Source organism: Bacteroides faecis, from assembly GCF_020091505.1.
GTDB lineage: Bacteria > Bacteroidota > Bacteroidia > Bacteroidales > Bacteroidaceae > Bacteroides > Bacteroides faecis.
This window is the reverse complement of sequence record NZ_CP081916.1, coordinates 5247013-5304683: the sequence shown is the minus strand read 5'-3', so window position 1 is coordinate 5304683 and position 57671 is coordinate 5247013. Positions and strand designations below refer to the sequence as shown.

Genomic DNA, 57671 nt, shown 5'->3' with positions numbered 1-57671 from the left:
ACGGGCGAATACAGGCATACGGCGTTGTCCTGCCTGACGTTCTTTCAGTATGGAACGGATCAGGGGGACAAGTTTATCCTCCACAAGCTGTTTGGGAATATAGTCTATCGAGCCGAGTTTCATGCTTTCCACGGCGGTATTAACTTCGGCGTAGTCGGTCATAATGATGAAGGGCTGCATCTTTCCCTCCTTTCGCATCCAGCACAAAAGGTCTATGCCACTGCCGTCAGGCAGACGCAGGTCGGCAACCACGATATCATTATCTGTTGCCTGTTGCAGATGTTTCTTCGCGGTTGAGAGGTGGTAAGCCTTCATATTGCGGTAGCCCTCCCGTGACAGCATATTGCAGACATATTCGCAATACACGATGTTGTCTTCCACCACAATTATTTTTGTCTTATCCATCTTCGTATTTTCTCCTTTCCTCTTCTGCCAACCGTATTATTTCCACTCCCTTATCCAGCACAGCAGTCACGGCATGGCTTAACGCTTCACCATCCGGGAGAGCATCGCCACGAAGCAATCCGTAAAGTACATTCAGCGGTTGGTCGGCACGGAGCACCTCCCACGAACTGCGCAGGTGGTGGATCAGGGAATCCAGCTTTTGCAGGTCTTTTTCTTTTGCTGCATCCCGTACCGCCTGCATTTCCTTTTCTGTTTCAGTTATCAACTTTTCCAGCATGACGGCTTCATTGCCATAGGACAATAAGGCGGAAAAGTCCGGTTTCCCGTCCGGTGTCGCTTTTATGGCACACCTGTCGGAAACCTCCATCAGTTCCGATATGGAGAACGGCTTGAACAGGCATCCGGCAAAGCCTTTTGCCAATAGTTCCCCTTTGTTACAACTGCCCGAAGCGGTTGCCACAACCACCGGGATTGTTGGTGAATTGCCCACGTTGGACGAACGCAACAGTTCCAGCAATTCGAAACCGTTTATACCAGGCATATTCAAGTCTGTCAGCAACAGGCTGTATTCTTTCTGGCGTATCATTTCCATCAGTGCCGCAGCATCGGTGCAAGTGTCGCAGTGTATTCCTTCTTGGGAATACATCTCTTTCAGCATTAGAAGTAATACCTCATCATTGTCAATGGCGACAACATCATGGAATTTATTGTTATGATAAACAGGTGTATTGCTTGTATATCCAAGCTGTTCTTCAGCTTCCTGCATAGAAATTTCAACTGTGAAACGACTGCCTTTCCCTTTCTTGCTGTCCAAACGGATTGTTCCGCCAAGCATCGACACAATATTACGCATTATGGCAAGCCCAAGCCCGAAACCCTCCTTTGCAGCGGCATTTGATAGACGTTCAAACGCACCGAACGCTTGTTTCTGTTCCTCTTCTGTCATGCCTGTACCTGTATCTTCAATGACCAGTGTCAGAACTCCATTATCATATTCAGTAATCAAAGAAACACCGCCTTCTTCTGTGAACTTGACAGCGTTTGACAGCAGGTTATTCCCGATTTGTATTATTCGCTCTTTGTCGGTCAATACAATGGCATCGTGTCCAGTCTTCACGGACAAGGACAACCCTTTGTTCACGGCAACAGGCATGAACTCCGTTTCAAGTGTGTGCGTGATTGCAGAAATCCGGCAGGGTGACAGACGGGGCTGTTCCTTGCCGTTGTCCAGGCGGAAGAAGTCAAGCAAAGTGTTGAGCATATCCCGCATACGGTCGGAGGATTGCAGTATATTTTGGATATATTGCCCATTATTACCGCTATTGCATTCTTTCCGCAAAAGTTCGGTATAGCCGGTTATTGCCGTCAGTGGTGTACGCAACTCATGGGTAATAGTATATACCGCTTTCTTTCGGGAGGTTATGAGTATCTCATTTTGTTGCACGGACTGTTCCAATTGCTCGATCAAATCCGTTGTCTTGCGTTTGTATCGTTTAATGTTCTTTGCATCACGGTGTATGATGATATAGGAAATGACCAACAGCAAAAGAACAAATCCCATCAAGCCGCCTATCTGCATAAATGATTTTTTACGCATGGCTGTTATCTCGCTTTCTCTATTTTGTAAATCAGATTGCACCTTCTTTTCGATTTGGCAAATCAATCCTTGCAGTTGTCTGTTAAGTTCTGCATTACGGGCAGCAAGACTATCGGCTTGTTCTGACAATCGACGGCTCTGCGCATTCTGTTCGTTGACCATGTTTCTATTGGATGAACGGAGCGTAGTCGTTGTTGTCGTTGGCTTCGTTCCCTCTTTTTTGCCGAAGATGCTCAAGAAACCTTTTCGTTTTGGCTTTTTGGACTGTTCCTGCACACTTTTCTGCACAATAACCGGAATTTGATTGGCTATCTTCTTGTTAATAGATTGTTGTTCATCCATTAACCGGACTATCTGGAACATCTGTCGTTCCTTATCCTCTAAAAGACTGCGCACACTATCGATGCGCTCTGCTGGATAGGTGGCCTTGAAACGGCAAAGCATACTGTCCATTGCCATACGCCGTGCATGGTAATGCTCGATATCTTTATCGTTCCATTCCAGTATTGTTTCACCCAATAGAGAAAATTTTATCATTTGAATATTGATATTGTTTATTTCTTTTCGGAGCTCGTCTATTTTTTTATTGCCAAGTTCTAATGCTTCTATCTCCTGCCATTCATAGAGGCTATTATATGCCATACATCCGATAAGAATGGAGATAAGTATATATCCCAACTGTATTGCCTTATAGAAATTTCCTGACCGCTCCATTATTTTGATGACATTGATTTTTGGAACATGAATAAAAGTTTATCTTTTTCGTTCATGCGGATATTATCAGAATAACCGCCTTTTGTTATTTGATACCCGCATGGCTTAACCATAAAAATGCCTAAGCCCTTAGTGTATGAACTTACTTCTGATGCATAGTCTTTACTTGTATTTAATGGAACTTTCCCTTTAATATGACACCACTCATTATTGCAACTGATGTCTTCAATCTCAGACATCATTTTTTGCAAATCTGTAATAGCTTTGGAACTTGCCGCTTGGGGTATCTGCAACTCAAAATAGAGCATCGGTTCGAGAATGTCCACACCTGACTGTTGCAAGGCCAGCCTGAAGACATAAGGGGTCAGCTGTCTGAAATCAGCAGGTGTACTTACCGGGCTATAATACTCGGCTTGAGTAAAAGTTACTTTCAGATCAGTCACTTCCCATCCATGTAACCCGGATTGGCAAGACATACGAATCCCTTCAAAAACGGCATTTTGAAAAGAATGGTTCAGATAACCATAGGAGATGTCACTTTCGATTTGCAACCCTGTCCCTAACGGTAAGGGTTCAAGAGTCAGCCCTATTGTGGCCCAATAAGGGTTGGGCGGCACTTCGATCTGAATAATCTTATTGACCTTTTTTACAGGTCGTTCTTTGTATATAGTCTTGATCTCATCAAAATGGACCTTTACGGAAAATCGTTCTTCCAGCAATGTCTGTATGATTTCCTTTTGGGTTAAACCATATAACGAGATTTCCAATTCATCACTATATGAGTTTATGGAAAAGGACAAAGACGGGTCTTCAATCCACAATGTATTCAGAGCGGATATCACCTTGCTTCTCTCTTCGGGCCTGTCTGGCCGGACGGAGGATTTGAGAGCGGGATGCTGATGCGATAATCCTTGAATCAAACAAGGTTCAGCACCTAAATAATTTCCGATTCGAAAATCATCCATATCCTCTACAATCGCGATATCATTGGCGCCCACTTCATCAACATTTATCTCTCTGCCCTGATTGATAGTTTTTAGATTTTTAATCTTGATGAATTTTTCCGAATCGTTGATTCTTACAACGTCTCGAAGTCTCAGACTTCCGTCAATTATTTTTAGAAAACTTCTTTTATGTCCTTTGGGGTCATGCTCTATCTTATAAAGATAAGATGAAAGTCTGTTTGAGACCGATGCCGGAGGAAGTATAAAAGAAGTGATGGCGTCCAACAACTCATTGATACCGATATTGAACATTGCTGATCCATGTAGCACCGGATAGACTTTGGCTTTTGCCACAAGAGCGATTATCGTATTCCAATAATCAGCCGGTGAAATTTCGCTATCCGCCAAATATCGTTCTAATATATTGTCGTCATGGTTGCATACAAATTCTTTGTATTCTTCCTTTATATATGTTTGGGAGCAAACCGGATAAACCGATCCATCGACAACATTTTGCATAAACAGGACATCTTGAGACAGATTTGCTTTTATATCCAGATACAAACGCTCCAAATTCACACCGGCTCGGTCAATCTTATTGATAAATATAATTGTCGGGATTTGCAGCTTCTGTAAAGTATTGAACAGCAACTTTGTCTGCGCTTGTATGCCTTCCTTTGCGGATAAGATGAGGACTGCTCCATCAAGCATTTTGAATGTCCGCTCCACTTCCGCAATAAAATCCATGTGTCCCGGAGTGTCAATGATATTGCATTTCACACCATTCCAGATAATAGATGTCGTAGAAGCCCGAACAGTAATTCCTCTACGTTTCTCTATATCCATAGAGTCCGTTATGGTGTCACCATTATCCACACAGCCGCACTTTTCCGTTGCTCCACTGGCAAACAGCAGATTCTCGGTTACGGAAGTTTTTCCTGCATCAATGTGAGCAAGAATTCCTAAATTTATAATATTCATTTGGATTAAGCAATAATATACTACAATAGATGCATTGTCGAAACGCACCTTTTAATACCTCCTCGTAGCATATGAGAACTACAGGATTCCTAACTCGTATTAATATGTATATTATTACTGCCGCATAACGATTACAAAATTACACAAAAAAATATATCTAACAAAAGTAGGAGGATTTTTTAACTTTTTACCATAGACATTTTATTAGGGAAACGTAGGTTCAACTGGTAAGTACAAATAAGTAGAAATGTTTGAACAACACTGTTTTAGGAAGTTGAAAAATCAAGTTTCTCTCTCGGTATAGCGTTTATTTTGGCCAATATCTTCTTTAGTTTGGCATTTGAGTATTTCCCATTCGTGTTCTATTTAGCTCCTTATTATGAGTATGTAGCAAGTTGCTTATCAAATTCAGCCTCTTTGAGGGTCAAATATGGTTTTGCAAATGGTGACTGACAAGACATAAACAAGGTCAGCAGGATTTTTTACATAAATGGACATGAATGTATATAACCTAAAATAAGAATAAATTTTAATAAGGGCTGCCCAAAAAGAAAAAAATGCAGTTGCCATCCTACAGATACTTGCAGAAAGGATAAAATTTACTTTTAGACCTTTTGGGATAGCCCTTATTAATACTTCAGATAAAATTCCTAAGGTTATATTTTCAATCCTTTGAACCGGGTTTCCTCCTTGGCATACAGTCCCGGACGCCCGATTATGACATGGTTGGCAACGATACTATCCGCCGGACTGCGTATCTGCGGCGGTGCATTTTCGGGATATTGCGCCTGCCTGTTCCTCACATCTTCCGCTTCCGGCTTGACCTGTTGCCCTTCTTTCTCCTTTTCGGCGACTTCGGGCGTGGGCGGCGCAAGTTCCAGCTGTATTTTTCGGTCAAGGGCGGCAAGTTCGGATTTCAGCTGCTTCAGCTCGTCCTCCTTCTTCCACACCTTGCCCGCTATCTCCTGCAACTGCGGTATCTCCCTCTCCAGCACCTCGTTCTTCGCCTTGTACTGGTCGATAATGGAGGGTATCCTCTCCATCGCGTTCAGGAAGTTTCGGGCGGCAGCCATCGGATCAGCCATTGCCAGATGTCCGTTGTTATAGGTGTACTTGTAGTTCCCCTCTACCACGAAGCGGTTGTCGGTAAACTCCAATCCCTCTTTGAGTATCCTCTCGCTCACCACCTTTATCGGAAAACCGTACAGTTCTCCGACCTGTGTGTAAAGCCCGCCCGTAGTGGCGTTTTTCGCTATCTCCTGCAAACGCTTTCCGATAACCTTCTCATCGGCGGAATCCACACCGTCCACCTTTATTATATTAAGGCGGTTGCCCTCCCTGTCGGTCTGCGCCACCGAAAGGAAGCGGTTCCAGTCCTCCGTCATGGCATCTATGAAAGCCGTGTTGTTACGCAACTCGCCCGTCTTCGACTCTAACTTGAACTCCGAATCACGCTTGCCCTTGTTAAACGACTTGCGTTCCCCTTCGAGCGAGGCGATGCGCTTTTCAAGTTTCGCCTTGTCCAGCAGGTCGGTGTTGCCGGATAGCAACGCCATATATTCCGAAAAGTTCATGCCCGATTTCTCGTCCACTGCCCCCTCGTCGATGGTACGCGCCCCCATAGCACCGCTTTTGAGCTGGCTGATGAAAGTCTGCTTGCAGTGCAGGAGGTTGAACTTGTAGCTGTCCAGTGACTTCTCCACCGCGTAGATGATTACGTCCACGTTGTTCCCGGCGAAATGCTTGGCAATTTCGTTTCCGGCTCTAACTCCGCGTCCGTCACGCTGTTGCAGGTCGGACGGTCGCCACGGCGTATCGAGATGATGAATTGCCACACACCTTTTCTGTGCGTTCACACCCGTTCCGAGCATGGAGGTGGAGCCGAACAGAACACGCACCGTTCCGGCATTCATGGCGTCTATCACCGCCTTCCGAGCCTTGTCGGTCTTGCACTCCTGAATGAAGCGCACCTCGCTTGGCGGTATGCCGTAATCCTCCGTCAGCTTGCGCTTGATTTCCGAATAGACGTTCCACCCGTCGCCCGGCTGATATGTCCCCAAGTCCGAGAAAACGAACTGCGTGCCTTTCTGCGCGTCGTATTTTTGGTAATACTCCGCGATCATCTTGGCACAGTGGCTCGCCTTGTTATCGGGGTGGTCTTCATAATGCGGGTCTATCATGCGCATGTCGAGTGCCATCTTGCGGGCGTAGTCGGTGGCGATAAGCATCTTCGCCTTTTCCTCCGTTTCCGAAAGCGGCAGCCTGCCCAGAAGTGTGGCATCGCCAGTCTTGGCGAACTGCATCAGCTTCTGTATGAAGTCCTCCTGCTCCGGCGTGGGCGGTATGTGGTGCAGTATCTCATTCTTGTTGGGACGATCTACGCCCACGTCCTCTGCCGTGCGGTAGTCCGTGATTTCATTATAGAAGGCGGCAAGTTCCGGCACCTTGATGAAGTAGCGGAAACGCTCCTTTTGAACCACGTTGTTCGTCACGTTAAATTCAAAATCCGTCGTCTTCTTGGCGAATATCGCCGCCCAAGCGTCGAAACATCGGATGTCCTGCCGTTCCAGCTCCTTCGGACGCAAATACTTGAACAGCAGATACAACTCCGTCAGCGAGTTGCTGATGGTAGTACCCGAAAGGAAGGTCGCTCCCAAGTCTCTGCCCGTGCGCTCCTGTATGGTGCGTATGGCAAAGAGCATGTTCAGTGCCTTCTGGCTTCCCTCGCTGTTGCCCAGTCCCGCCACACGGTCATGGCGCGTGTTGAACGTCAGATTTTTGAACTGGTGGCTCTCATCTATGAAGATGTGGTCGATGCCCATCTGCTTGAAATCCACCACGTCGTCCGTGCGTGACTTTATGGCATGTTCCACCTTCTCCAGCTTCGCTTCAAGGTTGTGTTTGCGCTTCTCCAGACCTTTCAGCATAGCCCGCGACACGTTCTTTCCCTGCTGCCGCAGCACTTCGAGGTTTTCCTCCACCGTGTCAAGCTCCGCTTGCAGGATGCGCTGCTGCAACTCCGGCGACTGCGGTATCTTGCCGAACTGGTCGTGCGACATGATGACACAATCGTAGTCGTTGTTCTTTATATTATTGAAGAAGCGCACACGGTTGGCGGTCGAAAAGTCCTTCTCCGAAGCGTACAGAATACGTGCGTTGGGATATGCCGCCTGATAGGTGGCGGCAATCTCCGCAACGTTGGCTTTCAGCCCGATAATCATCGGCTTATGTGCCAATTTCAGACGCTTCATCTCATGCGCGGCGATGCACATTATCAGCGTCTTGCCGGTTCCCACCTCGTGGTCGCAAATTCCGCCGCCGTTCTGTTTCAGCATCCAGACGCAATCCATCTGCGAGGGATAGACGCTCTTGATACCCCGGCTTGCCAAGCCTTTCAGATTGAGGTCGGGGAAGGTCTGGTGCGAGCCGTCATACTTCGGGCGCACGAAACAGTTGAACTTGCGGTTATACATTGTCGTCAGCCGTTCCTTGAACTGCGGCGACTGTTCTTCGAGCCATTCGGAGAAACCGTTGCGGATTTCATCAATCTTGGCGTTGGCGAGCTGTATGCCCTCGCTGTCGCGCACCTTGATGTCGTTGCCATGCTCGTCCTTGCCGATGGACTTCATCATGTCGGGGCAGGTGTTGTGCAGGGCGTGTTTCAAGAGGTGCATACCGTCATAGTTCCGGTAATACCCCTTTACCAGAAACTCGTCCGTGATTTTCATGGTGCGGTAGCCGCACGCAACCGAAAACTCGTCCATGCTTGCGGAATAGGCGATTTTCACCTCCGTGTCGAACAGCCGGCTCATGTAGGCGGCATAGACACCCGTCGGAATCCAGCGTTCCCCGAAATTGAAGTCCAGATCCTCGAAGGCGATACGCGGCGGTTCGGCATCTTTCAGAGCCTCCAACGCCTGTTTCACTTCCGGCATACGCTCACTTTCGGGGTTTTCGCCCATCCAAGCCTCTATGCGTTCCGCCTTCTCTATCACGTTCCCGGCTATGAAGCGGTCTTTGATTTCGTAACCGGTCACGAGCGGATTGTAATAGATGCGTCCTTGCAGGGCTGTGAGCAACTCCTCCGCCGTGCTGTCGGTTATCTCCCGCATATAGTCGAGATTGACCGTGCCATATTTGTTGAGCGACGCGGACAGGGCTTCTTCGGGAGAGCCTACGTTGGCATGGCTCTCCACGGAGAAGGAAACGGGATGCTCGAAGATGTCCGCCTTGACGAACTTTCCGTTCTCCACCCGTTCCAGCGAAAGGATGTCACGCCCGCCCGCGTCCATCATCACTAACTTCACGTTCTGCTTGGCGTTGAGGTTGCCGTAGCGCATGACAAACTCATCGTAACAGGTATTCAGATGCTCTCGCCACGGAACATTTGCCTCGCGCCGGAGCGATTCATAACGGTACAGACGCTCGTAGGCGTCACGCAGCGACACATACAACAACGCCTTTTCCTTCTGGTATCCTTTCAGGTCGAGCGGCTGGAATGTAGCCCCGTATGGCGTGATGTCCTTCAGATAGCCGATGTTATGACGCCCCCGGTCAGCCACCAGCGAGCCTTCGCGCAGGTGCATCTCCGGCGTGCGATGGTAGGCACGCGGCGTAAGGTCCGCGACTTCCTCCTTCGGCTTTTCCGGTTCGATGTCGGGAAAAAGGGAAGTAGCCACCGTTTCCGGTGGAGCATCGGTAACAGCAGGTGCGGCGACTGCTTCCGGCTGTGTTTCCTCCTGCCGGGGTTGTTCACGTGGTACTTCCGGCGTGATCGTCGCAACCGTTCTGTTTTCATGTTTTTCATTATGCTGCCTTGCCAGCTCCCGAAGTTCCTTCCTGCGCTCCGGCGTGAGTTCCATCATCATCTCGTAGAAGCCGTTGATGGGAGGATTGGTTTCCCAGTCCAGCTTTGCATAGATGTCGTCCGGGTCGGCAGGCTTGGCGGTGTTCTCCGCTTTCACCTCCTTATTCTCCATAGCGGGTTTTGCAGTTGGAGCTGTCGGTGTAACCGTGACTTTCGGTTTGGGCGGAGTGGACTTTGCCGTAACTGCCTTTTTCACCGTCTTTTTCTTTTTGGAGGTTTTCGGTTGGCTGACCTCTTCCGTCATCCCCCAGAGGTTGAGCAAGGAGAGCTGCACCCCGTCAGAATATTTCGGACGTGGCTCTATCTCCGGTTTTTCCTCAACGGGTTGCGGTTTTTCCGTCGGAGTTTCCACCGTCTGCGCCGAAGATACCGTTTCCAATTTTATAGCAGGACGCTCCGCCTCCTTTTGAACGGTAACCTTTTCTTCCGTTCCCGACTGCCAGATTGTTCCCGAATACAGACGCATGGCGAGCCTGTAATGGAAATCCTCGTTGAGCATCCGGCGCAAGTCCCCGGCGATACCTGCGGTCTTGCCCTCGTGCAGATAAACCATAGCGGGCTTCCCGTAGGGGTCAGTGTCAAGTTTCGACGTCGTATGCACGATGCGTTCCGGGTGGTGGATGAAATAGGCGTTGTCGGTCAGGTCGGTTTTCGTGTCCGTCTGTATCACGGTCATCAGCCGCTCGTCCTGCGACATTTCCTTCTTGCTGAGGTTCTTTTGCAGGACAATCAGGTCGCTGCCCACCTCCGTCCCCGCGTTGTCCGTGAACAGGTTGTTGGGCAGGCGTATCGCGGATACCAGATTGGCCTGACTGAACAGCTCGTTACGCACGGAGGTCTTGGTGCTATTCAATACCCCTTGCGAGGTGATGAACGCCACGATACCGCCGTCACGCACGGCATCCAGTCCTTTGAGAAAGAAATAGTTGTGGATGGTTTTCTGGGCGGAGCGTCTGCCGAAAGAGTCGCTCCGCTGAAACTCCGCGTCGAACACGGCAATGTCACCGAACGGAATGTTGGACACCGCCAAGTCGAAATAATTGTTGAACGGTCTTTCGATTTTCTCAAAACCGCAGGTGCGCATTTTCTGGTCGGGATAGAGATGCCTCAAGATTGTACCCGTGAGCAGATCCTTCTCGAAAGCCATCACATCCGCATTGGGGCTGTGCCGTAGCATGGAATCCACGAACACGCCGACACCTGCCGACGGTTCGAGCATACGGGCGGGGCGGACGCTGTAATCTGCCAGCACGTCCGCGATGGTGTCGGTTATCTCTTTGGGGGTGTAGAAAGCGGTCAGCACGGACGCTTTCAGCGAATCCACAAACCGCTTGTACTCTGTTTCGTCCTTGCTGTTCTCACGGATAAGCCTGTGCAGCTCCACCGTCGGGGCGAACAGTTCGAGGTCGGATTTCGCCCACCGGACGGCATCCGTCAGTTCCTTTGCAGGGTTGAGGATACATTTCAGACCGCCGAAACCGCAGTACCTTTGAAGTATGGCACGCTCTTCGGTTGTCGCTGTCCTGTTTTCCCTGTCAAGGATGAATGCCGTCCGTATCGCCTCGATGTTGTCCCGCAGTTTCTGTTTGCGGTTAAACGCCATATTCGTCTAAGTAAAGGACGGTTGCTCCCGTCAGCTCCGTGTAGAGCAGGTCGTAATCGGAAGACAGGGCGAAATTGTCATCCGAGAGGTCATAGACGGAGAACACGTTGCCGACAAGCGGCAGCAGTTTCAGGACAAAGGCTTCACGCTTCTCTTCCGGCACTTCATCGGCAAACTCGTTTTCCACGACTTCGCGGAGGATGGCGTAACGGGAATAATGCAGCCCGCGCAGCAGCGTGTCCATCGCCAGTTCCTGCGCACCATCGGCGGGATAGCCTTCAAGCCGTGCCCTCTCATACGTTTCGGCGGCACGGTCGGCCCGTTCCCGTATGAAAGCGGTGTCGTCAGCCTGTTCAAACTTGTTCGTGCGGAGATAGTCCAGCAGGTACAGACCGTAATAGGAAAAGTCGGTCTGACCCTCGTTTTTCTTCTTGTTGTTCATTACTTTGGATTTAGCGGATTGATAATTAACGGGATAATCGGTTGGAAAAAGGAAGAAAAAGGCACTCGGTATCCCTCCGAGTGCCACCACTAAATCCAAAGTATGAGTGTAATCCGGTATCGAAGAACAATTCATTACTCTGAACAAGTGGCAAAGTTAATACTATTTCTTCCGTCCTGAAAATTTCTTGCCCTTTTTAGCCTCCGGGAACACAAAAGTCGTGTTATATTCCCCGTCAAAGGCGACAACAGCATCGAAACTCTTGCCCTGTTTGCTCTTGAACCCTTTGAGCAGCTTGGTATGCCCTTCGGTGAGCAGGTCTTTGATTTCATCGTCGGACAGGGTGCGTCCCGCTTTCAGCCGGAACACGGGCAGTCCGCACTCCGTGTTGTCGCAGCGTACCACCTTGCCGTAGAACCGCATCCTGCCCGTGCCACACTTGGGACACGCGCAGCCGGAGTCACGGCTGCCGAAGAGCTTGTCGCACGAGAGCAGTTCGGAGGTTATCTCACGTGTGTACGCCTCTATCTCCTTGCGGAAGGTGTCGGCGGACAGTTCCCCGCGCTCGATACGCGCCAGCTCCTTTTCCCATTCGCCCGTCATGGCAACATCGGCGATGCGCATCGTCTTGACGACGGAATTGAGGGCAAGTCCTTTTTCGGTGGGAACAAGCGACTTCTTGCAGCGTTCCATGTAACCGCGCTTGAAAAGCGTTTCGATGATGGAGGCGCGTGTGGCGGGAGTACCGATGCCACAGTCCTTCATCGCCTGCCGCAGTGCGTCGTCCTCAATTTCCTTGCCCGCCGTTTCCATTGCCGAGAGCAGGGTGGCTTCGGTATGCAGCGGCTTGGGTTTGGTCTTTCCTTCGGTAATGGACGAGCCTTTCGGTGTCAGCGTGTCGCCTTCCTGCCAGCCGGGGATGGTAATTTCCTCTTTTTCCTCGCCATAGACGGCACGCCATCCGGTTTGCTTCACGACGCTGCCTTTTACGGTAAACTCCACTCCGGCACATTCCGCCGTGACAGTGGTCACATCCTTGACGCATTTCTCAGAGAATGCCTCGACCATGCGCCCGGCAATCATCTGATAGATGGTATTGTCCTCTTTGGAGAGGAAGAGCGGTTTCTCACCCGTGACGAGCAGGGCATGGTGGTCTGTCACCTTGCCGTCGTCCACGCTGCGGCGTGTCGGGGCGGCTTTTGCCCGCACCTTGTCTTTCCATTCGGGCTGTGTGCCGATGAAAGCGAGCAGTTTGGGAATTTCGGCAAACACGTCTTCGGGGATGTAGCGGCTTCCCGTTCTCGGATAGGTTATCAACTTCTTTTCGTAGAGTTTCTGCGCGATTTCAAGCGTCTGTTCCGCCGTGAAGCCGTGCTTGGCGTTGGCTTCTTTCTGGAGCGTGGTCAGGTCGTAGAGCAAGGGAGTTTCCTCCGTCTTCTCCTTGCGCTCGGCTTTCGTGACAGTGGCGCAACCTGCCGCCTTTACCTTATTATATAGTTCCATCGCCGGTTCTTTCTCTTTCCATTTCTCGGAGGATGAGAATTTCACGACTTCGCCGTCGCAACCGTCCGTTGCGATATGGAGCAGCCAGAATGCTTCGGACGTAAAGCGGCGGTTCTCCCAGTAGCGTTCACATACCATAGCCAACGTTGGTGTCTGCACCCGCCCCACGGAATACGTGCCGTGTCCGGCGGCGATGGATAACGCCTGTGTGCCGTTGATGCCCACGAGCCAGTCGGATTCGCTCCGCGCTTTGGCGGCGAGGTAGAGGTTGTCGTATTTGCTGCCGTCTTCGAGTTTCCGCAGTCCCTCACGGATAGCTTTGTCGGTGAGAGAGCTGATCCACAGGCGCACGAAAGGAGTGGTGCAACCCGTATAGTGGTAGAGGGTAGGCTCGGCACTCGGCGCCTTGCCGTCTTGCGACGGTAGGTTTCCGAGAGCCTGCCCCCGAACCGTACGTACAAGTCTCCTTGTATACGGCTCTCCGTTGGTTTTTCTCATTTTAGCGAACATGAATTTTAGCATTACAGGTTTCACAAACAGCCAAAGTTTTACGATGTTTTCTGAGCATCTGTTGTTCCCACTCGTTCTCTCCCTTGAGGCCTTTGAGTGTACGCACGTGATGCATCACCGTTTTACCTTCTGCTCCACATAATTCACACCTTTCAGCCTTCAATCTCTCAACAAGACTTGGATAAGGACTGATGTTTGTGTTCGGAATGTTGTCGCATTGGGCATAATCTTTAGCTGTCTTTCGTCTAAAACCTTCATTATAAAGCACTCTGATTTTCTTTTGCCCTTTCTTGTCTATGTAGGATATGATAAAGTCTTTGCCTTTGCGGAGTTTCTTTATCATCTGCGCCATAGTCATGTTTTGTTTTTGAGCAATAGTTTTGAACATACTGTACTTCATATTAAATCCGAATGAATTACCGAGATATGAAATGTTGTTAGCAATAGAATAGTAGTTGTAGAATCCTCTTATTTCTGCATTGTATTGTGCGAGAATATCTTCTGGCTTCATTCCTATCATGTATGAACGAGTTTTCGGTTTCCAGACTTCTTTACCCTTAACTTGCTTGATGTATACGGCATCATAGTCCAGTAACTTCCGTCTGACCGTCTCGTTGGATACGTTTAGGACAATTCTACCATTGAAGGGTCTTCTCAAAACTCCATTTCTATTACGCCTTAGAGCTTGGGACTTGCGAACATAGATTTCATAACCGAGAAACTTGGCAGGATTTTGTGCATGCGTTATTAGCGTTTTCTCTTCTGACAACTTCAGTTTGAGTTGCTCACTCATGTATTGAGCGATGTTCGCTTTGATTTGCATGCACTCAGCCTTGCTGCCAATAACTCCAACAAGGAAATCATCAGCATATCTCACATATTTCAATCTTTTGAATGTTTCGTCCATATTTAAGCCATAGGGCGTATTAATCATCTCTTTCTCGATTTTCCGAATCTCATCCATCAGTTGTTTTCTGACAGATTCATTCTGTTCGGATTTGTTTTTCGCTACTAGCCTGCTTCTTTTATTTTCAAGACGTTTATACTCCGTACTGCCCCGTCTTTCCTTGCCTTTATCAAAAGATTGGGCATACTCTTTCATATACTTGTCGAACTTGTCAAGGTAAATGTTTGCCAAAATGGGGCTTATCAATCCTCCTTGCGGTGTTCCGCTATATGTTTTGTGGAATTTCCAATCTTCCATGTACCCTGCGTTCAGAAACTTCCTGATTAAACGTATAAACCTTTCATCGGCTATTCGTTCTTTCAAGGTATTCATAAGAACTTCGTGGTTAATGTTGTCGAAGAAGCCTTTAATATCTCCTTCGATGAACCACTTTGTTCCACTGAACGATTTTTGAATGTGGGTCAGTGCAGTATGGCAACTCTTATTGGGTCTGAAACCATGAGAGGTGTATTCAAAATACCCTTCATAAATGGCTTCAAGCATCATTCGTGTTACCTCTTGTACCAACTTGTCTTCAAAAGAGGGAATTCCAAGCGGTCTTTTCTTGCCGTTCTTCTTTGGAATATACACCCTCTTGGCAGGATGTGGCTTATAAGTCTCATTTTTGAGACTTATGATAAGGTCATCTATTCTCTGAATACTCATCTGGTCGATTGTTTTGCCATCTGTTCCTGTTGTCATATTGCCCTGTTTAGCGTATATACGCTGGTAGGCAGTATAATACATCTGCTCATTAAATAGATTACGGTACAGCCTTTCGTACTTGTAGTCCGAATCAGTGCTGTGTTCACTTAAAATGTTTAATACATTCTCTGAATTTCTCATACGTCTCACACGTCTTTCTTTGTATTAAAGTTTCCAACTGCTTCCCTTCGCCATGTGCAGGACGTTATCCTGCTCGGACTACTACGGAAGCTCCGTTGCCATATTGGGTTTTCAGAGGCTAACCCTCATAGCCTTTCGGCGTCCCAACTTAGGCAATCCCCATTTAGCTTGCATAATAACTATTAGCGCGACAAGCTGTCGGATGCGACGTTCGACCTTTTGTCCACATACTGTGGTTGTGCCGTAGTTTGTCCTTTTGCTCAATCCGTCCGGCTACATCGGAAGAGTACTACGGCGTGACGTTTGTAATTGCCTTCCGTCACGGCTCATTTAACAGCCACTGGACTATCGTTCAACCAATTCAGGCTTCATCCTTGTGCTTGTCTTTCTACCTCGTCATTCAGTCGCCACATGGCAATTTGTGGACTTATGCCTTTACCGACATGCTACACTCCCCATTGGGTTTCCCCTTTGGATAAGTCGGTTGGTAGTAGGTTATTTCAAAGAACACGAACCTAATCTCTTGCTAAGGAGATATTTATTATGCAGCCGTATGGGCGCACTAGCGGAAGATAAGCTCTCCCTCGCGTCCGGCATCGGTCGCCACGATGATATGTTCGCTTGTGTCGAACAGTCTTTTGATGACTTTTATCTGCGACACCACGCCGCTGTCGGGCTTGTAACCTTTCTCCGTCCTGACCTGACGGGGGACGAGCGTGAATGTGTCGGGAATAATCGGGAGGTTGTCACGGACAAATCCGCGCACGCCGTAGCCGTCGGGCATGGCAAGCTGAACGAGGTGTCCGAATGCCCATGTCACGGCATAGCCGCCTCCCTCGAAATATCCTTCCTCTCTCTTTGTCGCGCCCACGATGCGGGCGATTTCACGTGCCACGGAGGGCTTTTCTGCAATGATTGTCTTCATGTTTTCTTGCTTTTTTGTTGATACTTTGGATTTTATTTTGGATTCAGTGGCGGACACGGGATTACATTTTCATGCCTTTGTTGTTCTTCTTTTTCGGCTTCTCCTGCTGCTGTTGCTGGCGGTCGTCCTTCGGGGCGGTCTGACCTTTCTGCAAAGGCTCTTTCAGGTTCTTTGTCGCCTCGTTGGTTTTGCCCTCGTTGTTCACCGCCACCTGTGTGCGGCTCTCGTTGGACGGGGCGACCTGCTGGGCGTTGTCGGGGTTCGTTTCGTAGCGGTACGGGCGGCCCTTCTCCGGGTTGAACTTGATATACATCGTGGCATGGAAGCCCTGCTTGTCGGTCACGTTCTCCAGTTTCACGGCTTTACCCGCCACGTAGTCGGCTTTCTGCTTGTCGGTGAAGTTCACGCCGCTCCATTTGCTGATGGGGCGGATGCTGCCGTCCTCGTTCATCCACGTGTTGCGGCGTTGCTCCTTCTTGGTCTGTGCGGCATTTTCCCCGCCTTGCGCCTGACTTTTCGAGGTGTCACCTTTGGCTTCCTGCGTCTGTGCGGTACGGGGCGACCTTCCGGTTCCCGGCACGAACTCCACGCCGCGCTGCTCCACGTTCACTTGAAGGGTGGTGACGAACTTCCTGCCGTCGTTGCGCTCGATGAGCTTGTCGCGCACGGGCAGTCCGGCGCGGAGCATGTCCTGCTCCTGTTTGGTGATTTCCGTCTTGCCGATGCGCTCCGGGATGCGCACCTTGTTTGCCGGAATGTCCGTGATTTCATTCGTCTTGCGGTCGATGCTGATGTAGGAGGGGATGATTTCGCCCGTTTCCCTGTCCTCAATGTCCACGACCCTGCCGAGGTTGCCCGTTTCGCGCAGGTTCTTCCGGTCATCGTCGGAGAATTTGTGTTCCTTGTACTCATCTAACTTCTGCTCCTTGCGGATGAAGTGCGGCACGAGGCTGACATTTCCCTCACCGTCCTTCTTGAAGGAGAGGCGGGCGTCCAGCTCGAATGATTCGCCGCCGAAGGTGGGCTTGACCTTTACCAAGTCGGACTTGCCGTAGTGGAGCATCTTCGTAAGGTCTCCGGACTTTTCAAGGTCGTCACGCTTCACGCCCCATCTGTCCTCCAGCTCCTGCCAGTTGATTTTGCTCTCGTTGATGGGTTGGTAGCCCTTTCTGCCCTGCGTCTGTTGCGGGCTTTCCTGCTGTTCTTTCTGTTGTTCCATGTTTTCCTGTTTTTGAGGTTCTTGTTTCTCTGTCTTTTGTGCCGCCATCTCTTCCTGCACCTGCTGTTGATAAGGGAAGGTGTCGATTTTGTGCGGTGCAAGGATTTGTTTGTTCTGGTACGGATGCTGAAGCAGGTCTTTCATCACGCCAAGCATGGAATCCACTTGGTCTGCCGCGATGCGGTAGAAACCGAAGCGGCTGGGTTCCTTGCACTGCCGGAAGAAGTTCTTGAAGAAGTTGTCCAGCACGTCGCCTTGTCGGTCGAATTGCAGGAAACTCTGCGCGTTCTCAGCTTTCGCAGGGGTACGCTTGGGTGTGCCGTCTGCATTCAGCCCGGCTACCACGCTGATCTCGCCCGTCTTCTCATCACGGACTACCAGCACGTCCTTTTCGTCTTTTTTCTTTGCCATTTGAAAAATGTTTTAATGGGTTATTTATGAAAGAAATTATGGATACGAGCCTTGTAGAAGGCTATATCTTCTTTTTTGAAGTCCTTGATATGGTTGGAAAGGAATGTCAGCACATCCTCCTCGCTGTAATAGGTTTTCTTGCCCAGTGTCTTGTAGGGCAATGCGCCGACACTGCGGTAGCGTTGCAGTGTGCGCTTGCTTATCTGGAGCAGCATGCACAAATCCTGATTGTCGAAAAGGCGGATGCTTTCCGTGATAGTAGGCTGTTTCCCCTCAGCCTTCATCGCCAGCAGCAGTTCGTCCTGACGGTCGAGCCGTTCCATCAGCTTCTGCATCCAGCCCTCGAAGTTGTTTCGTGTGAGCAGTTCCATGACCTATGTCCTCCTTCCTTTTGGTTTGCCGCCAGTGCGCAGCGTGTGGTTGCGTTTCAATTCCTGCGGTGTCGCCGCGTCCTCGTTGACGGCACACGCTTCAAGCAGGCGGTCTATTTCCGACTGCCGGTAGCGGCATTTACCGCGAAGCACGACATAACCGATGCGTTGCTCGCTGCGCATACGCTGGAGGGTGCGGGTACTCACGTTAAGCAGGTGCGCCGCCTCGCGTGTGGTGAGCAACCTGTCGGGCGATGCCGCTTTCTTGTCGCCGGAGGCGGCACGGACGTGTGCCGCAATCTCCGCTATCTGTTCCGTCAATGACCGGAAGGCGGAACTTTCCATCGTTATCACTTTCATATTCAGTCCTTTCTTTTTGTTTCTGCAGCAAAAATCGGCAATAAACAAAAGGGGCTTTAACAACTCACTACGTGACTCACGTAAGATTTTTACGGAAGATGGCTCCGTAACCCGGTCAAACGGCGCAACAGGCAGCCTTTCAGCGGAAAACGGCACGTGTTCAGGACCGTACCGTTACCTTTGCGGGCAAACCGATAATTGCATGAATATGGAAATAGTATCTATCGAGAAAAAGACTTTCGAGATGATGGTGGCGGCATTCGGCGCACTCTCGGAGAAGGTCGCCGCCCTGAGGCGCAAAAGCGACACGAGGCGCATGGAAAGATGGCTCACGGGCGAGGAAGTCTGTAGGCAGTTGAGAATAAGTTCGCGCACGTTGCAGACGCTGCGCGACAGGCGGCTTATCGGCTACTCGCAGATAAACCGCAGGTTTTATTACAAGCCGGAGGAGGTGAAGCGGCTGATACCGCTTATCGGCACGCTCTATCCGCACGGCAGATGATTTGATTTATTCACCCACTGAATCCGAAGTTATGATGAACGAGAACAACGATGTTTTTACGATGGAAGACGAGCCGATAGCCTCTGTGGTGCAGGATATGCGCAAAGGCTCGAAATGGCTGTCCGCCTTTCTGGAAAGTTACCGTCCTCTGCTGGACGGGGAACGTTACCTGACGGACGGCGAGGTGGCGGAACTGCTCCGCGTAAGCCGACGCACATTGCAGGAATACCGCAACAACCGCGTGTTGCCCTTCATACTTTTGGGAGGGAAGGTGCTTTACCCGGAAACGGGGCTGCGTGAAGTGCTGGAAGCAAATTACCGCAAGCCGCTGGAGTGAGCGCGGTTGGCAAGAAAAAAGGAAACGGGCGACACTTTTTGTGGTGCTGCCCGTTTCCTTGTCTTATGTGGTATGCGCAATCAGCAGTACCCGGCTTTTCCGTTCTGTATGAACATCACGTATGCCTGCCGTTTCTCTTTGGCGAGAGCTTTTCCCACCAGCCATGTGCGGAACAGGTGGGTGTTGTAGGTGTTCAGCCGGAAGGCGACGGGGATGATGATTTCAAGCGCGTACACATCTGCGTACAGTCCGTTTTCAAGTTGCATGTAGCGGCACACCTCGTAGTCGTTAAGCACGTCCGACTTGCGGATGGCTTTGATGGCGGCGTTCACTGCCGGGACGGTCGTATGGAACAGTCCGGCGATTTCGGTGGCGGTCATCCACACGTCGTTACCGGTTACGCTGACCGCCTTGTCCTCTATGATGATTATGTCACGTTTCATGGCTTCTCTTTTTTAGATGGTGCAACCTGCAAATTCCTCAACACTGTTCAACCTTGCGGCAAGGTTCTTCATGTCCTGATTGAGTTTTTCTTTGGTTATCTTCGCGTAAATCTGCGTCGTCTTTATGCTCTTGTGTCCGAGCATGGAGCTGACGGTTTCGATAGGTACGCCATTAGAGAGAAATACCGTCGTGGCTGCCGTGTGGCGGCTCTGATGCCACGTGATATGCTTGGTGATGCCGCAACGCTTGGCGACGGCACGGATACCGGCAAGGCACGTGTTATAATGCGGGACGGGGAATATCTTGCCGTTCTCGCACAGCCCACGGTATTTGCCGATTATGCGGTTGGCGATGTCAAGCAGGCGGATGTTGGACACCACGCCCGTTTTCTGGCGGTTGATGTTTATCCACTCGTGTTCGTCGAAGTAGGTGCGGATATTCTCTTCCGTGAGGTTGCGCATATCCGAGAACGACAACCCGGTGAAAGCGCAGAACAGGTAGAGGTCACGGTACAGTTCCTGTTTGGCGTTTTTCAGTTTCCCGTCCATCAGCAGGCGTATTTCCTCTTTGGTCAGAAAACTGCGTGTTGTTTCCTCCTTCTTGATTTCATACTCGCGGAACGGGTCGCGTGTCAGCCACTCGTTGTTGATGGCGATGAACACCATCGTCCGTAGCGGGCAGACGTACAGCCACACGGTATTGGTGCAGCAGTGTTTGTCCGTGCGCAGGAACATCTCGAAGTCGGAGATGAAAGCGGGGGTAAGCTCTTTCAGTGCGATGTCCTTCACATGGTAGCGGATGTCGAGGAACTCTTGCAGGTGCTTGTAAACGATACGGTACTTTTCCAGTGTACCTTTTGCTTTCATGCCTGCTTCCACCTGTTTCTCATAGTCCTCATTGTGACGACGGTACACCTGCATCAGCGTGTGGTAGCGGTGTTCCAGTCCGAGAAAAGCGTTCTTCACCTTCTCAGCCGTGACGAAGTTGTCACGTTCCATGATTTCCTGATAGTGCCTATTGATGCGCACCCGCATCTTGTCAAGCATACGGTTCGTTTCGAGTGCCGCCGCGCTTCTGCCTGTGACACGTCCACCTTTGGTGTCCCACAGTTTCGGATCGACTGTCAGCTTGCAGCTGAACTGCGTCTGGCTGCCGTCCACCGTGATGCGTCCCATGACGGGTACTGTCCCGTCCTTTTTCACTACCTGACGCTTGAGGTAATAGATTACTGAAAATGTACTCTTCATCGTCCTTAATTTTTTGGTTTCAAAATTAGTTGGTGAAGAGTCCGGTGTCGGTACGCAAAACGGGGAGGAACGGAGCAATCTTTTTCCGTAACCGAAATTTTTGCGTGAGTTATCGGTAACTCACTATTCCTTAACGTATTGTTTCGCTATCCGTACCCGTTTGTCGCATTTTCGGGCATGGTTACGAACAAGTAACGTTGCGGCGTCAGGATTTGGCTTCGGCAGGGATTGTAATGGCTTCACGAATTATCGCCACTTCAACTAAAACCCTTGTAACTCAATTCTATCACTATAACTTTCCGCATTTCACTTTTTTGTAGTAACTTTGTATTTCAAATAAATACATATAATATTGGACACATGAAGAAATTAGTCTCAACTCTAATGATTCTGGCGATGCTCATTCCATCAGTCGGGGCGCAATCTACAGACATTTTTAAAAAGAAGAAGAAAAAGAAAGGAAAGACAGAGGAAGTAGCCAAAGTCAAAACCGATTCTGTTGCCAACAGGAAGAAAGATGCCTTGCAACCTTATGCAAGAGTAATTACCGGCAAGGCTAAAACGATGAATGGCTTCTTCAAAGTGCACAATGTAGAAGGCAGATATTATTTTGAAATTCCCGACTCGCTCTTCGGACGTGATGTACTGATAGTGAATCGGATCGTGAAGGCTCCCGTAGATATGCAAAAGCGCAAAGTCGGTTATCCGGGAGATCAGATCGGAGATGAAGTGATCCGTTTCGAAAAGGGAAATGGTGATAAACTGTTTGTTCGTGAAATCTCTTATATTGAACATTCTTCGGATACATTAGGATTGTATCAGGCAGTACTGAATTCTAATGTACAGCCCATTATAGCCACTTTTCCTCTGAAAACGGTCCGTAAAGAAGGCGAGACGAACAATTACGTCATAGATATGACTGACTATATCCGCAGGGATAACAAACTGTTTTCATTTGAAAGCCGTGCGAAAAACAATGCCGGAATAGGAGGTATGGTAGATGATGCCAGCTATATTGATACTCTGAAGGCATTTCCGCGTAATATCGAAGTCCGTACGGTACGTACTTTTCAGCGGAGAGCCTCATCACCTGCAGGAGCCGGAACATCCGTGTCTTCCGCTCCAAGTTCTCCGTTGACATACGAGCTGAACAGTTCTATGATGTTACTCCCCAAAGAACCGATGAAATCAAGACTGTATGATAGCAGAGTAGGTTACTTTGCTGTCAGCTACAAGGATTTTGACGAAAATCCTCAGGGGGTGGAGTATAAAGCGAAGATTACCCGCTGGCGTCTTGAGCCGAAAGACGAGGATATAGAAAAATACCTGAAGGGAGAACTGGTGGAACCAAAGAATCCGATTGTGATCTATATCGATCCGGCCACTCCCAAGAAGTGGGTACCTTACTTGATTCAAGGTGTCAATGACTGGCAGAAAGCTTTTGAAAAGGCCGGATTTAAGAATGCCATTATAGGCAAAGAAGCTCCGACAGACGATCCTGAATGGAGTTTGGAGGATGCGCGTCATTCCGCTATCGTATATAAACCTTCCGATATTCCAAATGCGAGCGGTCCTCATGTACACGACCCTCGCAGCGGTGAGATTCTGGAAACGCATATCAACTGGTATCACAATGTGATGAGCCTGTTGTACAACTGGTATATCGTGCAGGCTGGAGCTGTCGATCCGGGTGCACGCAAACCTCTGTTTGACGATGAATTGATGGGGCAGCTGATTCGTTTTGTATCTTCTCATGAAGTAGGCCATACGTTGGGACTGCGTCACAACTTCGGCTCTTCCAGCACGGTTCCTGTAGAAAAGCTACGAGACAAAGCATGGGTGGAAGCCAACGGTCATACTCCTTCTATCATGGATTATGCACGGTTTAATTATGTAGCGCAGCCCGAAGATAACATATCCCGTGCCGGAATCTTCCCCCGCATCGGTATGTACGATGAGTGGGCTATCGAATGGGGATATCGCTGGATGCCCGAATATAAGACGCCCGAAGCCGAAATCCCTCACATGAACAAGTGGATTATCAGTAAACTACAAGAGGATAAACGTTACACTTTTGGTACGGAAAGTGACCGGAACGATCCTCGTAATCAGAATGAGGATTTGGGTGACGATGCTGTATTGGCGAGCACTTATGGTATCAAAAATCTGAAACGCATCATGCCTGAAATTATGAACTGGACTTACGAACCGAACGAAGGCTACGCTAAAGCATCCAGTCTGTATCAGAATATAGTGGGGCAGTTTAATCTGTATATGCGTCATGTAGCGACGAATGTGGGTGGTATTTATAGTACCCCGGTTTCCGTAGAGCAGACTGACGTCAAAGCAATGGAATATGTACCCAAAGATATTCAGAGAAAAGCAGTTATCTTTTTGAATAAGGAACTGTTTAATACTCCCAACTGGTTGCTGGATAAGAAGCTTGCCGAAAGAGCCAGAATCAACACTTACAATGCTGTATTCCGTGTACAGAGCAGCATTCTGAAGCAACTCTTAAGCAAGAACACGTTGGATAAAATGACAAACGATGAATTCTTGAACGGTACAAAGGCATATACAGCCAATAACCTGTTTACTGACTTGAAGAAAGGTATCTGGAGCGATCTGCAAGGCGGTAAGAGACCGGATTATGCCCAGCGTAATTTGCAGAAAGTTTATGTCAACGCTTTGATCTCGATGATTGATAAGCCGAAAGGTAACTCTTCATCGCTTCTGGGTATGATGACGAGTGTTTTATCCTCGTCTGATTCTCCTTCCGAAGCACCGACAATTGCCCGTGGACAGTTGCTCGAATTAAGGAGGTCATTGGCAAGTGCGGCAAGTGCTTCTACGGGGATTGTCCGGAGTCACTATCTGAACTTGCAGGCACTGATTGATGCAGCTTTTGATGCACGATAAGGTATAGTTTAAATGAAAGGTTGACATTGAGGTCAACCTTTCATTTAAACTATAATTTCCCAGTATCCGTTTTTGTTTGATCCAACTCGCTGAATCATTCCTTTTTGCTTTAATGATGTGATCAAACGTTCGCTATGCCTCAGACTGATACCTAGAAGTCCGGCGATTTCTTTGGCGGTGATTTGATTGTTTTTTCTCAAAAGTTCCAGAACTTTTTGTTCGTTTATACCGACATTTATACCGACATTTATACCGACATCCTTTGTCGCTTTCATTGTTACTATAGAATCGCCTTGCCGTTTCTTTAGTGTTTCGTATATTTCTTGTAGCATGAAGTCAATGAATATACCACTATTTACAGCATCAGTACTTCGGTTTATAGCATTATAATAGGCTTGTTGATTGGCGAATACCATATTCTCTACCGGTAAGTGTTCGAATACAGGATGGAGTTTGCCTAATATCAGCGATTGCCATAAACGTCCTATTCTCCCGTTTCCATCACTGAATGGATGAATAAATTCAAACTCATAATGAAAAACACAGCTTTTTATTAATAAATGATCATCCGACTTTCGTAACCATTCAAACAAATCTTTGATAAGATAAGGAACGCGGTCGGCAGGAGGCGCCATGTGGATCAACTGTGTGCCTGCGAATACTCCGACACCTCCTTGACGAAAGTGTCCTGTATTGTCTACCAGTGCTTCCGTCATTATTTTATGTGCTATCAGTAAGTCGTCTACCGAGTAGGGATCGAAAGTGTGATATGAATTGTAGGTTTTGATGGCGTTTCGTACCTCCTGTATTTCACGGATGGGAGCTACTATATGCTTCCCGTCAAGGATATCTGTAATTTGACTTTCAGATAGGGTATTTCCTTCAATAGCCAGTGAACCTTGAATGGTCTTAATTCGGTTGATTTTTCGCAATAGCAAGGCATCTTCCTGCTCCATACGGATGGCATATCGTTCTACCAATGCGGAGATATCCGCTATTAAGTGAATGGTGCGGGGAGATATGGTGAAAGGCGGAGTATACATGCTAAAATATAAAAGTTTCTAGGTTTATTACTTTCTACAAAGATAGCATTAATTTCCTTCAGAGGAGATATCCCGACAATCTATTTTATAAATGTAGAAACTCCAACTGCTCCGACTTCGTTTGGTCGGGCAATTGGAGTTTTCTTGTTTATAAGCTATTCAATTGAAGCTTTACTTGATTTCTGCCTCATGCTTTCCAGTTATTTTCCGCATCGAAGCAAGGGCAAGCTTTCACCCATTCTTCCGGCTCTGTCTCCCCATTCTCATTCCGGTCGGGACTAAGGTCACGGTGACCGCATACGCGGCATCCCGGATAATCCTTCAATAAAGTAAGAATCAGTACTCGCAGTGAATGTTTCTGCCATTCGGTCCGGGTATCTTTGGGGCGACCTTTGCTGTCAAGCCCGCCTTCATAGCAGATACCGATACTTTCTCTGTTGAATCCTTTGGCGTGGGCACCGATCTTTTCTATCGGTCGGGTAGACTTTATATCCCCGTTTTTGCGGATATAAAAATGATAGCCCGCTCCGTTGAATCCGCGTCGGCGATGGCAGACGTCCAGGTCATATTCCGTGAAATCCTTGTCTTCGCGTGTGGCGGAGCAGTGAATTACGATTAAGTTGATCGTTCTCATGATTGTCCGGCATTATGCTTCAGAGATGGATGCTTCGCTTTGAGTACGTTGTATGCACTCTTTGTTTATGCACTGTAATGCGGCAGCCTGTGTCAGTTGCTCTCTCAGCGAAAAGATTTCGGCGTGCATCTCTTTCATTCTCGCACTAAGGTCGAAATAATCTTTCAGTACCTTTTCCAGCTGCTCCATCAGGAAGGTATACTGGTCTTTCACCAGCTCGCTGAATTCTTTGACGTTTTGCGCCATCGCTTTACGCTTTTTACGATTACCCAGAAAAGGGAGGATAGTCATAATAATCTCGATAATTTTATCTAGCATTTTTTTAATGGATAATTGATAATGGGGGTGAGTTATATGTTAAGGTTGGTTCGATATGGTATCTCCTGTTAAACTGTCGGGTCCGGAGCTTCCTCTTCGCCTCCGGTATTTCCTCCTCCTCCTCCGGCATTTTCGCCTTCCGTGTCACCTTTGCTTGCCAGTACGAATTCCACGTTGTTTTCACTTCGTGTACTGGTGTGGCTTGCGTTCACCAGATGCAATGCTTTATCCGCTACAAACCGGACATTCACCCTGCGGATGCTTCGGACCGTGCAATCTTTTTCCTTCTCTGTCCCCTCGCTGCATAGTGTGATGTGAAATGTTCCCAAACCGTCGATCTTCACTTTGTCGCCTTGTGTGAGTGACAGGCGGAGCTGCTCTACAAAAGCTTCGATGGCATGTTTTACATCTCCTGCTGTGAGTGAAGAGTTGGCTTCGATGGCATCTGCCAGTTTTTCGACGTCCATCACTCTGACTGTTCCCGATTTCTGGCGTACGTAATACAGCATCGGAGAATTCTCTTGACTCATGTACTTTCTACGCTGATAGCGTTCTACTGAAACATTCATAATTTTAAAAAGTTAAGGTTTAAGTAATAATAATTTTGTTTCTCTATGACATTGCAAATATACGAAATATAAGAGGCAAAGTCAAGCATTATGCTCTTTATTTTACTGCAAATATGAAATAAAATCGGAAAATATTTAATCTTATATTATGTAATATAATATTGTAGTTATGGTTCCGGGAATTTTTTTATTTTGCTTGTTTCAGCAATACTTCCAGTGGTGGTGTATAGTCCGTAATTTTCGTTAGAGAAGGGTTGTGGCTGAAGTATGCGTTCCCTGTCTCTCCATTGCGTTGTTTGGCTACGATGACTACTCCCAGCCCTTCGGTCGGATAACCGCTTTCGCGGTCGGTAGTGATTCGTGCCAGTGCAGGGCGGTAGAGTAGCATCACTACATCAGCATCTTGCTCGATGGCGCCGCTTTCACGCAGATGGAATAGTTCCGGTCGACCACCGGGACGGCCTTCCGATTCGCGGTTTAGCTGGCAAAGTAATACGACGGGAACGTTCAGTTCCTTGGCGATCAATTTAGCCTTGCGGGTGGCTTGTGCCACTTCCTGTTCACGGTTGCGGTTCTTCTGTCCGGTGCTCATGTCGCAAAGTTGCAGGTAGTCGATGATGATCAGATCGCATGTACCCTTGCTTTTAAGGAGCCGTGCGCTGGAGCGTACATGGTCCATGCTGGTCGAAGTGCTGTCGTCTACGTGTATCGGTAGTCGTGCCAGTTCTGCGGCGGTGGTGTGTGCTTCCGCCACTTCGTGCGGGTTAGGGATGCCTGTGCGCCAGCGGTAAGGGTTGATGTCGCCGGCGGACAACAGCCAGCGGTCGGCAAGGCGTTCTCCTTGCATCTCAAGGCTGTAGACAGTGACGGCATGTCCCTGCATGGCAGCCTGCCGCGCCAGATGGAGGGCGAAGGCGGTTTTCCCGACCGAGGGACGTGCGGCGATGACGGTGAGTTCTCCGTTTTGCAGTCCGGATGTCATGTGGTTCAGGTCTGTCAGGCCGGTAGGGATGCCGGTGATTCCGTTCACGCTTTTGGCGATACGCTGTTCGGCTTCTTTCATCGTGTCGGTCATCAGTGCGTCCATGTCGCGCATGTGGTCGTTGTGTCCGAATTCACCTTCCAGGCGGTCGAGCAGGTTGTGTGCGTCTATCAGTGTGTCGGCTATGTCCATTGTTTCGTCCAGAGAGCAGGCGAGGAGTTTGTTGAGTCCCAGTATCATTTCTCGCCGCAGATATTTCTCGTGTACGATCTGCATGTGATATTCGATATGCGCCGAGGTGGCTACTTTGCTGCTCAGTTGCGTGATGCCGAATGCTCCTCCGGCTTCTTCCAGCTTGCCCCGGTGGGCAAGTTCTTCTTTGACGGTGAGGATGTCGATCTTCATTCCTGCCCGGTACATGGCAAGCAGGGCGGCGTAGATCACTTGGTGGCTCGTGGTGTAGAACATTTCCGGGCGCAGTGTGTCGGCTGCGAGCGGCATGGCTTCCTGTTCTATCAGGCAGGCCCCCAGGATGGCTTCTTCTATCTCCGGGGCCTGTGGGGAAACTCTGTTGTCAGTATTCATTCAGAAAGGCTTTATTGGATAAATAACTGCAGGCATGTAGGATGAATTTCACGTTTGTCTGATGATAATAATACTCTTCGATGTTGTCGATGGCGAGTTGCTGTTCTTTTTCGCTCAGCTTTTTCCAGATACGCTGCGCTTTGGCGATGTTCTCTTTGGGAAGCTGCAGGATGTTGTGGAAGTCGTCCCAGAAGAGGCGGAACTTTTCGTCGCTGGTTTTTCGGGCGTTTTCTTTTTTCTCGCCGACGAGTGCCGAAATGTTTGTCCAGTTCTCGTAGTTGACCACTCGGATATGCAGGGCGGTGGTGTCGTTGTGAGGAATGATTTCGATGATTCCGTTTGTTTTCAGTTGTTGTATGAAGCGGTAAGTTCTGCTCGTTGGCCAGTGGAAAATGGCGCTCCAGCTGCGGTAGCTGTGCAGGCTTTCACCTCTTTTGCACACGATGGTGTGTTTTTGGCGGTCGGTGAGTTTTGTTTCCGAGTAGTTGACTTTTATAAGAAGTTTCAGGAAAGCTTCTATTTCTCCTTCGTGTGGGCTGCAGCCTGTAAGTTGCTCTTTCAGCAGAGCTTTTGGGATGATGATGTAGCCATATCCGATGGCCTGGCAATTCATTTTTTGCATATGATATTCTGTTTTTTAAATTTTGTCCAAAAGTAGGTTGATTGCTGTTCGAATCCTAAACGGATGTACGTGCTTGGACGTGTTGGGATGTAATATTCCTCGTGGTGACGTAAATAGCTGCTTTTGGCGCGTGTTGTTTTTTTGTGCGGTATACGTTGGAGGAAGATCGTGAAACAGAGGCTTCGTCTGATGTAAACAGAGCCTCTGTTTATAGTAAACGAAGCCTCTGTCCGGTCATTTTGGAGCCTCTGTTTGAGGGTGAAAAAAGGGCATTTTTGTGGAACGCACAGCGGAACACTCTAAGGAGTGAGGTAATCTTCTGACATTTAATGAATTATGTCTGTTGAGAAAAATGTGTTGAAACGCAGGGCGGAACCATAATAAGGGATAACTAATAAATTATATATTTAAAAATATATAGTTCGATTTTCACTTTTTTGGGCGTTTAAACTCGTTTGTTGTCCGACTCGTTTGCCTGGTTTTCCGACAGTGAAATGATGGGTGGTCCCCAGTACGCCCAAATGATTTGCTGCATCTTCGGACTTAGCAAAGTCGTGTGTTCGGTGTAGCTTGCTGCGGTGAGCTCTGCTTTGAGCTGCAAGTTGGCGTCTATTGTGTCGCGCATTCTTTTTCTGGCTGCATTGCAGTCCGGATGTCCTTGAAAGTATTCCGTAGCTAATTGGGTAAAATGTTTAAATCCCTTGATGATGTAATCTTTGGATACTTCTTTTTCTACTTTTATCATATTCTTATATTTAGTTTTTATAAACCGCTATTTGTGGCTTATTTTCTGCAAAGTTATGAAAAATAAATTAATTGAATAGTATAAAATTATTTAGTTTTATTTTCGTTTTTCATATCTGTAAATTTATATGTATATGCTTGCTTTATAAAATTTGTAATTAGAACTATTTGTTAATTATAATAACTGTTTATTCGCAGCGAAAACTTTGTGCGAAAAAACATACCGGTTTCTTTTTTTGTTGTTTTACTTTCGGAGGTATGGTCAAATCCGCTGATTGGATAACCTGCCGATGAATGAATATATGTCTGTAGGGTATTTGGGAGAGATGCTAAAATATTCCTATATTTATCGTGTAATTTAATTAATAGTAAGTAAAATGTTGAAAGTAGTAGCATTTATGAAGCAAGTAGCGGTGGGGCTACAGATGGAGGGAAACTTTGGTACTGCACACGTTTATCGCAGCAGTCTCAATGCCATTATTGCTTATCATGGGAAAAGGGATTTTGCATTTGATGAAGTAACCCCTGAATGGTTGAAGGGCTTCGAGATTTACCTTCGTAGCCGTGGATGTAGCTGGAACACTGTTTCCACTTATTTACGCACGTTTCGTGCGGTCTATAATCGTGCGGTGGATGGTCGCATGGCTTCTTATGTACCCAATCTGTTTCGTTCTGTCTATACGGGTACCCGTGCGGATCACAAGCGTGCCTTGTGTGATGAAGATATGAAAAAGGTGTTCGCTGGGGTGTCTTCGTCTTCTGTCGTGCCTGCCGGCATGCGGCGCTCACAGGAATTGTTCATTCTGATGTTTTTGCTTCGCGGTCTTCCTTTTGTCGATCTTGCCTATTTGCGTAAAAGTGATTTGCGTGATCATGTGATAACTTACCGCAGGCGTAAGACGGGTCGTTCTCTGTCGGTTACTGTGACTCCGGAAGCGATGGCAATCCTGAAGAAGTATATAAGTCGTGACGACACATCTCCTTATTTATTTCCTCTGTTGAAAAGTGGTGAGGGGACGAAGGAAGCATATCGCGAATATCAATCGGCATTACGCAGCTTCAATCAGCAACTCATGCTTCTGGGCGAATGGCTGGCGCTGAACGACAGACTCAGCTCGTACACTGCTCGTCACACTTGGGCGACGACCGCCTATCATTGCGAAATTCATCCGGGTATTATCTCCGAGGCGATGGGGCATTCCTCCATCACTGTGACGGAGACGTATCTGAAACCTTTCCGTAGTAGGAAAATTGATGAAGCCAACACACAAATAATCAGTTATGTAAAGCATTCGGTGATAGGAATATCTGCCTGATAGCTAGTCCGTTACTTTGTAGGTAACGGAGCTAAATAGCGTTGCAAAGATGGAGATATTTTGGAAAACATGCAAACAAAAAAGATATTTTTTCTGATAAACTACTAAAAAAAGAGAAATAACACGATAAAACAGCGATTTTCTTAGTATTAGAGTGTTTCACCCTTCTAATTTAGATAAAAGAATTTCCTCCCCTCTGCCTCTTCTCAGAAGCAGGGGTAAAGATGTTTCATTACCAATTCAGACATTTTCCGGTATTGACTACCCTTTTGGGGCAGGTACAAAGGTTTTCCCGTTACCTACAAAGTAACGGGTAAAGTGTGCATAGACTATATACTTCAGAGTATATTGTATAAGGCAAATGTAGGTGAAATAATTTAAGAAAAGGAGGTTATGCAAGGAATGAAAGGAGTAAAACATGGGATTTATGGGAATTGATAATCCAAAACAAGAACTATATTTTTATTATTTTTTTAATTTATAAATTAAAAGTTTTTTTATCATGAACAAAAAGTATTTAAGTGCAATCCTGTTTGGAACGCTGTTGGCGGCTTCAACAGGTACATTTACTTCTTGTAAAGACTACGATGACGACATCAAGGCGTTACAAGAACAAATCGACAAAAACGGAACTACCGTTGGCACTCTACAAGAACAGTTGACTGCTCAGCTGACTGCCTTGCAGGCTGCTTTGCAGACAGCCCAGTCTACTGCTGACGCTGCCAAGGCCGACGCTGCCAAAGCCCAGGCCGCTGCCGATGCTGCCAAAGCTGCCGGTGACGCTGCCGCTGCCGAAGCTGCCCAAGCCAAAGTTTTAGCAGAAGCGGCAAAACAGGCCGCTGCCGACGCCGAAGCTAAAGCGCTTGCTAAAATCACGGAAGAAGTAACTGCGATGAAAGAGTATGTAGACTCTTCTATCGCTGAAATCAACGCGACCAAGGCTGACAAGAAAGACCTGGAAGCCGCTATTGTGCAATTCAATGAAGACATTGAGGGTGTCATTCAGTTGCTCGGTGGTAGGATTGACGGTGTTCAAGCCGAATTAAGTACACTGACAGGCACTGTAGACGGTCTTAAGGGGGATGTGGTCACCAACGCGAACAATATCCAGACCGCTCAAGACGCTATCAAGACTTTGATTGCTGCGGACGAGAACCTTCAACTTCAGTTGGATGCCTTGAAAGCTTATGATAAGGAATTGAAAGGCATGATAGACGCCAACAAGATAGAAGCTGACGAAGCTCTTGCGCAAGCTATTAAGAAAGCTGAGGATGAACTGAAAGCCGCTCAGGAAGCAAACCAAAAATTGTGGGATGCGCAGACAGAGGAAAACAGTGCATTGCGCGGACTGATAGGTGACAATGCAAAGGATATTAAGGACTTGCAAGGTGATTTGGTGCAAACTAATAAGGACCTCAAAGATCTGGGAGATAGAATCGATGGCGAGCTGGATAAAATCAAAGCAGATATGGGTAAACTTGGAGAAAGAATTACTACTCTGGATACCACTCTTAGAACTCTCATCTCTACAGAAATCAGCAACTTGCATGTATTGATCGTCGCTCGCTTGAGCAGCATCGCGTTTGCTCCGGATTATATTGTAGACGGTGTGGAAGCTGTTAAATTCAGTTCTTTGCAGTATAGCGCAATGAGCCCGAATGAAAATGCTTCACTTCCTATCGTGACTAAGTATGCTTACTCTGTAGGTGCTCCTGCAATTGCCAGCTACCATTTCAATCCGAAGAGCTTTAATTTGGGAAATGCTACTTATAGCTATCTTGACCGTGCTGTAACTATTATTGAAACTGGAACTCGCGCGGCAGGCAGCAATTTGGTAGATATCATCGGGCAACCGATCAAGAATACCGCTACAGGAACTGTTGACTTTACACTTCGTCGTAAGCATGCCAATGTCAGACCGGCAGAAGATAAAACAAACATGATTGCTTTGCAGGCAACTATGACCGGTGATCCTGCCCAGAAGGATGCAGACCCCGTAATTACTTCTCCATATGTAGCTGTATATGACGATCTGATCACTCCTGAAGACATCTTTATTGCCGACGGAGCGACTTTGGCAACTGGAAACACTGCTCATTTCGCAGCAACGTTCAGTGCATGTAAGACTACACTCGTTCGTTACGAAATGGCATATGACAAAGTGTTTGACTTGAAGTCATTGGTAGCTACTTGTCTTGTGAAGGACGGTTCACATGAAGCGTTCCCTGTTGAAGATTATGAATTGTCATACCGCTTTGCTGTAGCATCTTCTGAGTATAATGTACAAAGTGGCTCTACTATAACTAATCAGCAGAAAGACTTGGTATGTACAGATGCTGAGAAGGGTACTTTCGAGGCGATTGCTGATAATGGACATAACCCGGAATTTGTAGGACGTACTCCTATTTTCAAGGTTGAGTTGGTAGACAAGGCCGGTAATGTAGTTCGTCGCGGCTTCGTGAAAGTTGAGATCGTAGCAGAGAAGACTCCTGATATGGCCGTGACTATAGAAGGTACTGAAACTTATGGCTGTGCAAATACGCAATCTAAACTGTATAAATTCGAAGAGGATTATCTGCGTGATAATATCTATCGTTTGATGAACAAGGGTGACGGTTCTGAACAAGGTATGAGTCATGAGGAATTCTGGAATACGTATGAATACCTAGAAACCTCAGTTCTTAAGAATGGTGTTGCTCTTCCGGGTATTACTGCACCGAGTCTGATTGACGGTGTAGCAACTGACGGCAAAGCTACTAAGATTGTAATTTGGCGATTCGCTCATGGACAGGTTGGAAATGTAGGTATAACTGGAGCTAACTTGTATGCTACTTTGACACTCCGCAATAAGGTTTCTTCTAATAAATATCCGAAATACATTCATTTCCATTTCGCAGTGAAAGTTAATTTGCCTGTCATTGCTTTGGATACGGAAAAGACAAAGGTAAATGATGCCTTCTGGGATAAGGATGCTGACGGTAAGTATATCGCGTTCAGAGTAAATGCCAAAAGACCGGGTGCTATCACTTCACCGGCTTCGGAATGTACAATCTCACAAGATATAACGAAAGCTTATGTTGATGGTACTTATACAGTTAATATACCGACTGGAGTATGCACTGAAAGTACGTACGAAATTGAATCAACTTATAGCAACGGTGTCAAAACAGCAAACGTTCTTACCGGTGTTCAGTTGAATGGAACGACCATTTCTTTGAACAAGAGTAATACTGCAGTTAAGGCAGCGTTGAATAGCGAAAAGGGATTGCAAGCTGTTATTATTCACAAGTATATGATTGAGAGTGGTGATACGTATATCGTGAACAGATTTAAGGTAACATTTATCCGTCCTGTCACTTTCACTATGCCTGATGGTATCACTGTAAAAGACGGTGCGACAGGTGGTGATGAAGTCAGCTTCCAGCACGATGGTTTGTTGACAGACTGGAGAGGTTACGCGATCACACATCCTGTTTGGGAATCGGTTGTAAAGACACACGGTAGGTGGAAAACAATTTGCGTGCCAGAGTACACTTATGTTGACGGACATTATAATAAGACAAAGGATGCTGAATTTAATCTTGAAACAGAGACAGTTACATTTACTACAGGAACTGACTTGAAGATGTATACCGGTCGAGAAAGTTATACAGTTCAAGAATATAGGCTAATAACTGCCGCCGACGGCACACAATATTGGGGTTGGATGACTATGGATTATAATAAGGTGTTTAATGTAACAGATGTGAAGATAAGTAAAGACGCTGTTCGTGTTGAACTTGCATTGCAAGCTGAGCGGTATGCTGCTAGTCAAGCTGTGCAGACCCGATGTGTGTCTAACGATGATGTTACTTACAACGAACACGTTATTACTGCATCAAGTGAAGTTTCCTTTACTAATATCACGGGCGTTAATTACGTGCCTGCTGTATATGAATATGTACCGGCTACAGAAGTGGAAATCAGTCATGAACATTCTCCAAAACCTCATTACGCAGGTACAGTGAACGGACAAACTTCCGGTTGCTGGGAATGGCATCAATGGGAGCACGATCACGAAGTTCTGGTTCCGGGTCAATTCTGGGATTATTACGGAGAGATCAAGAATGTCGTGCTTGATATAAATAATGTTAGCACAAGCTTGGAATACAACAATCATAAGTTGCCTGATGATGCAGTGCTGACACAAGGAGCTACTAACACTGTGAAGTATGAAAATGCTGAATCAAATATTGGCTATTCATATACCATCACTATCCCTGCTTCTATAGAATATGGCTGGGGTATCCTTAAGACAGACTTGATTCTTACGGCTGAGCCGGCAGGCAACAACAAGTAAGAAATCTAAGATAGTAATAAACTTTTAGACATGCTACAATCGAAAGGGTGCTCTGCTCAAAAGAGCACCCTTTTTATAACTACTTCCTGATAATGTGAGGGATGCAATGCAGATCATTCTGTGATAAAGACATTAAATACATAACATATGATGAAAATAAGAAATTTACTACTAGCCATACTGACTGTCAGTAGCACCTTGGCTTTCGCTCAAGAGCAGCGGATCAAGGAGGAGGGTAAAACCCTTTTTAATCCCCACTGGTTTATGCAAGTGCAAGTAGGAGCCGCTCATACGATAGGCGAAGCCAAATTTACCGATCTGATCTCTCCGGCAGCCGCCCTCAACGTGGGCTATAAGTTCGCTCCGGCATTCGGGGCGCGTATCGGTGTCAGCGGCTGGCAGGCTAAAGCGGGCTGGGTGACTCCCTCCCAATCTTATCAGTATAAATATCTTCAAGGCAACCTGGACCTGATGGCGGACCTCAGTGCTTTGTTCTGCGGCTTTAACCCCGACCGTGTATTCAATGGTTATCTTTTTGCCGGTGTAGGATTTAATCACGCTTTCGACAATGACGAAGCCAACGCGCTGGATACGCGTGCTTATGAAATGGAGTATCTGTGGCAGGACAGCCAGAACCTGGTAGCCGGACGTTTGGGCTTGGGCTGCGACCTTCGCCTGAATGACCGTCTGGCGATCAACATCGAAGGAAACGCCAATATCCTTTCCGATAAGTTCAATTCAAAGAAAGCGGGCAACTGCGACTGGCAATTTAACGTATTGGTGGGACTTAGTATCAAATTTGGCAAGAGTTATACCAAGACCGCTCCCGTTTATTACGAACCGGAGCCTGTAGTGGAACAGCCCAAAGCGGAACCTGTGGTAGAAAAGCCGCAGCCGAAACCTGCACCGGTGGTGACCGTCGAGCCGATGAAGCAAAGCGTCTTCTTCGCGCTGAATTCCGCAAAGATCCAGGATGACCAGCTTGCCAAAATAGAATCTTTGGTGAAGCATCTGGAAAAATATCCGACTGCCAAGGTAGCCGTCACCGGATACGCGGATAAGGAAACGGGTAACCCAGGCATCAATATGACCTTGTCAGAGAAGCGCGCGAACAACGTGGCGGACGTCTTGAAAGCGAAAGGCATTGCTGCGGACCGGATCGTGACTGACTTTAAAGGGGATACCGTACAACCGAACACGAATCCTACGGAAAATCGTGTCAGTATCTGCGTGCTAGAATAATGTTTGTATAAAGGCATAACCCTTTTTTAAGATATCTCATGTGCGGTGTTCCCCATTTTTCTTCGCTTTCCCGCGAAGAGCCTCACATGAGAATACCCCAAGGGAATCCGTGCTTGCGAAAGTATGTATTTCCGCAATGAACCCTTTCTTCACTTAATGTGAAGAAATAACAGGGGGTAGCAGTGGAAGAATTTGCTTGTGAAAGTGAATCTTTCCTGTCCCTCCAAAGAGGATGCCTCCCTTTCCCTAACGGCATCCTCTTTTTTCGTTTTTAAATTTCTTCTATAAAAACATACTATCCCCTTATTTTGTTATATTTATCGCGTCATTTAATAAATAATAAGTAAAATGTTAAAAGTAGTAGCATTTATGAAGCAAGTAGCAGTGGGGCTACAAATGGAGGGAAACTTTGGAACTGCTCACATTTATCGCAGCAGTCTCAATGCCATTATTGCTTATGGTGGGAAAAGGGATTTTGCTTTTCGTGAAGTAACTCCGGAATGGTTAAAAGGCTTCGAGATTCACCTTCGTAGCCGTGGTTGTAGTTGGAACACTGTTTCCACTTATTTGCGTACATTTCGTGCGGTTTACAATCGCGCGGTAGACAGGCGTATGGCACCTTATGTGCCGCATCTCTTTCGTTCGGTGTATACCGGGACACGTGCTGACCGCAAACGTGCGTTGTGCGAAGAAGACATGAAGAAGGTATTCACTAAATTACCACAGTCATCTGCCGTGAGTCCCGCCATGCGTCGTGCGCAGGAATTGTTCGTTCTGATGTTCCTGCTCCGTGGTCTGCCTTTTGTCGATCTGGCTTATTTGCGTAAAAGCGATTTGCGTGATAATGTAATCACTTATCGACGGCGTAAAACAGGCCGACCTTTGTCTGTGACTTTGACTTCGGAAGCGATGGCTATATTAAAGAGGTATATGGACCGTGATAGCTCCTCTCCTTATTTATTTCCGTTATTAAGCAGTCGGGAAGGAACAAAGGAGGCTTATCATGAATATCAGTTGGCTCTTCGTAACTTTAATAGGCAGTTGATGTTGCTTGGTGAAATGTTAGGACTGGGAGATAAACTAAGTTCGTATACAGCCCGCCATACATGGGCAACGACAGCTTACTATTGTGAAATTCATCCGGGCGTTATTTCTGAAGCTATGGGGCATTCGTCAATTACGGTGACCGAGACATATCTCAAACCTTTTCAGAATAAGAAAATAGATGAAGCCAATAAAAAAGTGGTAGATTTTATAAAGCGCTCAATGTCAGTAGCAATATGTTGAATTTAAGCCTGTTACTTCATAGGTAACGGAGCTAAACAGCGTTGCAAAGATGGAGATATTTTGGAAAACATGCAAACAAAAAAGATATTTTTTCTGATAAACTACTAAAAAAAGAGAAATAACACGATAAAACGGCGGATTTCTTTTTATTAGACCTTTATAACCTTCTAATTATATTCAAAGATTTCCCTCCCCTCTGCCTCCTCTTTGAAGCAGGGGTAAATAAGTTTCATTACTAAATCATACAGTTTTTCATAAAGAAGGCTTCATGAGAGCCAGGACAAAGGTTTTCCCGTTACCTATGAAGTAACGGGAAAAAAGTGTTGGGAATATATTTCTTGTCCATACTAAAGAATCATGGACACAGGTAAAACGAAAAGAAAAGGAGGTCACATTAATAAAATGAAAAGGGAAACACAAATGGCTTTTGAATCAAAAACGAGAAATTATATTTTTATTTTTTAATTTATAAATTAAAAGTTTTTTTTATTATGAACAAAAAGTTTTTAAGTGCAATCCTGTTTGGAGCATTACTTGCGTCTACCACAGGAACATTTACATCTTGTAAAGACTATGATGATGACATCAATGGTCTAAGCGAACGTGTAGATGCAATCGAAAAAACATTGGCCGAATTGAATACCAAGTTTGGTTCATTGGCCTATGTGAAATCGGTGTCTTTTGCAGATGGAAAATTAGTAGTAACAGATCAGAATGGAGATGCTACTACTTATAATATTCCTGATACAGACACTAATACTACGTATACTTTGGATGTATCTCAGGATGGTAATAAAGCTACTATTACTTTGACTGATAACAAAGGTAATGTACAAACTAAGACTATTACTTTTACAGATACTGACACTGATACTAAGTTTGATGCTACCAAATTGACTGTTGGTGAAGATGGCGTTGTAAAATATGATGGTGTAGCTACCGGTGTTACAATACCTAAGCAAGGTACGTTGGATATCACAGAAATGACTACAGATGGCGTAACTTATGGTTGGGCTATTAAATATGGCAATGCAGAACCTGTTAATTTGATGATTTGTGATGTTCTGCCTATTACGAGCTTTGGCTTTGAACCGGATGCTTATTTGGGAGGTGTTCCTTCAATGAAGGCTTTGAAAGTCGTTTATAAAGCTTGGAGTGAAACAACTAGCTGTAATCCGGCTACTGCTACTGGTGAAGTATGGGCAAAAGCTACTACAAATTCTTATGTTCGTCCGGTGATTGCAGGTACTTACTACTTGAATCCGTCAAGTGCAACTAAAGAACAGATAAAGAAGATCACTGTACTTTCTGCAGATAAAGAGTATATTAATAAAACTAGAGCAGCTGCTTCTAATCCGGAAGTTGAAAGCTATGAAGTAAAAGACGGTGTTTTGACTGTTTACTTTAAGGCTACTACTGAGTTGATTGAAGCTATCTCAAGTTCTAAAATTACAGTTTTGGCTATCCGTGTAGAAACAGAAGCTGGTAACACTATTACTGATGAGTATAGAGCTATCTACGCAACAGATTATGAAAACGTGATTTTGGGTGATAAGGCTAAAAAGGCTGCAGGTACTGCACATCATTTGTATGGAACAGACACAGGCAAGGCAGATGATGCTATCAAGGCTGATGCTGACTATGAAGTTGCTTATAACTCAACTACTGGTATTGATCTTGCTGAAAAGGTTATTACTTGCTATGATGATGTAGCTGCTACAAAGACAGATTTGACTATGTCTGCTGCAGAATTGGCTAAATTAGGCCTGAAGTATGATTTCCATTTGTGTGCTTACATTGATGGTACTAATCAGACTAACCAAAGTGATTTCGCTAGATTGACAGGTTCGGTTTTGTATCCGAAATTGTTTAATGAAACAGCTACTCCGTATGCTGCCGTAGGTCGTCAGCCATTGGTACGTGTTCAGCTGTTGGATACGAAAGCTAATAATAAAGTGGTCAGCACAGGTTGGATTAAAGTGATGATCACTAAAGATAAGGCTCCTGCTATTGACGCTCCGTTCACATTTGATCCATTCACTAACCAATGTGATGATAAAGTATTCGCATTGACAGTTGAACAAATGAACGTGAAGGTTTATAACAAGTTGGGTATGGACTATAAGATGTTCAAGACTATCTATGAAGCTGCCAATCCGTTGTATACCGGCGATGGTGTGGTTACTGAGGTTGCCGATGCTGGAGAAGTTACACAAACTGACTTGTTGAAGTGGACTATTTCTCAGGCCGATATGAAGTTAGCTTTGGCGAAGACTTCTGATGTTGGCTCATTGAAGGCTGTTGTAACTTACAAACCGAAAGCTGGTTATGAAGATTCTTACAGCGATGTAACTATCACATTGTCTACTAAGGTTAATGCAATTGCCGCTGTTACAATTCCTGCTTCTAACAAGATCGCTGAATACTGGGATGCTAATAAGACTTACGTTCGTCTGAATGTAGTTGTTCCGGGTACTCTGACTGATGACTGTGCATTTGCAGTTGATTTGGATAACACATTTGAAGGAAACAAACCTATTATCACAGGTGCTACTGCTTACAAGTATATTTTTGCATCTAAGAACGTAAATCGTAAAGAGAAAGGTTTGAGCGGTACTGAATATACATTATCAGTTGGTGATGATGGCTTGACATTGAAAGCTACTGCCGGTGCTGCGACTCAAAATGTAGCAGTGATTGATGCTGATGGTGTAGTCACTTATCAAAATACAGACTTTGCAAAAGACCTGTTGAATATTGCAAGTCATAACTCAGTTCCATCTGCCGGATTCTATGCTTGGATTAACATTAAAGCAACTACCGGTGAATGTGCATTAGAGTTGCCTATCACTAACGGTGAATATATGGCTTACTTCTTGCGTCCGATTGATGTAATTGCCGGTGAAGGTAAGTTCCAAGATGCTGTTGATAATGGTTCTACAGTTAATATGCTCGACCTGTTGAGCTTCTCTGATTGGAGAAACCAAGCATTCAGCACAACAGTAAAAGCTAACTACTTCGGTTATTATGGAATCGAGCTAATTACAGTTGATATACCTAATATCACTACTGACTTGAATGGTAACGATATCAATTCTAAGAAGTTGTCTGAGGTTACTTCACAACTGGTAATTACTCAAACTGGTACTACGGTTAATCCTATTCCTGCAGCTCCTGCTAAGGATACTTATGGTACCGTTACATATACAAACAATGGTAACGCTGTCGGTGCATTCAACTTGAGATTACCTGTTACTGTCACTTACAAGTGGGGTACAGTTAAGTCTTATGTGATTATTCCGGTTGAAAAGACATTAGGTAACTAATTCTTTTTTGAACTTAAATATAATGAAGCGCTTCTCTCTAATGAGAGGCGCTTTATGTTTAATGTAAATTAATCTATTATGAACATTAAAAGAAAACTGTTGATAGGTATAATGGCTATCAGTCTATTGCCAATTTCCGCCCAGGAACAGCGTGTCAAGGAACCTGAAAAGATTTCTTTCAAACCTCATTGGTTCATTCAGGCACAAATAGGAGCAGCCCATACTGTAGGTGAAGCAAAATTCACTGATCTTATTTCTCCGGCAGCAGCTCTTAATGTCGGTTATAAGTTTGCTCCCGCGTTTGGTGCGCGTGTTGGTGTAAGTGGCTGGCAGGCAAAGGGCGGATGGGTCAATCCGCAACAGACCTACCAGTATAAGTATCTGCAAGGTAATGTGGATATTATGGCTGATCTCAGCGCTTTGTTCTGTGGTTTTAATCCGAAGCGGGTGTTCAATGGTTACATCTTTGCCGGTGCAGGACTGAATCGTGGTTTTGATAACGATGAAGCCAATGCGCTTGATACAAGAACTTATGAGTTGGAGTACCTTTGGCAAGAAGGTAAGATTCTTCCGACAGGTCGTTTCGGTCTGGGCTGTGATCTTCGTTTGAATGATCGTTTGTCCATTAATATCGAAGGAAATGCGAACGTATTGTCTGATAAGTTCAACTCCAAGAAAGCTGGTAACTGTGACTGGCAACTGAATGCTCTTGTAGGTGTAAGCATTAAACTGGGTAAAAGCTATACAAAGACTGCTCCTGTTTATTATGAACCAGAGCCTGTGGTAGTGGAACAGCCTAAACCTGCTCCTGTAGTAGAACAACCACAGCCTAAAAAAGAAGTGGTAGTAGAACCTATGAAACAGAATATCTTCTTTGCCATCAACTCTGCAAAGATTCAGGATGATCAGCAATCTAAGATTGCTTCTTTGGTTGACTACATGGAGAAACATCCAGCAGCTAAGGTAAGTGTAACAGGTTATGCTGATGTTGATACGGGTAATCCTAGAATCAATAGTAAATTATCAGAGAAGCGTGCTAACAATGTTGCTGAAGCTTTAAAAGCAAAAGGCATCGCTGCAGATAGGATAAAAGTTGATTATAAAGGAGATACTGTGCAGCCATATAATACTCCGAAAGAAAATCGGGTAAGTATTTGTATTGCTGAGTAAATAAGGACAAAAATAGACAATATACCCTTTCTCATGAGAGATTTTTTTCCCCACTTCTTTATATATCATTTATATAAGGTGCTCTCTCATTGGGAACCTTAAGAGGTTCGCACTTGTGAAAGTCCGTGCTTCTGCAATAACCCTTTCTTCACTTAAATGTGAAGGTTAATAGTTAGGACTAGATGAAAAAGGGAACGCTTGTGAAAGTATACTTTTTCATATATCTATTCCTAATTGGAGGATGTCTTCCTATTTCCCACAGGCATTCTCTTATATGCAAAAAGGCGGCTCATATTGAAATGAGTCGCCTTTTCTGTTACTTGATTTCGATTTCTTCCTTCATATCGATTTCCTCTCCATGTGTATCATAGAACACATATTGCAGGAAAGCGAGTTTCTGACTTGGAATAATCTTGATACCGAGTCCGTACTTCATCTGCCATTTACGTTTGAGGGAGACAAGTCCCTGATTGATAAAGGCGGCGACATACGGATGGACGTGTAACGAGAATTTCTTTACCTTCAGTTTGTTGACCAGATAATCAATTTTACTCTCTAAAGTGTCCGTAAAGAGAATGGACGATTTGATAGTACCTTTTCCGAAGCAGGTGGGGCAGATTTCGGTCGTGTTGACGTCCATTGCCGGACGCACACGTTGGCGTGTAATCTGCATCAGCCCGAATTTGCTGAGCGGCAGAATATTATGCCGTGCCCTGTCTTTCTGCATGTTGGCACACATTCGTTCATAAAGCTTCTGACGGTTTTCGGCTTCATTCATATCGATGAAGTCCACGACGATGATACCACCCATATCTCTTAATCGCAGTTGGCGAGCCAGCTCGTCGGCGGCTCCCAGATTTACTTCGAGTGCGTTACCTTCCTGCCCGTTGGCATTCTTGGTGCGGTTTCCGCTGTTCACGTCTACTACGTGAAGCGCCTCAGTGTGCTCAATAATCAGATAGGCACCACTCTTGTAAGAGACTGTTTTACCAAACGATGATTTGATCTGCTTGGTGATACCGAAATTGTCGTAAATGGGAAGTTGGCCTTTGTACAGTTTCACGATGTTTGCCCGGTCGGGTGCGATCAGTGTTACGTAGTCTTTGATTTCATTGTACACAGCCTCGTCATTGACGTGAATATTCTCAAAAGAAGGGTTGAAGAGGTCGCGTAACAAACCTACGGCGCGGCTGGTCTCTTCATAAATCAACGTCGGATACTTGGTGGCTTTCTGTACTTTCGCCATTGCATCTTCCCAATGCTTGATCAGGACTTTAAGCTCTCCGTCGAGTTCGGCTACGCGTTTGCCTTCGGCTACTGTACGGACGATGACACCAAAATTTTTAGGTTTGATGCTCATCAACAGTTGTTTCAGACGGGCGCGCTCTTCGCTCGATTTAATCTTTTGTGAAACAGAAACCTTATCATTAAAAGGGATCAGTACCAGATAGCGTCCGGCAAACGAAATTTCGGACGTCAGTCGCGGTCCCTTGGTAGAGATAGGTTCCTTAACGATTTGCACCACCACTTCTTGTCCGACCTTTAATGTGTTGGCTACAGTACCATCCTTGTCAAGGTCAGGAAGTAGGGTTGCTTTGCTGATGGAGTTCAGCTTCTTTTTGTCGCTTAAAGTCTGCTTTACAAACTTTTCGAGTGAGTTAAATTGAGGACCCAGGTCAAGATAATGAAGAAAAGCGTCTTTCTCGTAACCGACGTCTACAAAGCATGCATTCAGTCCGGGCATCAATTTCTTGATACGTCCCAAATACATATTGCCCACTGAGAAAGAAATGTTTCTTCCTTCGCTTTGAAGTTCCACCAGACTCTTGTCTTCGAGAAGGGCGATGGAGACCTCTTTGGGCTGTACGTCTATTACAATTTCACTTGTCACTGTTTTGCTTTCTTATTATTGATTGAATCTCATTTGTATGAACAACTTTTTTGACAAAATGTTCATTTTGGGTTAGCTACTTAAACAAAGAACAAACTTGAAAGACATGTAGCTTCGCAAGTTTGTTCTTTATTCTGTTTGATCAGACTTAAAAATTATTTTTTGCTTTTATGTCTGTTCTTTCTTAGTCTTTTTTTACGCTTGTGCGTAGACATTTTATGTCTTTTTTTCTTTTTTCCGCTTGGCATAGCTTCACATTTTATGGGTTAATACTCTTGTTTATTATTTCTTTACTGAAATTGTAAATGTCTTAGCCGGTTTGAAGGCCGGAATGTTGTGCTCTGGAATGATGATAGTAGTATTCTTAGAAATATTACGAGCTGTCTTTTGAGCTCTTTTCTTAACTACGAAGCTACCAAACCCGCGAAGGTATACATTCTCATCGTTAGACAATGAGTCTTTAACAGCTTCCATAAATGCTTCAACTGTTGTAAGAACTGTTGTCTTATCAATACCGGTTTTCTTTGTAATCTCGTTTACAATATCTGCTTTAGTCATTTTTCCTTAAAAAAAATATTATTACTAGGTTCTTGCTAATTTTTTGGACTGCAAATATATAGCTTTTTGGTCTCCTAAAAAAATATATTCTGCACATTTTTCTAAAAAAATGGAGGCATTAAGTTTTCTTAGAGTCAAAAGAGTTACTTTTGTACTGCTTTTGGATAGTATATACAAGATAAATGTTAGATGATAGATCGAAATCAGGAATGAATATTTTTAGTGAGGCTATAGTTGAATGGTATAAAGAATACAAGCGTGATTTGCCTTGGAGAGAATCGTCGGACCCGTATCGGATCTGGATATCGGAGATTATTCTCCAGCAGACACGGGTGGCGCAGGGATATGATTACTTTCTCCGGTTTATCAAACGTTTTCCTGATGTGAAGACATTGGCAGACGCTGACGAGGATGAAGTGATGAAATACTGGCAGGGACTGGGATATTATTCTCGTGCCCGCAACCTGCATGCCGCAGCCAAAAGCATGAATGGAGTTTTTCCGAAAACATATCCCGAAGTGCTGGCGTTGAAAGGAGTAGGGGAGTATACGGCGGCAGCTATCTGTTCTTTTGCCTACGGTATGCCTTATGCGGTGGTAGACGGAAATGTGTATCGGGTACTTTCCCGTTATTTTGGCATTGATACTCCGATTGATTCGACGGAAGGAAAGAAACTGTTTGCTGCTCTGGCGGATGAAATGCTGGATAAGAAACAGCCGGCTCTTTATAATCAGGGTATTATGGATTTCGGGGCCATACAGTGTACTCCACAGTCACCCGATTGTTTGTTTTGTCCGTTGGCGGATAGTTGTTCGGCACTTTCAACAGGAAGGGTGGCTCAGCTTCCGGTGAAACAGCACAAGACAAAGACGACAAACCGTTACTTCAATTATATGTATGTACGTGCGGGCGCGTATACCTATATAAATAAGCGGACAGAGAATGATATATGGAAAAATCTGTTTGAACTGCCATTAATAGAAACTCCGGTTTCTTTGTCGGAGGAGGAGTTTTTGTCATTGCCGGAATTCAAAGCTTTACTGGTATCGGAGGAGAATCCGGAGATACGTTTGGTTTGCAGAAATGTGAAGCATGTATTGTCTCATCGGATTATTTACGCCAATCTATATGAAGTGGTATTGCCCGAGGGTACCAAAGCTTTTGCAGACTTTCTGAAAATACGGATAGAAGATTTGGATCAGTATGCGATTTCTAAGTTGGTGCAGAAGTTGGTAATTGGTAATAAGTATTAAGTATTAACCATCCGGTCTACAGCGCAGCTTAATACCTAATACTTATTACTTAATACTTAAAATACTTGCATACTATCGTTATTCTGTTTAATTTTGGCAGCAGATTTAAATAATAGAACATAAACTTGATGCATATATGTCAGTAAATAAAGTGATATTGATAGGAAACGTAGGACAAGATCCTAGGGTGAAATATTTCGATACCGGTTCGGCAGTGGCAACTTTTCCTTTGGCTACCACTGATCGTGGCTATACATTGGCTAATGGAACCCAGATCCCCGAAAGAACGGAATGGCATAATATTGTTGCATCCAACCGTCTGGCTGAGATTGTGGACAAATATGTGCATAAAGGTGACAAGTTGTATCTGGAAGGGAAAATAAGAACCCGTTCATATACTGATCAATCAGGTGCTATGCGCTATATTACTGAAATATTTGTGGACAATATGGAAATGTTGTCTCCGAAAGGGGCTAATACAGGTGCGGGAGCTCCTCAGCCGTCTGCAATACAGGCTCAACAGCCACAGCAGATGCAACAACCGCAACAACAGGTACAGCCTTCACAGGCACAACCGATACAAGATAATCCGGCAGATGACTTGCCGTTTTAGATACTGTGATAATGTGCCAATAGGTTGATTGCTGATTGGCACATTATCTTTTGTTTAACTAAAATATATACTCTTTGGACTCAGATGGTTATTTAAGCCAATTGGCTGAAATTTTCAACGGTATTACCGTAAACACTCCTTCAATCTCTGCTATTATTGCCATAGTACTGGCAGGTGTGCTCCTGCTTGCTTCCGGCTTTGCTTCGGCTTCTGAAATAGCTTTTTTTTCACTTTCTCCTTCGGACCTGAATGATATTGACGAACACAATCATCCTGCTGATGAAAAGATCAGCGCCCTTCTTGGAGATTCCGAACGCCTTCTGGCTACGATACTGATCACTAATAATTTTGTTAATGTGACCATTATTATGCTCTGCAACTTCTTTTTCATGGATGTATTTGTGTTTCATTCTCCATTGGCAGAGTTCATTATACTGACCGTAATCCTGACTTTCCTGTTATTGCTGTTCGGAGAGATTATGCCGAAGATTTACTCGGCACAAAAGACGCTGGCATTTTGTCGTTTCTCTGCTCCGGGCATCTATTTTTTAGAAAAGTTGTTTCATCCGGTCGCTTCCATGCTGGTGCGCTCTACCACTTTTCTGAATAAGCATGTTACCAAAAAGAACCATAATATCTCTGTGGATGAATTGTCTCATGCCTTGGAGTTGACGGATAAAGCAGAAATCTCCGAAGAGAATAATATTCTGGAAGGGATTATCCGTTTTGGAGGGGAAACCGTGAAGGAAGTGATGACCTCACGTTTGGATATGGTCGATCTGGATATTCGCACACCTTTCAAAGAGGTGATGCAATGTATCATTGAAAATGCTTATTCGCGCATCCCTATCTATTCCGGTTCACGGGACAATATAAAGGGGGTGCTGTATATTAAGGACCTTTTGCCGCATGTCAACAAGGGGGATAATTTCCGTTGGCAGTCACTGATTCGTCCTGCTTATTTTGTGCCGGAAACAAAGATGATTGATGATCTTCTCCGTGATTTTCAGGCGAATAAAATTCATATTGCTATCGTTGTCGATGAATTTGGAGGAACTTCCGGACTGGTGACGATGGAGGATATTATCGAAGAAATTGTAGGTGAGATTCATGACGAGTATGATGACGAAGAACGCACGTACGTAGTACTGAACGATCATACATGGGTGTTCGAGGCAAAAACGCAGTTGACCGATTTCTATAAGATTGCAAAAGTAGATGAGGATGAGTTTGAGAAAGTGGTAGGAGATGCGGATACATTGGCCGGTATGTTACTTGAAATAAAGGGGGAGTTTCCTGCATTGCATGAGAAAGTGACTTATCATAATTATGAGTTTGAAGTGCTGGAGATGGACAGTCGGCGTATCCTGAAAGTTAAATTTACGATTCTTCCCAAGGAAACGGAGCCATCGGAGGAGAAAGAATAACTGAAGGAAGATGGGATTGTTTTTGCAACATAAAACGAAAGATATACACTGGGCTATTTGGAAGATGGAAGAGTCTCAGGAAAGCTTATTGACTCTTCTTCCTGCTTTCCGGAGAATTTCTTGTGAGCAAGAGATGCAGCGTTTTACTTCAGAACGCAGGAAAATGGAGTGGTTATCTGTTCGTGTGCTTCTATATTCCATGTTGCAGGAAGATAAAGAGATTATCTATTCATCTGAAGGGAAACCTTCTTTGGGTGATCATTCTTTTTTTATCAGTATTTCGCATACCAAAGGATATGTGGCTGTGATACTAAGTCCGATTGCTCCTGTGGGTATCGATATCGAACAATATGGTCATCGTGTAAAAAGAGTGTATGATCGTTTTATCCGTCCTGACGAACAAGTAGAACCATATTTGGGAGATGTAACCTGGAGTATGCTGTTACATTGGTCGGCAAAAGAGACGATATTCAAATCAATGGAGAATGCAGACGCTGATCTCCGGAAACTTTGTTTGTCACACTTCGTTCCTCAGAAAGAGGGGACATTTCAGGTACAGGAATATGCTACGGAACAACAACAGTCGTTTGCAGTGGGCTATCGCATCTCTCCGGATTTTGTTCTGACTTGGACTATCATCAAATAACTGAGAATTAATCAATAAAACATAGTGACGCTATCCGGTTGGTATACTGTCACTATCTCTGTAGGATGGCGTCACCATCGTCACATGATAGCGTCATTATGTTTGTTGTGCACTATTGCCGTTTCGGGACTTGTGATTGCATATTGAAAAACGGTGAATAATGAGTGGTTGTTCCCCAAATTATTCACCGTTTATATCGGATTACTTATTATCTTTTTTATTAAGCCTGTAGCTTAATGCTCCTGACGGACATTTGCTGATTTGTGCAATTAATTCTTCCGTTGTCGCATTTTCAATTTGTACCCACGGTCTTTCTTTCGGGTGATATACATTGGGTAACATTTTTACGCATATTCCGGCGTGCTGACACATTTCCGGCTGCCATATGATGGTTAATTCGCCATTTGTGTATTCTACTTTCTTTCCCATATTTTCTACTTTTATTTAATATGAATACCACGCATTACTATTCGTTTCCATTCCGGATGCTTATGGATATATCCGGCTACAAATGGGCAAAGGGGTACCAAACGTAAACCTTGTCGTTCAATATCTGACAATACTTTTTCTGCAAGTTGAGAACCAACTCCCTTGCCTCCAAGAGAGGCGGGGACTTCAGTATGAACAAGGTAAATTTCTCCATTGTTTGATTTTATATAGTCTATTTCGGCTATTTTGTCATCGATTTGAAATTCATATCGATGTTTCTCTTCGTTATCTATAAGTTTATAATCTTCTGCCATAATTTTTACGTATTAAGTTCAATTGATTATAATATAAACACTTGAGAGTTGATTTTGTTTATATGGATTATCGTCCTTGCTTATGCTGATGATTCCTTTTTGCTGCTATGATAATCGTTCTAATTGAACTGTAAAATGGCGCATGAGAGGAGCTTCCCAGACGATACGAACTCCATGAGTAATAGATTCTCTTCGTTCATATACATTTCTGAGGGCGGCGGCTATTACATTCATATGGTTGTCGGTATACACTCTGCGAGGGATGGCAAGCCGGAGTAAATCGAGTCCGTTAAAGCGATTCAGGTGAGTAACCGGGTCGCGGTCAGCAAGGATGTATCCGATTTCGCATCCACGAATGCCGGCTTCCAGATAGAGTTCGACTGTTAATGTCTGTGCCGGAAATTCTTCTTTGGGGACATGTGTCAATACTTTGGATGCATCGACAAAGATGGCGTGTCCTCCGGCGGGGCGTTGATATGGAATTCCATATTCATCCAGTTTTTTGGCCAGGTATTCTACTTGTTTGATACGTGTTTCCAGATTATCGAATTCTGTATTCTCATCCAATCCGGTGGCAAGGGCATTCATATCCCGTCCGTTCATTCCTCCGTAGGTGAGGTAGCCTTCGTATTGCACACAAAAGCCTTTGGCACCTTCGTACCACTCTTTAAGTCGGGTTGCAATGAATCCTCCCATATTGACGATGCCATCTTTCTTGGCACTCATGGTCATTCCGTCGGCAAGATCGAACATCTCCCGTGTGATTTCTTTTATTGATTTCTGCTGATAGCCGTTTTCACGCATTTTAATGAAGTAGGCATTTTCTGCGAAACGTGCGGAGTCGAAAAGTACCGGTTTGTTATATTTATCAGCAATGGTACGAACCTCACGCAGGTTTTGCATGGATACAGGTTGTCCTCCCGCTGTGTTGTTGGTAATGGTAACTATGATAAAGGGAACGTGGTCAGCATGCTCGCGTAATACTTTTTCCAGTTTTTCCGGATCAACGTTTCCTTTGAAGGGAATTTCTAGTTGAGTATCTTTGGCTGCATCGATGGTACAATCCAATGCGATGGCATGACGTCCTTCGATATGCCCTTTGGTGGTATCAAAATGTGAGTTGCCGGGTACAATGTCTCCATCGTGTACGAGATAGGAGAAAAGGACATTCTCTGCTGCTCGTCCCTGGTGGGTAGGGATTATATATTCGAATCCTGTGAGTTTCGTGATTGTATTCTTTAGGTTGAAGAAGGAGGTAGCGCCTGCATAGCTTTCGTCTCCCAGCATCATAGCTGCCCATTGGCGGTCGCTCATAGCTCCTGTTCCGGAATCAGTGATAAGGTCGATATAAACTTGTTCTGATTTGAGTTGGAAGACATTGTAATGTGCTTCTTTGATCCACTGCTCGCGTTCCTCGCGGGTACTTTTTCTGATGGGTTCTACCATCTTTATTTTCCATGATTCGGCAAAAGGTAACTCCATTGTTGTAGATTTTAGATTTTGTCCGACTAAAATAGTAAAAGTAGGTGTAATAAGCAAACTTTTGATGACTTTTTGTTAATGTAGAGCAGGGAGATCTTGTTTGAAAGATTTGGTAAGATAGATTACAAAAGTGAGTTTATGATGAAAAAAGAATCAGGCTTCATCATTTGAAGTCTGATTCTTAAAATTATGTGTTCTGTTTGATACAATCATATGTCCTGTCTAGTATGATTATACGCTCTATTGGGTAATCATTCGTTTTATTTGATATAATCGAGCGCCCGTTTGTACTCAATCAAACAGTTGTTTTAGTCTTCAATAAGAGTGATGCCATCAAGGCAGAAATAAGTAGGAGTCATGGGCCCCCAATCATTAACTTTCGTTGAGATCATTGTAAATTTTAAGCCATTGGTTTCTCCAAGTGCTGTAAGATCTACCCATTTCCATGTTGTTAGAATATTCGTTCCTTCTGCTAAGTCACATTCCACCATTTTAGTTTTGTCAAAATTGTGTATTTTTAGTTTAAATGAGTCATTAGCTTCAAATTTGTCTAGTCCACTAAAAATAGAGCTACCTTCTTTCATACTCTTGTAAGCATATACACAATTAGTTACATATAGACCTTTTACTTGATAATCTTCTGTTTTATTTGGATTTTCATTGTCTTTGAATCGTATTGATACTTCTTTGTCGCTGTTTGAACCTACTTTATATCCGGCAGCACCCACAACAACATATGTATTGCTACTTACTCCTTTTTTAGGAATTGCACGATAGTCATATACAGAGAAGTCTGGACAATCGTTTATTGTACAGTTGGTGAATGCAAATCCATCGGAACCAAATCCATAAGAGTCAGACGAAATACAATCAAATTCGAAAATCTTACTATTGTCTGTCAGGAGAGTTTGGAAATAATTAGTGGTATAAGTTGTACCTTGATCTTCATAACTACTTGACCAAGTATCAATAGGATTTTCTACATCACCTAAATCAAGAGTATGAGTTTCATAGCTTGGCAAATTTAGTACATATGTTTTAGGACCATTGTCCTTGTCATCGTCACTACATCCACAAAAAATAAATGTGGATATCGTTAAAAGTAAAAATAATTTCTTCATGTTTCTGCTTTAATTTAAATTGTTGATTATTTAGTTGATTACTTCTCAAAATGTAAATCTTCTATTGTCATGATTTCTGTTGATATTTCTCCTGTCCAGCCTACATTCTGGTTTACAGCTGTATATATTCTAATGAAATCAATTTCATCCAATGCAACTGGTCTCCCATTTTGAGTTACTGCCCAGTCGATTTTAAATTGACAATGTTCCGTATTATAAGGATGATTATCTGCATACCCCCACGGATAACAGTAGCCTACCCATGTACCTCCTTCATTTACCGCATTATCTTTCAAGCGTGTTCCACGGAAGGTTATCTCATCTTCTTCTATCCAATTCGGATAATAAGAATCTTGTTGATGGTAGGTGTTTCTATAAATATAACCTTCTCCTCCCTGATTATCGGTCCAACGGACATCTCCATTAGCCGGTTGAGGTCGGTGATAAGTTATTTCATAACCACGTGTTTCCGTATCCTTTCCATATTCGCTCCCTGCCAGTTCGTACCATTCATCATCGGGTAATCCGTTTCCGTTTACATCTTTTGAAACCAAAACGATGCCCGGTTCGGCACTTCCTCCTAGAGCTCCCGTACCGGTATTTTGATTGTAGGAAGCATTACCCAGAATCTTGAAATCATATTCCCCTTTGATATTGCGTATTGGCTGATGGAAACCTACGGTGATTGTCCCGCCGAAACCGCCTAGGGAAATAACTGATTTCTTTTTTAGCTTTTCAGTCGCACGTTCCAGGACTTGTTCGGCAGAAAAGCCGTCCTCATAAGCGGAAGTTGTAGTATTTATAAACTGTCCGGGGGCAGGCATATACTCTAATACTTTGTTGGCAAAGGCGGAAGGAGCATTCGGGTCGTCCGGAATATCACTTGCGTCGTTTTGTGAAGCTTTATCACTGAATACAATTGTATTGGGATTTAAACCTATTTCATTCAGGCGATATTGAAGTTGTCCCTGCTGGTTGAAACAGAGGACATCCCCTTTGATGGTATAATTGTAGGCTTCCGTAATATAAATATTTCCGCTGAAAGGGTTTGTCTGGATACTGAAAGGAGTTTGAATGATTGTTCCATCCGTGATGAAGTTGTCTCGTATTACAGTTCCGGTAGTGAGGTCGAAAACTTTGATAGCAGAGGCTTTTGTCTGATAGTCGTATGTGTATAGATAGGCAATGGGGCCGTCGATTGTAAAGCTTAAAGCCTTTTCATCATAAGTGTTGGTAACAACATCTGTGCGACTGTCGATTCGTACCAGATGATAATCGCCGGCTTCGATGTCGGCACCCTGTGTTACTACATATACTGCATCTTCCAGTCCCGGAAGTATTTTCCCCGGATTGGGACCGACTTCGATTTTCTTGGTTTCTTTGAAAGTCGTGATGTCAATCACTGATACGGTGTTATCCACACCCGGGCCGGAATAATCCAGGCTGCCTGAGTTGGATACATACAGTTTGTTATTTTGCACACAGATATCGTCCGGGTTTCTTCCTGCTGTAATAATGGCTTCTATTTCCAGTGAAGTAGTATCAATTCTGGCTACTGTTCCGTCAAAAGAGCATACGTATGCCTTGTCTTTATCGAAAGCTATCGAACGGGGCTGGCGAGAACTGCCGTTATCACGCAGCATTTGTATTTGACGGATTGATTTTCCGGTCGTAAAGTCTATTACTTCTACGGTACTTGATACATTGACTACGATATATATTTTATTGCCATAGATAGCCATGTCATTGGCGGTATCCCCTAATCCCCGTTGGTTGTTTGCACTGAAATAATTGCTGGTACGTTTCTGCTGATTGAAAGAATAGCGGGCCAGTGAGCTGTTGTTCTGATTGAATAGTCCTTCGCTTAGAATATACATTTCCGCTGTGCCGGTTTCGTAGACGTCTCCGCTTTCTCCGGGCACCAGGCTGGGCTTGTCCTCCAAGTCATCACAGGCGATGAGGAAGAACAATAAAAGGGATAAATATTTCCCTGATTGATATATATTATAAAGTATGCTTTCTTTCATACACAAAGTTTAATGGCTCCATTATTAATATCTGACTCCTACCGTGACTCTGAAAGATCGTCCCGGCATGGGGAAGTTCTTTACAATCTCGTAATTCTTGTTCAGTAAGTTCAGCACTTCTACGTTTAATGATGCTGTGACATTCCGCATCTTAAAATCTCTGCCGGCAGAGAGGCTGTGATCGCTATAGCTGTCCAAACGGTTATCACTGATATTCTGTCCGAGCATGTACCGTTTGCCCGAGAACAGGAAGGAATAGGACAGATTCACCCAGGGAGTTTCTATTCCGGCATGTCCGGATGCGGAAACTCTGGGGGTATAGGCTATCTGATGTTTGTAAACTCTTCCTTCAGGAGTGTTAAGATCAGAGTTGGTCACATCCAGTGCCCGTTGGTAGGTGTAGTTGCCGGAGAGGTTAATTCCGAGCTTCTGCCAAGGTTGCAGGTTGATACTGGCTGTTGCATCTATTCCTTTTATATCTACCTTGCCGAGATTGAGCATGCTCCAGGTGAATAAATTCTTGGTTGGAACAGCTATAATCTTGTCGGTCACTTTATTATGATAAGCGTCTACAGTAGCCGAAATATAAGGTATAAAGTCATTTATTTCTTTACTATAGGTGATGCCTATGTTATACTGAATGGCATTCTCCGGTTTTAAGTTGATATTTCCCGTCTGGCTGTAATATAAATCGTTGAAACTAGGCAGGCGGAAGATGTCTTTGTAGAAAAAGCGGAACCTGAGTTCTTCATTCTCAAAAGGTTTGATCGAGGCGCTGACATTGGGAGACAGTTTCCGGTGATTGCCTGCACTCCCTCCGCTTTTGGCTTTTTCATTGATGACGGTTGCCAGGGCAGAGGCAGATAATGTCACCCAGTTATTCATGTATTTTCCGGCAAAGGCAGTCAGCCATGAGTACCGGGTAGGGGAGACAAAGTTATTTAAATTGGCATTCATTGTGTTGATGCTTCCGTCGGTCGACAAGGAGAAAGAGAGATTGTCCAGCATCCGGTAAAGAGTGGAGGCAGACAGGTAGTACTCTTGCTGGTAATAGCTGTTATTGATTTCCTTTGCCGCTACGGTAGGATTCGGGTCTTGGTAGTTCTGGTAACTCCAGTTCCATTTGGCAGATGTCTGAAATACCCATTTCCTGTTGAATTCTTTCTTGTATTGGCTTTGGATAAATGTATTTTTGTCTCGTAGATGTTGCAGGGCAAAGTCGTAATACAGGGTTGTCGCATTGGGCAAGCCTCGTGAAGACTGGTAATAGTAGGCTTTCAGTTTCCACTGTTCTTTGTCGGAGAAATTGCCGTAGATGCCTACTTCTGCACGGAGATTTTGTACATCGGTGTTGTGACGTTTCTCTTTGCTGGTTTGCATGTCTTCGCCGTTTCCGTAGTGCAGGATAAATGGATAATGACCGTCTGAAGACATCCATTCTCCATTGGCAGACATGCTCCATGTATTAGTGAGTTGTCGTTCCAGTAAGAGAGAAGGGTTTACTAAGCTCCATGAACCGGTTTTGAATTCGGCTGCCATATTGGTCTGCTTGTGGGCAGAGAAATACGGAGTGGGTGTTTGTATGTTCAATAATCCGGCGGAGGCAAAGGTACGGGCAGGTTGAAAAATATTATCTCCTTGTCCGTTGTGGAGTGAAAGGCGGTCGACGTTATTTAAAGAGAAACGTCCGATGTCTATTTGTCCGGTCTGGCAGTCGCTGATAGTAATACCGTCATAGGCTACAGCGGTGTGTTGTGCTCCTAGGCTTCGTATAGATACGGTTTTCAGCCCTCCGATACCTCCATAATCTTTCACGGTGACTCCGGCGAAATGCTTTACTGCATCCGATACTTGCAGTACATGCAGATTTTTGAGTTCCTCTTTTGAGAAGATTTGTTCGGGAGTGGTGGAGCGGACTTCCCGGGTCTGATAAGGGTCGGAGACCGTTATTTCGGGGATCGAATAAATATGAGTGGTGTCTACCTTTTGCTTTTGCGCAAAAAGTGATGTAGAAAGGAGCAGGCAGCAGAGTACCGCATATATCGTTTTACAAAATGTTCTCTCTTCCATTTTATCTTTGTCGTCCACCTCGTTTTAATTAAAAATGTCCGGGCGAACTCACTTCGACCGGACATCATAATAAACTTGGCAGAGTTTATTAGTTTGTACACACTTTCTCTGAATCAGAGTGGTGAATGAAATGATGGACGAAATGTCCGGCTCATTAGACTCAACGCTTTTTCCTCGAAAGCAGTGAAACGAGTTTGCATGGTAGGTCTTCTGACTTGTTCTTATTGCGAGCGCCTTCCCGGACTTTGCTTTCCAGTGGCTAGAAGTCGTTGCTCACAACATAATATACGAACTTACAGCAGCGGGACTGTTCAGGACTTGCACCTGATTCCCTTTTAATCGCTCCCCTCGTGCATGAGAGTTGCAAACCAATGCGCGACAAAGATAGAGAGTTTATTTGTCTTTTGCAAGAAAGGAGCGATAGTAAATCCATGATCTCTAATTGTTTTCTAGAATGCCTTGAAGCCCAATACTTCGGTAGAGACTTCACCGATTGACTCTACATTCTTCAAGATGGCACTTTGCACTTTCACGAAGTGGATACGATCCAGCTTCACGGAGTTGCCGTTTGAATCGATTGCATCGTCCAGATCAAACTGGTTATAGCGGTAATTGCCGTTGTCGTCTTTTGCCATATCGCTTCCCCAGTTGTCGGCATATCCTTTGCCGAAAGACTGGTTCTTCCATTTACCGCCTTCCAGTACGGTACGTGGTTCAAGCATGCTTCCGGTCAGTGTATAAGAGTCTTCTTCGATCCAGTTGGGATAATACATTTGAGCATGATATTGAGAGAGATACTTGATGACACCTTTCTCTCCTTCGCTATCTTCCCAAGGAATGTCTCCTATTTCGTCAGGTCTGAAATAGGTAACGGAGTAATCCCGTGTCGGATTGTCGCTTCCTTTAAGTTCGTACCAGACATCGTCTGCTTTTCCGTTACCGTTAGCATCTTCCGATACCCATACGATGCCGGGTTCCGAGCTTCCGTCAAAAGGATTGCCAATGATACCAAAGTCATATCCTTTGCGGTTCTTGATCTCTTTCGGCATTTTGACGGTGATATATCCGCCAAAAGATCCGAGAGAAACATAGTTTTTCTGCTTGAAGCGTTGCTCTGCATAGGCATTTGCTTCTTCCATCGTCTGGCAGTTGAAACCCTCGTTAATGAATTGTCCCGGTGCCGGGCAGTATTCCAATACTTTGAGTTCATTTGTTTCTTCTGTGATTTCCTCGTCTTTGTTGCACGAAGTGAATATAACAGTTGTCATTACTGCTAAGATGTACCAATGTTTTTTCATTTCCGAATGCTAGTTTAGTTATTAAATAATACGTGAGAAGGAGAACTGCTACCACAGTCTACGGAATAGTTTAAGGAGCCGTCTTTATTGTAAACGGTAATCGTATACTTCGATTTCTGGTTATAAACTACGTATAACTCTCCGGTTTGTTGATTAAGTTGTGGAGTGGCAGTAATGGAAGATTTTAATTTGTCCACTGCAATAAAGGGTTGACTCAATGAATTGTTTTCACCTATTACATATTTGTATATAGCACCATCATTGGATACAAT

Annotated in this window: 41 protein-coding genes, 2 pseudogenes and 1 riboswitch (2 of these 44 only partly in view); of the genes and pseudogenes, 13 read left to right on the top strand and 30 right to left on the bottom strand. The window is 45.2% G+C overall.

Annotated elements, in window-relative coordinates:
* The 11 genes and pseudogenes from K6V30_RS20910 to K6V30_RS20855 all read right to left on the bottom strand — a co-directional run.
* A protein-coding gene (locus K6V30_RS20910) for a sigma-54-dependent transcriptional regulator (protein ID WP_004293870.1) crosses the window boundary here: on the bottom strand, positions 1-405 show its beginning. It extends 918 nt beyond the left edge of the window; 405 of the gene's 1323 nt are visible here — the first part of the coding sequence; its start codon is at positions 403-405; its stop codon lies off the left edge, out of view.
* Positions 398-2716 carry a hybrid sensor histidine kinase/response regulator gene (locus K6V30_RS20905; RefSeq protein ID WP_004348456.1) on the bottom strand — a complete coding sequence of 773 codons (2319 nt, stop codon included), beginning with the start codon at positions 2714-2716 and terminating at the stop codon, positions 398-400. The genes K6V30_RS20910 and K6V30_RS20905 overlap by 8 nt, the downstream gene beginning before the upstream one ends.
* Entirely contained in the window at positions 2716-4641 is a 1926-nt protein-coding gene (gene tet(Q), locus K6V30_RS20900; protein ID WP_004293868.1) for a tetracycline resistance ribosomal protection protein Tet(Q), read from the bottom strand. The genes K6V30_RS20905 and tet(Q) overlap by 1 nt, the downstream gene beginning before the upstream one ends.
* 656 nt (positions 4642-5297) lie before the next feature.
* The gene (locus K6V30_RS20895; RefSeq protein ID WP_005790817.1) at positions 5298-11111 is read right to left on the bottom strand and encodes an N-6 DNA methylase; all 5814 of its coding nucleotides are present in this window, start codon (positions 11109-11111) and stop codon (positions 5298-5300) included.
* The gene (locus K6V30_RS20890; protein WP_004304266.1) at positions 11101-11553 is read right to left on the bottom strand and encodes a DUF1896 domain-containing protein; all 453 of its coding nucleotides are present in this window, start codon (positions 11551-11553) and stop codon (positions 11101-11103) included. The genes K6V30_RS20895 and K6V30_RS20890 overlap by 11 nt, the downstream gene beginning before the upstream one ends.
* A gap of 162 nt (positions 11554-11715) precedes the next feature.
* Positions 11716-13440, bottom strand: a pseudogene (locus K6V30_RS20885) (type IA DNA topoisomerase); the annotation flags it as partial.
* A 115-nt stretch (positions 13441-13555) separates the two neighbouring features.
* A complete protein-coding gene (locus K6V30_RS20875; protein ID WP_224207199.1) occupies positions 13556-15358 on the bottom strand; it encodes a reverse transcriptase domain-containing protein in 1803 nt (600 codons plus the stop codon).
* Positions 15359-15923: 565 nt separating this feature from the next.
* A pseudogene (locus tag K6V30_RS20870) lies at positions 15924-16283 on the bottom strand (toprim domain-containing protein); the annotation flags it as partial.
* A gap of 61 nt (positions 16284-16344) precedes the next feature.
* A complete protein-coding gene (locus K6V30_RS20865) occupies positions 16345-17913 on the bottom strand; it encodes a DUF3945 domain-containing protein (protein ID WP_224207198.1) in 1569 nt (522 codons plus the stop codon).
* A gap of 20 nt (positions 17914-17933) precedes the next feature.
* Positions 17934-18284 carry a helix-turn-helix domain-containing protein gene (locus tag K6V30_RS20860; protein ID WP_004291454.1) on the bottom strand — a complete coding sequence of 117 codons (351 nt, stop codon included), beginning with the start codon at positions 18282-18284 and terminating at the stop codon, positions 17934-17936.
* 3 nt (positions 18285-18287) lie between these two features.
* On the bottom strand, positions 18288-18644 hold the full coding sequence (locus K6V30_RS20855) for a helix-turn-helix domain-containing protein (RefSeq protein ID WP_002561004.1): 357 nt from the start codon (positions 18642-18644) through the stop codon (positions 18288-18290).
* A 202-nt stretch (positions 18645-18846) separates the two neighbouring features.
* On the opposite strand from K6V30_RS20855, the gene K6V30_RS20850 reads away from it, so the two are divergent.
* Together K6V30_RS20850 and K6V30_RS20845 are read left to right on the top strand one after the other, a co-directional pair.
* Entirely contained in the window at positions 18847-19146 is a 300-nt protein-coding gene (locus tag K6V30_RS20850; protein ID WP_004348475.1) for a helix-turn-helix domain-containing protein, read from the top strand.
* A gap of 31 nt (positions 19147-19177) precedes the next feature.
* Positions 19178-19483 (top strand): helix-turn-helix domain-containing protein, encoded by a 306-nt coding sequence (locus K6V30_RS20845; RefSeq protein WP_004348476.1) that lies wholly within the window; start codon positions 19178-19180, stop codon positions 19481-19483.
* An 80-nt stretch (positions 19484-19563) separates the two neighbouring features.
* Here K6V30_RS20845 and K6V30_RS20840 read toward each other — a convergent pair whose 3' ends face one another.
* Together K6V30_RS20840 and K6V30_RS20835 are read right to left on the bottom strand one after the other, a co-directional pair.
* A complete protein-coding gene (locus tag K6V30_RS20840) occupies positions 19564-19926 on the bottom strand; it encodes a hypothetical protein (RefSeq protein ID WP_004348477.1) in 363 nt (120 codons plus the stop codon).
* Between the two features lie 12 nt (positions 19927-19938).
* Positions 19939-21174, bottom strand: coding sequence for a site-specific integrase (locus K6V30_RS20835; RefSeq protein ID WP_004348478.1), 1236 nt, complete (start codon positions 21172-21174; stop codon positions 19939-19941).
* Positions 21175-21534: 360 nt separating this feature from the next.
* On the opposite strand from K6V30_RS20835, the gene K6V30_RS20830 reads away from it, so the two are divergent.
* On the top strand, positions 21535-24093 hold the full coding sequence (locus tag K6V30_RS20830; protein WP_029425629.1) for a zinc-dependent metalloprotease: 2559 nt from the start codon (positions 21535-21537) through the stop codon (positions 24091-24093).
* A 44-nt stretch (positions 24094-24137) separates the two neighbouring features.
* Here K6V30_RS20830 and K6V30_RS20825 read toward each other — a convergent pair whose 3' ends face one another.
* The 7 genes from K6V30_RS20825 to K6V30_RS20795 form a co-directional block, all read right to left on the bottom strand.
* Complete coding sequence (locus tag K6V30_RS20825) at positions 24138-25136, bottom strand: Fic family protein (RefSeq protein ID WP_010538763.1); 999 nt, start codon at positions 25134-25136, stop codon at positions 24138-24140.
* Between the two features lie 187 nt (positions 25137-25323).
* Entirely contained in the window at positions 25324-25770 is a 447-nt protein-coding gene (locus K6V30_RS20820; protein ID WP_055270790.1) for an N-acetylmuramoyl-L-alanine amidase, read from the bottom strand.
* A gap of 12 nt (positions 25771-25782) precedes the next feature.
* Positions 25783-26088, bottom strand: coding sequence for a hypothetical protein (locus tag K6V30_RS20815; protein ID WP_010538761.1), 306 nt, complete (start codon positions 26086-26088; stop codon positions 25783-25785).
* 68 nt (positions 26089-26156) lie between these two features.
* The gene (locus K6V30_RS20810; protein ID WP_010538760.1) at positions 26157-26657 is read right to left on the bottom strand and encodes an HU family DNA-binding protein; all 501 of its coding nucleotides are present in this window, start codon (positions 26655-26657) and stop codon (positions 26157-26159) included.
* A 187-nt stretch (positions 26658-26844) separates the two neighbouring features.
* Positions 26845-28224, bottom strand: coding sequence for a replicative DNA helicase (gene dnaB / locus K6V30_RS20805; RefSeq protein ID WP_010538759.1), 1380 nt, complete (start codon positions 28222-28224; stop codon positions 26845-26847).
* Positions 28214-28846 carry a hypothetical protein gene (locus K6V30_RS20800; RefSeq protein WP_010538758.1) on the bottom strand — a complete coding sequence of 211 codons (633 nt, stop codon included), beginning with the start codon at positions 28844-28846 and terminating at the stop codon, positions 28214-28216. Before K6V30_RS20800 ends, dnaB begins: the two co-directional genes overlap by 11 nt.
* A gap of 445 nt (positions 28847-29291) precedes the next feature.
* Complete coding sequence (locus K6V30_RS20795; RefSeq protein ID WP_010538757.1) at positions 29292-29591, bottom strand: DUF4248 domain-containing protein; 300 nt, start codon at positions 29589-29591, stop codon at positions 29292-29294.
* A 376-nt stretch (positions 29592-29967) separates the two neighbouring features.
* Here K6V30_RS20795 and K6V30_RS20790 point away from each other — a divergent pair, with 376 nt between their 5' ends.
* The 6 genes from K6V30_RS20790 (at position 29968) to K6V30_RS20765 (ending at position 42270) form a co-directional block, all read left to right on the top strand.
* Positions 29968-30906 carry a tyrosine-type recombinase/integrase gene (locus tag K6V30_RS20790; RefSeq protein WP_010538756.1) on the top strand — a complete coding sequence of 313 codons (939 nt, stop codon included), beginning with the start codon at positions 29968-29970 and terminating at the stop codon, positions 30904-30906.
* A 502-nt stretch (positions 30907-31408) separates the two neighbouring features.
* A complete protein-coding gene (locus K6V30_RS20785) occupies positions 31409-35245 on the top strand; it encodes a coiled-coil domain-containing protein (RefSeq protein WP_055270788.1) in 3837 nt (1278 codons plus the stop codon).
* 150 nt (positions 35246-35395) lie between these two features.
* Positions 35396-36487, top strand: a complete 1092-nt coding sequence (locus K6V30_RS20780; RefSeq protein ID WP_055270864.1) for an OmpA family protein — start codon at positions 35396-35398, stop codon at positions 36485-36487.
* Positions 36488-36835: 348 nt separating this feature from the next.
* The gene (locus tag K6V30_RS20775; protein WP_055270786.1) at positions 36836-37774 is read left to right on the top strand and encodes a tyrosine-type recombinase/integrase; all 939 of its coding nucleotides are present in this window, start codon (positions 36836-36838) and stop codon (positions 37772-37774) included.
* 491 nt (positions 37775-38265) lie between these two features.
* Positions 38266-41100 (top strand): hypothetical protein, encoded by a 2835-nt coding sequence (locus tag K6V30_RS20770; RefSeq protein ID WP_055270784.1) that lies wholly within the window; start codon positions 38266-38268, stop codon positions 41098-41100.
* A 78-nt stretch (positions 41101-41178) separates the two neighbouring features.
* Entirely contained in the window at positions 41179-42270 is a 1092-nt protein-coding gene (locus K6V30_RS20765; RefSeq protein WP_224207197.1) for an OmpA family protein, read from the top strand.
* A 316-nt stretch (positions 42271-42586) separates the two neighbouring features.
* On the opposite strand, the gene K6V30_RS20760 is transcribed toward K6V30_RS20765, so the two are convergent.
* Entirely contained in the window at positions 42587-44161 is a 1575-nt protein-coding gene (locus tag K6V30_RS20760) for an Rne/Rng family ribonuclease (RefSeq protein ID WP_010538750.1), read from the bottom strand.
* 282 nt (positions 44162-44443) lie between these two features.
* Complete coding sequence (locus K6V30_RS20755; RefSeq protein WP_008762277.1) at positions 44444-44719, bottom strand: HU family DNA-binding protein; 276 nt, start codon at positions 44717-44719, stop codon at positions 44444-44446.
* Between the two features lie 209 nt (positions 44720-44928).
* Here K6V30_RS20755 and mutY point away from each other — a divergent pair, with 209 nt between their 5' ends.
* From mutY to K6V30_RS20735, 4 genes are all read left to right on the top strand, one after another.
* Positions 44929-45972, top strand: a complete 1044-nt coding sequence (mutY, locus tag K6V30_RS20750; protein WP_010538749.1) for an A/G-specific adenine glycosylase — start codon at positions 44929-44931, stop codon at positions 45970-45972.
* Between the two features lie 136 nt (positions 45973-46108).
* Complete coding sequence (locus K6V30_RS20745; RefSeq protein ID WP_055269028.1) at positions 46109-46585, top strand: single-stranded DNA-binding protein; 477 nt, start codon at positions 46109-46111, stop codon at positions 46583-46585.
* A gap of 74 nt (positions 46586-46659) precedes the next feature.
* Positions 46660-48012, top strand: coding sequence for a gliding motility-associated protein GldE (locus tag K6V30_RS20740; RefSeq protein WP_055269027.1), 1353 nt, complete (start codon positions 46660-46662; stop codon positions 48010-48012).
* 10 nt (positions 48013-48022) lie between these two features.
* Positions 48023-48658: a 4'-phosphopantetheinyl transferase family protein gene (locus K6V30_RS20735; protein ID WP_055269026.1), complete on the top strand. Its 636-nt coding sequence runs from the start codon at positions 48023-48025 to the stop codon at positions 48656-48658.
* A gap of 201 nt (positions 48659-48859) precedes the next feature.
* On the opposite strand, the gene K6V30_RS20730 is transcribed toward K6V30_RS20735, so the two are convergent.
* The 8 genes from K6V30_RS20730 to K6V30_RS20695 form a co-directional block, all read right to left on the bottom strand.
* Positions 48860-49087 carry a (4Fe-4S)-binding protein gene (locus K6V30_RS20730; protein WP_022301516.1) on the bottom strand — a complete coding sequence of 76 codons (228 nt, stop codon included), beginning with the start codon at positions 49085-49087 and terminating at the stop codon, positions 48860-48862.
* A gap of 11 nt (positions 49088-49098) precedes the next feature.
* Complete coding sequence (locus K6V30_RS20725) at positions 49099-49401, bottom strand: GNAT family N-acetyltransferase (protein WP_010538744.1); 303 nt, start codon at positions 49399-49401, stop codon at positions 49099-49101.
* 105 nt (positions 49402-49506) lie between these two features.
* Positions 49507-50883 carry a tryptophanase TnaA gene (locus K6V30_RS20720; RefSeq protein WP_010538743.1) on the bottom strand — a complete coding sequence of 459 codons (1377 nt, stop codon included), beginning with the start codon at positions 50881-50883 and terminating at the stop codon, positions 49507-49509.
* 308 nt (positions 50884-51191) lie between these two features.
* A complete protein-coding gene (locus K6V30_RS20715; RefSeq protein WP_055269025.1) occupies positions 51192-52004 on the bottom strand; it encodes a DUF4465 domain-containing protein in 813 nt (270 codons plus the stop codon).
* 38 nt (positions 52005-52042) lie between these two features.
* Positions 52043-54031: a YncE family protein gene (locus K6V30_RS20710; protein WP_055269024.1), complete on the bottom strand. Its 1989-nt coding sequence runs from the start codon at positions 54029-54031 to the stop codon at positions 52043-52045.
* Positions 54032-54055: 24 nt separating this feature from the next.
* The gene (locus tag K6V30_RS20705; RefSeq protein WP_055269023.1) at positions 54056-56101 is read right to left on the bottom strand and encodes a TonB-dependent receptor plug domain-containing protein; all 2046 of its coding nucleotides are present in this window, start codon (positions 56099-56101) and stop codon (positions 54056-54058) included.
* A 183-nt stretch (positions 56102-56284) separates the two neighbouring features.
* Positions 56285-56490: riboswitch (cobalamin riboswitch) on the bottom strand.
* Positions 56491-56550: 60 nt separating this feature from the next.
* Positions 56551-57399: a hypothetical protein gene (locus tag K6V30_RS20700; RefSeq protein WP_022301514.1), complete on the bottom strand. Its 849-nt coding sequence runs from the start codon at positions 57397-57399 to the stop codon at positions 56551-56553.
* Between the two features lie 14 nt (positions 57400-57413).
* Positions 57414-57671, bottom strand: the final stretch of a protein-coding gene (locus K6V30_RS20695; protein WP_055269022.1) for a DUF5074 domain-containing protein. Its footprint extends 1083 nt past the window's final position; the window shows 258 of its 1341 coding nt (coding positions 1084-1341); the start codon falls outside the window, past its right edge; it ends in the stop codon at positions 57414-57416.

Bases quoted from the DNA above. Each gene is read 5' to 3' on its own strand.
- K6V30_RS20765 (WP_224207197.1), top strand. From the start codon at position 41,179: ATGAACATTAAAAGAAAACTGTTGATAGGTATAATGGCTATCAGTCTA.
- K6V30_RS20850 (WP_004348475.1), top strand. From the start codon at position 18,847: ATGAATATGGAAATAGTATCTATCGAGAAAAAGACTTTCGAGATGATG.
- K6V30_RS20815 (WP_010538761.1), bottom strand. From the start codon at position 26,088: ATGCTAGATAAAATTATCGAGATTATTATGACTATCCTCCCTTTTCTG.
- dnaB (WP_010538759.1), bottom strand. From the start codon at position 28,224: ATGAATACTGACAACAGAGTTTCCCCACAGGCCCCGGAGATAGAAGAA.
- K6V30_RS20720 (WP_010538743.1), bottom strand. From the start codon at position 50,883: ATGGAGTTACCTTTTGCCGAATCATGGAAAATAAAGATGGTAGAACCC.
- K6V30_RS20705 (WP_055269023.1), bottom strand. From the start codon at position 56,101: ATGGAAGAGAGAACATTTTGTAAAACGATATATGCGGTACTCTGCTGC.
- K6V30_RS20825 (WP_010538763.1), bottom strand. From the start codon at position 25,136: ATGTATACTCCGCCTTTCACCATATCTCCCCGCACCATTCACTTAATA.
- K6V30_RS20745 (WP_055269028.1), top strand. From the start codon at position 46,109: ATGTCAGTAAATAAAGTGATATTGATAGGAAACGTAGGACAAGATCCT.
- K6V30_RS20795 (WP_010538757.1), bottom strand. From the start codon at position 29,591: ATGATAAAAGTAGAAAAAGAAGTATCCAAAGATTACATCATCAAGGGA.
- K6V30_RS20700 (WP_022301514.1), bottom strand. From the start codon at position 57,399: ATGAAAAAACATTGGTACATCTTAGCAGTAATGACAACTGTTATATTC.
- K6V30_RS20895 (WP_005790817.1), bottom strand. From the start codon at position 11,111: ATGGCGTTTAACCGCAAACAGAAACTGCGGGACAACATCGAGGCGATA.
- K6V30_RS20845 (WP_004348476.1), top strand. From the start codon at position 19,178: ATGATGAACGAGAACAACGATGTTTTTACGATGGAAGACGAGCCGATA.
- K6V30_RS20725 (WP_010538744.1), bottom strand. From the start codon at position 49,401: ATGGCAGAAGATTATAAACTTATAGATAACGAAGAGAAACATCGATAT.
- K6V30_RS20830 (WP_029425629.1), top strand. From the start codon at position 21,535: ATGAAGAAATTAGTCTCAACTCTAATGATTCTGGCGATGCTCATTCCA.
- K6V30_RS20790 (WP_010538756.1), top strand. From the start codon at position 29,968: ATGTTGAAAGTAGTAGCATTTATGAAGCAAGTAGCGGTGGGGCTACAG.
- K6V30_RS20730 (WP_022301516.1), bottom strand. From the start codon at position 49,087: ATGGGAAAGAAAGTAGAATACACAAATGGCGAATTAACCATCATATGG.
- K6V30_RS20835 (WP_004348478.1), bottom strand. From the start codon at position 21,174: ATGAAGAGTACATTTTCAGTAATCTATTACCTCAAGCGTCAGGTAGTG.
- K6V30_RS20785 (WP_055270788.1), top strand. From the start codon at position 31,409: ATGAACAAAAAGTATTTAAGTGCAATCCTGTTTGGAACGCTGTTGGCG.
- K6V30_RS20735 (WP_055269026.1), top strand. From the start codon at position 48,023: ATGGGATTGTTTTTGCAACATAAAACGAAAGATATACACTGGGCTATT.
- K6V30_RS20840 (WP_004348477.1), bottom strand. From the start codon at position 19,926: ATGAAACGTGACATAATCATCATAGAGGACAAGGCGGTCAGCGTAACC.
- K6V30_RS20710 (WP_055269024.1), bottom strand. From the start codon at position 54,031: ATGAAAGAAAGCATACTTTATAATATATATCAATCAGGGAAATATTTA.
- K6V30_RS20715 (WP_055269025.1), bottom strand. From the start codon at position 52,004: ATGAAGAAATTATTTTTACTTTTAACGATATCCACATTTATTTTTTGT.
- K6V30_RS20905 (WP_004348456.1), bottom strand. From the start codon at position 2,716: ATGGAGCGGTCAGGAAATTTCTATAAGGCAATACAGTTGGGATATATA.
- K6V30_RS20865 (WP_224207198.1), bottom strand. From the start codon at position 17,913: ATGGCAAAGAAAAAAGACGAAAAGGACGTGCTGGTAGTCCGTGATGAG.
- K6V30_RS20890 (WP_004304266.1), bottom strand. From the start codon at position 11,553: ATGAACAACAAGAAGAAAAACGAGGGTCAGACCGACTTTTCCTATTAC.
- K6V30_RS20875 (WP_224207199.1), bottom strand. From the start codon at position 15,358: ATGAGAAATTCAGAGAATGTATTAAACATTTTAAGTGAACACAGCACT.
- K6V30_RS20800 (WP_010538758.1), bottom strand. From the start codon at position 28,846: ATGCAAAAAATGAATTGCCAGGCCATCGGATATGGCTACATCATCATC.
- K6V30_RS20755 (WP_008762277.1), bottom strand. From the start codon at position 44,719: ATGACTAAAGCAGATATTGTAAACGAGATTACAAAGAAAACCGGTATT.
- K6V30_RS20770 (WP_055270784.1), top strand. From the start codon at position 38,266: ATGAACAAAAAGTTTTTAAGTGCAATCCTGTTTGGAGCATTACTTGCG.
- K6V30_RS20820 (WP_055270790.1), bottom strand. From the start codon at position 25,770: ATGAGAACGATCAACTTAATCGTAATTCACTGCTCCGCCACACGCGAA.
- K6V30_RS20775 (WP_055270786.1), top strand. From the start codon at position 36,836: ATGTTAAAAGTAGTAGCATTTATGAAGCAAGTAGCAGTGGGGCTACAA.
- mutY (WP_010538749.1), top strand. From the start codon at position 44,929: ATGAATATTTTTAGTGAGGCTATAGTTGAATGGTATAAAGAATACAAG.
- K6V30_RS20810 (WP_010538760.1), bottom strand. From the start codon at position 26,657: ATGAATGTTTCAGTAGAACGCTATCAGCGTAGAAAGTACATGAGTCAA.
- K6V30_RS20855 (WP_002561004.1), bottom strand. From the start codon at position 18,644: ATGAAAGTGATAACGATGGAAAGTTCCGCCTTCCGGTCATTGACGGAA.
- K6V30_RS20780 (WP_055270864.1), top strand. From the start codon at position 35,396: ATGAAAATAAGAAATTTACTACTAGCCATACTGACTGTCAGTAGCACC.
- K6V30_RS20860 (WP_004291454.1), bottom strand. From the start codon at position 18,284: ATGGAACTGCTCACACGAAACAACTTCGAGGGCTGGATGCAGAAGCTG.